This window comes from Iodidimonas muriae (assembly GCF_014647255.1).
Classification (GTDB): Bacteria; Pseudomonadota; Alphaproteobacteria; order Sphingomonadales; family Rhodothalassiaceae; genus Iodidimonas; species Iodidimonas muriae.
The window spans coordinates 115,344-171,820 of sequence record NZ_BMOV01000007.1 but is presented as its reverse complement, the minus strand read 5'-3'; the positions used below and the strand labels follow the sequence as shown (position 1 = coordinate 171,820).

The 56,477-nt window shown below is 55.2% G+C and carries 52 protein-coding genes and 1 pseudogene (2 of these 53 cut by a window edge); 29 read left to right on the top strand and 24 right to left on the bottom strand.

The window, feature by feature from the left end; genetic code table 11:
• Positions 1 to 696, bottom strand: partial view of a TldD/PmbA family protein gene (locus IEX96_RS10805; protein WP_150005416.1) — the 5' portion only. It extends 666 nt beyond the left edge of the window; only the first 696 of its 1,362 coding nucleotides appear in the window; it begins with the start codon at positions 694 to 696; its stop codon lies off the left edge, out of view.
• 34 nt (positions 697 to 730) lie between these two features.
• Here IEX96_RS10805 and IEX96_RS10800 point away from each other — a divergent pair, with 34 nt between their 5' ends.
• From IEX96_RS10800 to IEX96_RS10780, 5 genes are all read left to right on the top strand, one after another.
• The gene (locus IEX96_RS10800; protein WP_150005417.1) at positions 731 to 1,165 is read left to right on the top strand and encodes a hypothetical protein; all 435 of its coding nucleotides are present in this window, start codon (positions 731 to 733) and stop codon (positions 1,163 to 1,165) included.
• Between the two features lie 3 nt (positions 1,166 to 1,168).
• Entirely contained in the window at positions 1,169 to 2,779 is a 1,611-nt protein-coding gene (locus tag IEX96_RS10795) for a peptide MFS transporter (protein ID WP_150005418.1), read from the top strand.
• Positions 2,780 to 2,957: 178 nt separating this feature from the next.
• Positions 2,958 to 4,409 (top strand): amidohydrolase, encoded by a 1,452-nt coding sequence (locus IEX96_RS10790; RefSeq protein ID WP_150005419.1) that lies wholly within the window; start codon positions 2,958 to 2,960, stop codon positions 4,407 to 4,409.
• Positions 4,406 to 5,680: an amidohydrolase family protein gene (locus IEX96_RS10785; protein WP_150005420.1), complete on the top strand. Its 1,275-nt coding sequence runs from the start codon at positions 4,406 to 4,408 to the stop codon at positions 5,678 to 5,680. The genes IEX96_RS10790 and IEX96_RS10785 overlap by 4 nt, the downstream gene beginning before the upstream one ends.
• A gap of 72 nt (positions 5,681 to 5,752) precedes the next feature.
• On the top strand, positions 5,753 to 6,547 hold the full coding sequence (locus tag IEX96_RS10780) for a class I SAM-dependent methyltransferase (protein ID WP_150005421.1): 795 nt from the start codon (positions 5,753 to 5,755) through the stop codon (positions 6,545 to 6,547).
• A gap of 36 nt (positions 6,548 to 6,583) precedes the next feature.
• On the opposite strand, the gene IEX96_RS10775 is transcribed toward IEX96_RS10780, so the two are convergent.
• The gene (locus IEX96_RS10775; RefSeq protein ID WP_150005422.1) at positions 6,584 to 7,489 is read right to left on the bottom strand and encodes a hydrogen peroxide-inducible genes activator; all 906 of its coding nucleotides are present in this window, start codon (positions 7,487 to 7,489) and stop codon (positions 6,584 to 6,586) included.
• 113 nt (positions 7,490 to 7,602) lie between these two features.
• Between IEX96_RS10775 and IEX96_RS10770 the strand changes: the two genes are divergently transcribed.
• Both IEX96_RS10770 and ahpD read left to right on the top strand, forming a co-directional pair.
• Positions 7,603 to 8,157, top strand: coding sequence for a peroxiredoxin (locus IEX96_RS10770; protein WP_150005423.1), 555 nt, complete (start codon positions 7,603 to 7,605; stop codon positions 8,155 to 8,157).
• 102 nt (positions 8,158 to 8,259) lie between these two features.
• On the top strand, positions 8,260 to 8,790 hold the full coding sequence (ahpD, locus tag IEX96_RS10765) for an alkylhydroperoxidase, AhpD family (RefSeq protein WP_150005424.1): 531 nt from the start codon (positions 8,260 to 8,262) through the stop codon (positions 8,788 to 8,790).
• A gap of 501 nt (positions 8,791 to 9,291) precedes the next feature.
• On the opposite strand, the gene IEX96_RS10760 is transcribed toward ahpD, so the two are convergent.
• The 9 genes from IEX96_RS10760 to hisN form a co-directional block, all read right to left on the bottom strand.
• Complete coding sequence (locus tag IEX96_RS10760; protein WP_150005425.1) at positions 9,292 to 10,275, bottom strand: type II secretion system F family protein; 984 nt, start codon at positions 10,273 to 10,275, stop codon at positions 9,292 to 9,294.
• The gene (locus tag IEX96_RS10755) at positions 10,272 to 11,261 is read right to left on the bottom strand and encodes a type II secretion system F family protein (RefSeq protein WP_188873906.1); all 990 of its coding nucleotides are present in this window, start codon (positions 11,259 to 11,261) and stop codon (positions 10,272 to 10,274) included. The genes IEX96_RS10760 and IEX96_RS10755 overlap by 4 nt, the downstream gene beginning before the upstream one ends.
• Before the next feature lie 5 nt (positions 11,262 to 11,266).
• Complete coding sequence (locus IEX96_RS10750) at positions 11,267 to 12,988, bottom strand: TadA family conjugal transfer-associated ATPase (RefSeq protein WP_229773685.1); 1,722 nt, start codon at positions 12,986 to 12,988, stop codon at positions 11,267 to 11,269.
• Entirely contained in the window at positions 12,985 to 14,217 is a 1,233-nt protein-coding gene (locus IEX96_RS10745; RefSeq protein WP_188873905.1) for a cellulose synthase operon protein YhjQ/BcsQ, read from the bottom strand. The genes IEX96_RS10750 and IEX96_RS10745 overlap by 4 nt, the downstream gene beginning before the upstream one ends.
• A gap of 10 nt (positions 14,218 to 14,227) precedes the next feature.
• On the bottom strand, positions 14,228 to 14,902 hold the full coding sequence (locus IEX96_RS10740; RefSeq protein ID WP_188873904.1) for a CpaD family pilus assembly lipoprotein: 675 nt from the start codon (positions 14,900 to 14,902) through the stop codon (positions 14,228 to 14,230).
• A gap of 17 nt (positions 14,903 to 14,919) precedes the next feature.
• Positions 14,920 to 16,344: a type II and III secretion system protein family protein gene (locus IEX96_RS10735; RefSeq protein ID WP_188873903.1), complete on the bottom strand. Its 1,425-nt coding sequence runs from the start codon at positions 16,342 to 16,344 to the stop codon at positions 14,920 to 14,922.
• Positions 16,341 to 17,225 carry a Flp pilus assembly protein CpaB gene (gene cpaB, locus IEX96_RS10730; RefSeq protein WP_188873902.1) on the bottom strand — a complete coding sequence of 295 codons (885 nt, stop codon included), beginning with the start codon at positions 17,223 to 17,225 and terminating at the stop codon, positions 16,341 to 16,343. The genes IEX96_RS10735 and cpaB overlap by 4 nt, the downstream gene beginning before the upstream one ends.
• 3 nt (positions 17,226 to 17,228) lie before the next feature.
• Complete coding sequence (locus IEX96_RS10725; protein ID WP_150005435.1) at positions 17,229 to 17,771, bottom strand: A24 family peptidase; 543 nt, start codon at positions 17,769 to 17,771, stop codon at positions 17,229 to 17,231.
• 373 nt (positions 17,772 to 18,144) lie between these two features.
• Positions 18,145 to 18,975 (bottom strand): histidinol-phosphatase, encoded by an 831-nt coding sequence (gene hisN, locus IEX96_RS10720; RefSeq protein ID WP_150005436.1) that lies wholly within the window; start codon positions 18,973 to 18,975, stop codon positions 18,145 to 18,147.
• Between the two features lie 62 nt (positions 18,976 to 19,037).
• Here hisN and IEX96_RS10715 point away from each other — a divergent pair, with 62 nt between their 5' ends.
• Entirely contained in the window at positions 19,038 to 20,183 is a 1,146-nt protein-coding gene (locus IEX96_RS10715) for an NAD(P)/FAD-dependent oxidoreductase (protein ID WP_150005437.1), read from the top strand.
• A 15-nt stretch (positions 20,184 to 20,198) separates the two neighbouring features.
• Here IEX96_RS10715 and IEX96_RS10710 read toward each other — a convergent pair whose 3' ends face one another.
• From IEX96_RS10710 to typA, 3 genes are all read right to left on the bottom strand, one after another.
• Positions 20,199 to 20,438: a GlsB/YeaQ/YmgE family stress response membrane protein gene (locus tag IEX96_RS10710; RefSeq protein WP_150005438.1), complete on the bottom strand. Its 240-nt coding sequence runs from the start codon at positions 20,436 to 20,438 to the stop codon at positions 20,199 to 20,201.
• Positions 20,439 to 20,450: 12 nt separating this feature from the next.
• A complete protein-coding gene (locus IEX96_RS10705) occupies positions 20,451 to 21,320 on the bottom strand; it encodes a mechanosensitive ion channel family protein (RefSeq protein ID WP_229773684.1) in 870 nt (289 codons plus the stop codon).
• Positions 21,321 to 21,664: 344 nt separating this feature from the next.
• Positions 21,665 to 23,500 carry a translational GTPase TypA gene (gene typA / locus IEX96_RS10700; protein WP_150005439.1) on the bottom strand — a complete coding sequence of 612 codons (1,836 nt, stop codon included), beginning with the start codon at positions 23,498 to 23,500 and terminating at the stop codon, positions 21,665 to 21,667.
• Between the two features lie 272 nt (positions 23,501 to 23,772).
• Between typA and IEX96_RS10695 the strand changes: the two genes are divergently transcribed.
• On the top strand, positions 23,773 to 24,756 hold the full coding sequence (locus IEX96_RS10695; protein WP_150005440.1) for an NADPH:quinone oxidoreductase family protein: 984 nt from the start codon (positions 23,773 to 23,775) through the stop codon (positions 24,754 to 24,756).
• A gap of 22 nt (positions 24,757 to 24,778) precedes the next feature.
• Here IEX96_RS10695 and IEX96_RS10690 read toward each other — a convergent pair whose 3' ends face one another.
• Complete coding sequence (locus IEX96_RS10690; RefSeq protein WP_150005441.1) at positions 24,779 to 25,591, bottom strand: hypothetical protein; 813 nt, start codon at positions 25,589 to 25,591, stop codon at positions 24,779 to 24,781.
• Positions 25,592 to 25,732: 141 nt separating this feature from the next.
• On the opposite strand from IEX96_RS10690, the gene IEX96_RS10685 reads away from it, so the two are divergent.
• The 3 genes and pseudogenes from IEX96_RS10685 (at position 25,733) to IEX96_RS10675 (ending at position 32,357) form a co-directional block, all read left to right on the top strand.
• Positions 25,733 to 26,983: an MFS transporter gene (locus IEX96_RS10685; RefSeq protein ID WP_150005442.1), complete on the top strand. Its 1,251-nt coding sequence runs from the start codon at positions 25,733 to 25,735 to the stop codon at positions 26,981 to 26,983.
• A 630-nt stretch (positions 26,984 to 27,613) separates the two neighbouring features.
• Positions 27,614 to 30,258, top strand: a pseudogene (locus tag IEX96_RS10680) (TonB-dependent receptor).
• Positions 30,259 to 30,338: 80 nt separating this feature from the next.
• Entirely contained in the window at positions 30,339 to 32,357 is a 2,019-nt protein-coding gene (locus IEX96_RS10675; protein WP_229773681.1) for a tetratricopeptide repeat-containing sulfotransferase family protein, read from the top strand.
• A gap of 2 nt (positions 32,358 to 32,359) precedes the next feature.
• Here IEX96_RS10675 and IEX96_RS10670 read toward each other — a convergent pair whose 3' ends face one another.
• Complete coding sequence (locus IEX96_RS10670) at positions 32,360 to 32,668, bottom strand: hypothetical protein (RefSeq protein ID WP_150000327.1); 309 nt, start codon at positions 32,666 to 32,668, stop codon at positions 32,360 to 32,362.
• Positions 32,669 to 32,833: 165 nt separating this feature from the next.
• Here IEX96_RS10670 and IEX96_RS10665 point away from each other — a divergent pair, with 165 nt between their 5' ends.
• Positions 32,834 to 33,310, top strand: coding sequence for a DUF4440 domain-containing protein (locus IEX96_RS10665; protein WP_188873901.1), 477 nt, complete (start codon positions 32,834 to 32,836; stop codon positions 33,308 to 33,310).
• Between the two features lie 20 nt (positions 33,311 to 33,330).
• Here IEX96_RS10665 and IEX96_RS10660 read toward each other — a convergent pair whose 3' ends face one another.
• A complete protein-coding gene (locus IEX96_RS10660; RefSeq protein WP_150005444.1) occupies positions 33,331 to 33,534 on the bottom strand; it encodes a dodecin family protein in 204 nt (67 codons plus the stop codon).
• 74 nt (positions 33,535 to 33,608) lie between these two features.
• On the opposite strand from IEX96_RS10660, the gene IEX96_RS10655 reads away from it, so the two are divergent.
• Together IEX96_RS10655 and IEX96_RS10650 are read left to right on the top strand one after the other, a co-directional pair.
• Positions 33,609 to 33,755, top strand: a complete 147-nt coding sequence (locus tag IEX96_RS10655) for a hypothetical protein (RefSeq protein ID WP_188873900.1) — start codon at positions 33,609 to 33,611, stop codon at positions 33,753 to 33,755.
• Between the two features lie 36 nt (positions 33,756 to 33,791).
• Positions 33,792 to 34,586, top strand: a complete 795-nt coding sequence (locus IEX96_RS10650; RefSeq protein ID WP_150005445.1) for a DUF2189 domain-containing protein — start codon at positions 33,792 to 33,794, stop codon at positions 34,584 to 34,586.
• A 2-nt stretch (positions 34,587 to 34,588) separates the two neighbouring features.
• On the opposite strand, the gene IEX96_RS10645 is transcribed toward IEX96_RS10650, so the two are convergent.
• Entirely contained in the window at positions 34,589 to 35,377 is a 789-nt protein-coding gene (locus tag IEX96_RS10645) for a helix-turn-helix transcriptional regulator (RefSeq protein WP_229773680.1), read from the bottom strand.
• 215 nt (positions 35,378 to 35,592) lie between these two features.
• Between IEX96_RS10645 and IEX96_RS10640 the strand changes: the two genes are divergently transcribed.
• From IEX96_RS10640 to IEX96_RS10630, 3 genes are all read left to right on the top strand, one after another.
• On the top strand, positions 35,593 to 35,931 hold the full coding sequence (locus tag IEX96_RS10640) for a P-II family nitrogen regulator (RefSeq protein WP_150005446.1): 339 nt from the start codon (positions 35,593 to 35,595) through the stop codon (positions 35,929 to 35,931).
• Positions 35,918 to 37,276: an ammonium transporter AmtB gene (gene amtB / locus IEX96_RS10635; RefSeq protein ID WP_188873917.1), complete on the top strand. Its 1,359-nt coding sequence runs from the start codon at positions 35,918 to 35,920 to the stop codon at positions 37,274 to 37,276. The genes IEX96_RS10640 and amtB overlap by 14 nt, the downstream gene beginning before the upstream one ends.
• A gap of 155 nt (positions 37,277 to 37,431) precedes the next feature.
• Positions 37,432 to 38,175 carry a TorF family putative porin gene (locus IEX96_RS10630; RefSeq protein WP_188873899.1) on the top strand — a complete coding sequence of 248 codons (744 nt, stop codon included), beginning with the start codon at positions 37,432 to 37,434 and terminating at the stop codon, positions 38,173 to 38,175.
• A gap of 85 nt (positions 38,176 to 38,260) precedes the next feature.
• Here the strand turns inward: IEX96_RS10630 and IEX96_RS10625 are convergent, their stop codons facing one another.
• Positions 38,261 to 39,556, bottom strand: a complete 1,296-nt coding sequence (locus IEX96_RS10625; RefSeq protein WP_188873898.1) for an acyl-CoA desaturase — start codon at positions 39,554 to 39,556, stop codon at positions 38,261 to 38,263.
• Positions 39,557 to 39,885: 329 nt separating this feature from the next.
• Here IEX96_RS10625 and IEX96_RS10620 point away from each other — a divergent pair, with 329 nt between their 5' ends.
• The gene (locus IEX96_RS10620; RefSeq protein WP_150005450.1) at positions 39,886 to 40,449 is read left to right on the top strand and encodes a hypothetical protein; all 564 of its coding nucleotides are present in this window, start codon (positions 39,886 to 39,888) and stop codon (positions 40,447 to 40,449) included.
• Positions 40,450 to 40,465: 16 nt separating this feature from the next.
• Here IEX96_RS10620 and IEX96_RS10615 read toward each other — a convergent pair whose 3' ends face one another.
• Positions 40,466 to 41,203 carry a tryptophan 2,3-dioxygenase family protein gene (locus tag IEX96_RS10615; protein WP_150005545.1) on the bottom strand — a complete coding sequence of 246 codons (738 nt, stop codon included), beginning with the start codon at positions 41,201 to 41,203 and terminating at the stop codon, positions 40,466 to 40,468.
• 181 nt (positions 41,204 to 41,384) lie between these two features.
• Here IEX96_RS10615 and IEX96_RS10610 point away from each other — a divergent pair, with 181 nt between their 5' ends.
• Complete coding sequence (locus tag IEX96_RS10610; protein WP_229773677.1) at positions 41,385 to 41,795, top strand: c-type cytochrome; 411 nt, start codon at positions 41,385 to 41,387, stop codon at positions 41,793 to 41,795.
• 115 nt (positions 41,796 to 41,910) lie between these two features.
• On the opposite strand, the gene phoU is transcribed toward IEX96_RS10610, so the two are convergent.
• On the bottom strand, positions 41,911 to 42,666 hold the full coding sequence (phoU, locus tag IEX96_RS10605; protein WP_150005452.1) for a phosphate signaling complex protein PhoU: 756 nt from the start codon (positions 42,664 to 42,666) through the stop codon (positions 41,911 to 41,913).
• Between the two features lie 253 nt (positions 42,667 to 42,919).
• On the opposite strand from phoU, the gene IEX96_RS10600 reads away from it, so the two are divergent.
• The 6 genes from IEX96_RS10600 (at position 42,920) to IEX96_RS10575 (ending at position 50,556) form a co-directional block, all read left to right on the top strand.
• A complete protein-coding gene (locus IEX96_RS10600; protein ID WP_188873897.1) occupies positions 42,920 to 43,918 on the top strand; it encodes a PstS family phosphate ABC transporter substrate-binding protein in 999 nt (332 codons plus the stop codon).
• 159 nt (positions 43,919 to 44,077) lie between these two features.
• On the top strand, positions 44,078 to 44,956 hold the full coding sequence (gene pstC / locus IEX96_RS10595) for a phosphate ABC transporter permease subunit PstC (RefSeq protein WP_373293765.1): 879 nt from the start codon (positions 44,078 to 44,080) through the stop codon (positions 44,954 to 44,956).
• Positions 44,957 to 44,997: 41 nt separating this feature from the next.
• Entirely contained in the window at positions 44,998 to 45,900 is a 903-nt protein-coding gene (gene pstA, locus IEX96_RS10590; RefSeq protein WP_229773676.1) for a phosphate ABC transporter permease PstA, read from the top strand.
• Positions 45,901 to 45,950: 50 nt separating this feature from the next.
• Complete coding sequence (gene pstB / locus IEX96_RS10585) at positions 45,951 to 46,775, top strand: phosphate ABC transporter ATP-binding protein PstB (protein WP_150005455.1); 825 nt, start codon at positions 45,951 to 45,953, stop codon at positions 46,773 to 46,775.
• A gap of 148 nt (positions 46,776 to 46,923) precedes the next feature.
• The gene (gene ppdK, locus IEX96_RS10580; RefSeq protein WP_150005456.1) at positions 46,924 to 49,590 is read left to right on the top strand and encodes a pyruvate, phosphate dikinase; all 2,667 of its coding nucleotides are present in this window, start codon (positions 46,924 to 46,926) and stop codon (positions 49,588 to 49,590) included.
• Positions 49,591 to 49,593: 3 nt separating this feature from the next.
• Positions 49,594 to 50,556 carry an ArgK/MeaB family GTPase gene (locus IEX96_RS10575; RefSeq protein ID WP_188873895.1) on the top strand — a complete coding sequence of 321 codons (963 nt, stop codon included), beginning with the start codon at positions 49,594 to 49,596 and terminating at the stop codon, positions 50,554 to 50,556.
• Between the two features lie 9 nt (positions 50,557 to 50,565).
• Here IEX96_RS10575 and IEX96_RS10570 read toward each other — a convergent pair whose 3' ends face one another.
• Together IEX96_RS10570 and ygfZ are read right to left on the bottom strand one after the other, a co-directional pair.
• Positions 50,566 to 50,880 (bottom strand): DUF4282 domain-containing protein, encoded by a 315-nt coding sequence (locus IEX96_RS10570; protein ID WP_150005457.1) that lies wholly within the window; start codon positions 50,878 to 50,880, stop codon positions 50,566 to 50,568.
• A 257-nt stretch (positions 50,881 to 51,137) separates the two neighbouring features.
• Positions 51,138 to 52,010, bottom strand: a complete 873-nt coding sequence (ygfZ, locus tag IEX96_RS10565) for a CAF17-like 4Fe-4S cluster assembly/insertion protein YgfZ (RefSeq protein WP_150005458.1) — start codon at positions 52,008 to 52,010, stop codon at positions 51,138 to 51,140.
• Between the two features lie 146 nt (positions 52,011 to 52,156).
• Here ygfZ and IEX96_RS10560 point away from each other — a divergent pair, with 146 nt between their 5' ends.
• A complete protein-coding gene (locus tag IEX96_RS10560) occupies positions 52,157 to 53,521 on the top strand; it encodes a dihydroorotase (RefSeq protein WP_150005459.1) in 1,365 nt (454 codons plus the stop codon).
• Between the two features lie 3 nt (positions 53,522 to 53,524).
• Here IEX96_RS10560 and cysQ read toward each other — a convergent pair whose 3' ends face one another.
• Positions 53,525 to 54,322 carry a 3'(2'),5'-bisphosphate nucleotidase CysQ gene (gene cysQ / locus IEX96_RS10555; RefSeq protein ID WP_150005460.1) on the bottom strand — a complete coding sequence of 266 codons (798 nt, stop codon included), beginning with the start codon at positions 54,320 to 54,322 and terminating at the stop codon, positions 53,525 to 53,527.
• A gap of 136 nt (positions 54,323 to 54,458) precedes the next feature.
• Between cysQ and IEX96_RS10550 the strand changes: the two genes are divergently transcribed.
• Entirely contained in the window at positions 54,459 to 55,088 is a 630-nt protein-coding gene (locus IEX96_RS10550) for a histidine phosphotransferase family protein (protein ID WP_150005461.1), read from the top strand.
• A 243-nt stretch (positions 55,089 to 55,331) separates the two neighbouring features.
• On the top strand, positions 55,332 to 56,477 hold the start of the coding sequence (locus IEX96_RS10540) for a chemotaxis protein CheW (RefSeq protein WP_229773675.1). The gene runs 1,935 nt beyond the window's last position; only the first 1,146 of its 3,081 coding nucleotides appear in the window; the start codon lies at positions 55,332 to 55,334; its stop codon lies off the right edge, out of view.

The following is a 56,477-nucleotide window of genomic DNA, read 5'->3' as shown; positions in this document are numbered from 1 at the left end:
TTCTGCTCCCAGCCTGCGCACGGCCCGCTCTCCGGCCCGTTTTCCAATGATGTCAGCCGGGTCCAGATCCGCGAAATGGCGCGCGGCACTATAGTCGTAATCCCGTTCCATTTGGGTTCCGGTGCCCGCCAGAACAGAGGCCGATATGGAATAGCTGCTGCCTTCATAACCGCCGGAAAATCCGTTGCTGGTCATCAAATCCATACGCATATGGGCCGCATTGGCTCCGGCTCCGCCGCTATTGGTGACACCATCAACGGCGCGGGCGGCTTCTTCGGCTGTGCGGGCAAGGTCGGTCAGTTCCGCTTCATCGAACACATGCCCGTCAAACAGATCCATGCCCCGTGCATCGCGGTTGGTGGCAAACAAAGAAGGGTCCGCAAGGCCGATAAAGGGGTCTTGAGGCGTTACCTTGGCCATGGCAATGGCACGCTCTACAAGGGTTTGCCGCGCATCTTTTCCCGGATCGGATGTGGAAACGGTGGCGCTGCTCTGGCCGATCATCACCCGCAGGCCATAAGCCATGCTTTCCGATCGTTCCGCATCTTCCAATGTGCCCATGCGGTAGCTGATGGCGACAGATTTGCTGGAAAGCGCGAGAGCGTCCGCGGCATCGGCCCCCAAAGCTTTAGCACGGCGGATCAGATCGGCAATAATATCGGCGGTCGGGGGCGTTTGGGCGGATATGGTGGTCATGACGTCTCGCTATGTTCCGGGAAGGCTCAACTATATGACCGCCAACGGGGGCGATGACAAGCATAGCCATATGAGAAAGGGCCGGAAAAGGAAAACCCCCGCAGAGGGTGCTGCGGGGGTGATCTTAGGGATCGCGAAGCCCAAGGCAAGTGGGTCGGAACAGGGGGAACGTCGTGCGCTCCGCGACCGCGTTGAACAAACATTACGCGTTCATTGCTCACAAATAACACCAAATTTTTCATATATGTCTTGTCACAGCGTGCTCGCTGCTGTTCACAAGAGCGTGAAATATAAAGAAACAATACATAATGTGGCGGCGAATTTTCCGTGTTGCTTTCAGCGGGGCTGTGCAAATGGTTTATTCTGTGGTTTTTTGAGTGCCACAAAGTTCTTTTGGATGATCCAGAAGATCATAATGACAAGGTTGCAGCACCCCAAAGCGCAGGCGTTTTGGGAAGTGGAGAATTGATACATGGCTGACAACAGACATGCGGCGCCTGCCGCAGGGGGATCTCAAGGGGAATTCCTCGGTCATCCCAAGGGGCTTTATGTCCTGTTCATGACCGAAATGTGGGAGCGCTTTTCCTATTACGGGATGCGGGCGCTTTTGATTTTCTATCTGACACAGCATTGGCTTTTTTCCGATGGCAAGGCGTCCATCATTTATGGGGCCTATACATCCCTTGTTTATATCACGCCGGTTTTGGGCGGGTATCTGGCCGATAAATATCTAGGCCAGCGAAAAGCGGTTTTGTTCGGCGCGATCCTGTTGACGTGCGGCCATATTCTGATGGCCTTTGAAGGAACCGGCGGCCAAGGCGATCCGACCATCAATATCTTCTGGTTGGCTTTGTCCTTCATCATTGTCGGATCGGGCTTTTTGAAAGCCAATATTTCGGTGATCGTGGGGCAGCTTTATTCCCTTACCGATGTACGCCGCGACGGTGCTTATACGATCTTTTATATGGGCATCAATGTGGGTGCGGCCATCGGCACACTCGTCGCCGGTTATCTGGGCCAGACCTATGGCTGGAAATACGGCTTTGGAGCCGCCGGATTTGGCATGTTCCTTGGTTTGTTGGTGTTTATCTGGAAAACACCTTTGCTTATGGGCCGTGGCGAATCGCCCAATCCCGAAAAACTTGCGCAACGGATTGGCGGCGTGCTGAAGCTGGAATGGCTTCTTTATCTGCTTTCTGTGGCGTCTGTCGGCCTGATTTGGACCTTGATCCAATATCAAGGCGTGGTCGGTTGGTTGTTGATGGGGTCCGGCGTTGTGTTGCTGGGCTATGTGCTTGTTGTCGCCATCACGAAATTGACACCGCAAGAACGCGATCGAATCTTTGCCGTGGTGTTCCTGATTGCTTTGCAGCCCTTGTTCTGGGGATTGTTTGAACAGGCGGGATCGTCGCTCAATCTGTTTACAGATCGTTATGTGGATCGCGCCGGCGTGCCTGCTTCGATTTTCCAGTCGCTCAATCCCATTTATATCGTGCTGTTTGGGCCGGTGTTTGCATGGCTTTGGGTGTTCCTTGGCAAGCGTGGGCTGGAGCCTTCCACACCAGCCAAATTCGGCATTGGCATTGTGCAGCTTGGCCTGGGCTTTTTGGTTCTGGTGGGTGGCGCGCATATGGTGGGCCTCAATATGGCAACGCCGGTTGTGTTCATCTTCCTGATCTATCTGTTGCACACCACGGGTGAGCTGTGCCTGTCCCCGGTGGGACTTTCGGCAATGAACCGTTTGGCACCAAAGCATATGGCCAGCCTGATCATGGGCGCGTGGTTCTTTGCTACGGCGGGCGGTAATTTCGTTGGCGGTCTTATTGCGCAGGCTACCGGTGGCGGCCATGCGGGCGGTACGGATCTGGCCAAGGAAAGCGTTTTGCAGGTTTATACGACCATCGGGCTTGTGGCCATCGGGGTCGGGGTGGCTGTGATGGTTATCGCGCCGCTTGTGAAGCGCCTGATGCATCTTGATACGCTGAAAGATAGCGAATTGGCTGGTTATGAAGAAATGGGAGAGGCGCAAAGCCCGGGGATGCATCCCGAGCTTGAAACAAAGCCTCGGCCATCGCAGCCATAAGATTTTGTTATAAGCAGAAGAAAAGAGCATCGTCCTGAGTGGGCGGTGCTCTTTTTTTTGGAAAAATGACGGGCGATGCGGGGAAGATCGCCATTGTTTTCTTCAGGGCATGACAAAGGTGCCTATTGCCTGCTAGCGTTGTCACCATCGGGACAACAAGAATGCTCAAGGAGGCATCATGGCTCATAATAAACAGGCCGTTTTTGCGGCGACAGCGGCGGCAGCCCTGTTCCTTGCCGGTTGCGCCAGTGCGGATGGGGCGGACCCCAAACGCGCCATAGCCAATGGGGACGCAGCAAGTGGGGTGGTGAAGGCCGAACCATCAAAATCCGGCCCTTATCCTTCGACCTATCATGCGTTACCGTCGCGCCCCACGCTGATCCGCAATGCGGTGGTGCTGGATGGCGCAGGAAAGCGCATTGATGATGGCGCGGTTCTTATGCAGGGCGGAAAAGTGGTCGCTATTGGCCGCAATTTGGACGCACCGGCAGATGCCGTGGTGATCGATGCCAAAGGCAAATGGGTGACACCGGGCATTATTGATGTGCACAGCCATTTGGGCGTCTATCCTTCTCCGGGCGTGCGGGCCCATTCCGATGGCAATGAAATCACGGCTCCGGTGACGGCAGAAGTGTGGGCCGAACACTCCGTTTGGCCGCAAGACCCCGGCTTTGTGCGCGCCCTTGCGGGCGGTGTTACGGCGCTGCAGGTGTTGCCCGGTTCTGCCAATTTGATTGGTGGCCGTGGTGTGACCTTGAAAAACGTTCCGTCGCGCACCGTGCAGGGCATGAAATTCCCCGACGCCCCTTATGGCCTGAAAATGGCCTGTGGTGAAAATCCAAAGCGGGTTTATGGCGGAAAGGGTCGTGCGCCTTCCACACGTATGGGCAATTTTGCAGGTTATCGCGCCAGTTGGATCAAAGCGGCAGCCTATAAAGAAAAATGGGACGACTACGAATCGAAAAAAGCGTCTGGAAAAGAGGCAAAGGCCCCCAGCCGCGATCTTGAAATGGATACGCTGAAAGGCGTTCTGGATGGCGATATCCTTGTGCATATGCATTGCTACCGGGCTGATGAAATGGCTCAGGTCATTGATATGTCAAAGGAATTTGGCTATAAAGTGACAGCTTTCCATCATGCGGTGGAGGCTTATAAAATCGGTGATCTGCTGGCAGACAATGAAACCTGCGCAGCCATGTGGGCCGATTGGTGGGGCTTTAAAATGGAAGCCTATGACGGCATCCGTGAAAATATCCCCTTCGTTCACAAAGCCGGAGCCTGCGCCATCGTTCATTCCGATTCGGATGTGGGCATTCAAAGGCTGAATCAAGAAGCTGCCAAATCCTTGGCCGATGCCAAAAAAGTCGGCGTCGATATTTCCAAGGAAGTGGCCTGGACATGGCTAAGCCTTAATCCGGCGCGGTCGCTGGGCATTGCCGATCAGACCGGCAGCCTGGAGCCGGGTAAGAATGCCGATGTGGTTTTATGGTCTGGCGATCCCTTCTCCAGCTATAGCAAGGCGGAGAAAGTGTATGTGGACGGGGCGCTTGTCTGGGATATGACAGATCCAGCCCATCAGCCGGTGATGGATTTTGAACTGGGCCAACCCGGTGAAGGAGATGCGAAATGAAGACTCTTGCAACCTCTTTCATCGCAGGCATGGCGATGCTCACAGGCTCGGCTTTGGCGCAAACGGTCGCCATTACCGGCGGAACCGTTCACAGCATGGGGCCTGCCGGCACCCTTGAAAATGCCACGGTTCTGATCCGCGACGGCAAAGTGGAAGCGGTGGGGCGCGGGCTTGATATCCCGTCCGGTTACCGCGAAATCGATGCCTCTGATAAGGTGGTCACGCCGGGTATCTTCGCCGCTTTCACCCAGCTTGGTGCTGTAGAGGTAAACGCCGTTGGCGGCACCCGCGATGGCTCCATTTCCGGGGAGAGCCCGTTTCATGCGGCGTTCGATATCAGCTATGCCATCAATCCGCTGGCCACCACTATTCCCGTCAGCCGCATTGAAGGGATTACCCGCGCCGCTGTGACCGCATCGGGTGGGGACAGCATTTTTGCAGGGCAAGGGGCGTTGATCCATCTGGGCGAAGGCTTCGATCTGGTGACAACCTCGCGTGCCTTCATGACCGCCTCTTTGGGCGAGGCGGGAAGCGGCGATGCGGGCGGCTCGCGCGCGGGTGCTGTGATTACTCTGATCAATGCCCTAAAGGATGCGCAGCGCTATGCCAAATCTCCCAATCCGTCTGATTGGGATGGTGTGGTCAGCGCGATGGATGCCGAAGCGTTGGAACAGGTGGTGACGGGCAAGCAAAAATTGCTGATCCATGCCCAACGGGCCAGTGATCTGTTACAGATCATCCGCTTGAAGCAGGATATGCCAAAGCTGGATCTGGCCATTGTGGGTGCTGCTGAAGGCTGGATGGTGGCGGATAAATTGGCCGCCGCCAAGATTCCGGTGATTGTGCAGCCTTTCGATAATCTGCCCGGCGATTTCTCGATGCTGGCAGCCACACAACAGAATGCGGCCCGTTTGGCGGATGCCGGGGTTCTGGTGGTGATCGGCGATACGGGCGGCGATAGCCACAATGCGCGGCTGGTCTTGCAATATGCGGGCAATGCGGTGGCCAATGGCATGGCATGGGACAAGGCGCTGGCGGCCATCACCCTGAACCCGGCAAAGCTTTATGGCGTGGCCGATGATCTTGGGTCTTTGGAGACCGGAAAAACCGCCGATCTGGTGGTTTGGGACGGCGATCCTTTGGAAGTGATGTCCAGCCCCGATGCCGTCTTTATCGCTGGTCAGGAAATGGACCTTGTTTCACGCCAGACCGAATTGCGTGACCGCTATATGGATCTGGGCGGCGATCAACCCTTTGCCTATCGCCATTAAGGTCTAGGCTTGGCTTTGAAAATCAAAGGCCGGGGCGCTTGCGTCCCGGCCTTTTTTCGATGGGAGGTGACTATGGATACTCTCTATGACCGGATCGAATCGGGATATGATGCAACGCGTCGGCCCGATCCCCATATCCGCGACAGGCTAAAGGCGCTTTTGAGCCCGATTGAAGGGGGCCGCTATGTGGATGTGGCCTGCGGCACCGGCAATTACACCCTCAGCCTTGCTAAAGCTGGCATACGGATTGTCGGCTTTGATGCTTCGGCCCGGATGATTACCAGGGCTCTGCAAAAAGACCGCCCTTCCTTGCATCAGGGGTTCGTGCTGGCGGATGTGGGCCAAACGCCTTTCAGAACGGCCGCTTTCAACGGGGCCGTCTGTACCCTTGCCATTCATCATTTCCCCGACTTGATGGCAGCCTTTTGTGAAATCGGCCGCCTTGTCGATCCCGTGAGCGGGCGATTGGTGCTCCTTACCGCTTTGCCTTTGCAAATGAAACGCTATTGGCTTTGTCGCTATTTTCCAACCATGTTGCGTAGATCATGGGAACAGATGCCTGATATGGAAAATCTGACCAAAGCCCTGCATGTGGCAGGTTTTTCGCATATTGTTGCCGAGCCCTATGAGGTGACCGAAGCGCTTGAGGATCTGTTTTTATATAGCGGCAAACATCGCCCGCAGCTTTATCTGGATGCAGGGTTCCGCGCAGGCATTTCGAGCTTTGCCAATCTCGCCGATGCAGGAGAGGTGGCGCACGGACTTGACCAACTTGGCAAGGATATCAAGAGCGGTGCTATTTATGACATTATCCGATCATACAGCCACAAGGACGGTGATTATTTGTTCATCCGCGCCGATCGCTGATGTTGGTCCGCCCCAGAGGATAAGCGTGAATAGAAATCATTGATTCCTTTTCTGGTGCCAGCTTCTGAGCATGTCTGCCAACAGCAGATAGTCCGATTGGCGGGCTGAATTTTTGCGCCAGACAAGGCCGATGGTGCGGGCAGGCGCATCGCCGGAAAGCGGGACGGTGCGCACATGGGTGCCGTTCAGGATGCCGCCGTCCAGCGCCATTTGCGGGATCAGGGTCATGCCCATGCCGCTTTCCACCATTTGCACCAAGGTGTGCAGGCTGGTTCCCAATATGGAGCGCGAAGGATCGACCCCCGGCAAAGAACAGGCGGCGAGGGCATGATCACGCAGGCAATGGCCCTCTTCCAGCAATAACAGGGTTTCGCCGTCAAGATCCTCGGTGCTTATCATATCGGGCAGGGGCGTATGATCGGGGGGATAGGCGGCTAGAAAAGGGTCTTGGAACAATGGTTCTTCATGCACATCGCCGCACCGATAAGGCAACGCATAAAGGATGATATCCAGTTCGCCGGACAGTAATTCATGGCACAAAATATCGGATAATTGTTCACGGAATTGCAGTTTTAGCTTTGGATAGGCGATGCGCAATTGCGGCATGGCCTGCGGCAAAAGAAAAGGCGCGATGGTGGGGATGATGCCAATGCGGATGGTGCCGCTCAGTGGCTCGGACGCCGCTTGGGTCAGGTCCACCAGCTCATCCACCTCTCGCAGAATCTTGCGGGCTTTTTTCACCACATCTTCCCCCAAGGGGGTGAACCACAAGGCACGGCGGGTGCGCTCCACCAAATCCGCATCCAAAAGCGTTTCCAGTTCGGCAATGCCTGAAGACAGGGTAGATTGGGTCACATGGCAGCTTTCGGCGGCGCGACCAAAATGCATTTGATCGTGCAGCGCCACCAGATAACGAAGCTGTTTCAATGTGGGTGTGATCATGATCGCCTCTATCGATTAATGATATTCAAAATATCTGTTTGATCAATAAAAGCAACAATGTCACATAAGAGTCGTTCAAACAGTTTCCCCTAACCCAAAAGCGAGGACATCCTATGCTGACCATTGGTGATAAATTTCCTGCCTTCAATCTGAAGGCTGTGTCCAACACCGACCTTCCCGATGGCGATTTCGAGCGCCTGACCGACCAGAGCTTTTCCGGCAAATGGAAGCTGGTGTTCTTCTGGCCGAAAGATTTCACCTTCATCTGCCCCACGGAAATTCTGGCTTTTGATGCTTTGGCCGATGAATTTGCAGACCGCGATTGCGTTGTGCTCGGGGCCAGCACCGATACGGATTTCGTGCATTTCGCATGGCGCAACAGCCGTGAAGATCTGGGTGCGGTGAAATTCCCGTGGCTTGCCGATAACAAGAAAGAACTGTCCAGCGCTCTGGGCATTCTGGAAAAAGACGAAGCCGTGGCCTTGCGTGCCAGCTTCCTTGTGGACCCGGACGGGATCATCCGCATGGTGCAGGCAAACGATCTGAGCGTTGGCCGGAACCCTGAAGAAGTGCTGCGTGTTCTTGACGCGCTGCAAACCGATGAGCTGTGCCCGTGCAACTGGCATAGCGGCGAAGAAACCATCGATGTGGCTAAAGAAGTCGCCTAACGCTTTTTTGCGTTGAAAACAGGGGGCTCGGCCATGGGGTATCCTTTGGCCGGGCTTTTTTTTCCGCGACTTTTCCCTTTATTCTAAACGGAGTGAACCAAGATGGCGCTTGAAGAGTTAAAGGGGCTGATCCCTGATTATGCCAAAGACCTGAAGCTGAATCTGTCCAGTCTTGCGCGCGAGACGCTTCTTAATGAGCAGCAGCTATATGGAACCATGCTGGCTTGCGCGTTGGCATCTTCCAACAAGGCGGTGATCAGTCATGTGCAGCAAGAAGTGGCCGGGAAACTCAGCGACGAGGCCCAGAATGCGGCCAAAGCGGCGGCCTCACTTATGGCCATGAACAATATCTATTACCGGTTCGTGCATCTGGCCTCCCATGCGGATTACAAAACCATGCCCGCCAAATTGCGGATGAATGTGATCAACAATCCGGGGATCGACAAGCTGGATTTCGAGCTGTTTTCATTGGCTGTTTCAGCGATCAATGGCTGCGGCATGTGCATCGACAGCCATGACAAGGTGCTGCGTAAGGGGGGATTGAGTGCGGAAGCGGTGCAGGCGGCTGTGCGCATTGCTTCGGTCTTGCATGCGGTGGCGCGGACATTGGATGGAGAAGAAGCGCTGGCTTAAGGTATGAACAGCCCCCGCAACGCTTTTGCAATAAGGTTGGTGCTGCAATCTTGGGCCAGAAAACCATAAAAAGGCCGGGTTGCCTTTTTTCTGACCATTTGTGGCCTTAAATTTCGATGCTCCGGCCAAAGTCGCTTTCGGCATGCTTGATATGCGTGCACTGGCGAAAAAAGAGGCCGGGTTCCAATGGTACCCGGCCCGAGTCACGACAGCGAGGATATGCGGCTATAAAATAGCCACACATGAACACCGGCACGCACCAAAAGGCTTGGCCAAGTGTTCCCGACCATTCTTCCCCAAACGACCTTCAATATCAAGAGAAACGCAGGATCTATAATAATCTGCTTCTTAAAGTGCGGCATTTATGCACTTTTTGGGGACGGAGAGATCGTGGGCCTTCCCATTGTCATGGGCAGCGATCCCGAGTGGGATGCCTTGGCGGCCGAGTCGTAAATAGACAGGCCAGTGGTCGAATCAGCCCTTTATGGATTGCCCGATGCCTTAGCGGTTGATCAGTTCGTCGCTGATCTGGCACGCCGCAGGACCAAGCAGCACCACAAACAAAGTGGGCAGAATGAACAGGATCAGGGGCACTGTCATGGTGGCGGGCAGGCGGGCGGCTTTTTCTTCCGCTTTCATCATGCGTTCATTGCGAAATTCCGCCGATAAAACCCGCAAGGACATGGCAAGGGGCGTGCCGTAGCGTTCGGTTTGCACCAAGGTGGTCACAACGCCGCGCACCGAAGGCAAAGGCACGCGTTCCGCCAGATTGGCCAGCGCCTGACGGCGGTCGGGCAGAAAACCAAGTTCAATGGAGGCAAGGCCGAACTCATCGGCCAGTTCCGGGGCGCTTTTGCCCATTTCCTGTGTGACGCGGTTCAGCGCCGTATCAAGAGTGAGCCCCGCTTCTGCGCAAATAACCATAAGGTCCAGCGCATCGGGCAGACCTTTTCTGATAGCATCCATACGCTTTTGGGTTTGGTTTTTCACCACCAGATCGGGGGCCATAAATGCCAGGAGAATGGCTCCGGGTGGCACCAGCATTTCCATCATGGGTTTGCCACTCAAAACCCCCAGACCATAGACGAAAACAACGGCTGTCACGGCGATCAGAATGGGCAAGACCATCTTGAAAAACAGATAGATGACGACCGCATCCTTTTGCCGCCAACCGGCTTGCATCATTTTTTTCGAAACTTTTTGCGTGGTCTCATTTTGCGCCAGCTTCAGCTTTTTGACCACCTCGCGCATGACATTCACGCCTTGAGGCTGCTTTACGGGGCTGGCGCGACGCTTTGGTTCGGTGATCAGCCCGGCACGCAGGGCCTGACGGCGGTCTTGCAAGGATTTTATCCGCCCTTTCATGGGATCGCGCGCCACGATGCCAGATTGCCACACAGCAATCACGGCGACAAAAGCCGTTGCTCCCACAAGCAGGGTAATGAGATCGATCAGGGTCAGGCCAAAGGGGAGAAAATTGCTCATATTTCAAAACTGATCATTTTGGAGATAATGAATCCGCCAAGACCCATCCAGATCAAGGCCCCGAAAAGCACGATCATGGCGCGCGGGTCGGTAAAGAATGTGGAGGCATAGTCCGCATTCATAGCGTAGATGATGGCAAACATGATGAAAGGCAGACAGCCGATGATCATGGCGCTGGCACGTCCTTCCGAAGACAGGGCTTTGATCTTGAGCTTCATTTGGTGGCGCGAGCGCAGGATATTGGACAAATTCCCCAAAGTTTCCGCCAGATTGCCGCCGGTTTCGCGCTGAATGGCAAGGCTGATGACGAAGAATTTGAAATCGGGGAAATCCAGACGGTCGGCCGCCCGCCACATGGCATCTTCCAGCGTTTTCCCAAAGCGTACCTGATCGGCGATCTTGCGAAACTCCGTGCCCACAGGGTCTTCGACTTCCGACCCGACGATGCTGATGGTTTCATTGATGGGCAGGCCCGATTTCAGACCACGCACGATCAGTTCAATGGCTTCGGGGAATAGTGCGAGGAACTGTTTTTCCCGTTTGGCGATCATGCGCGAGACGATGAAATGCGGCAGGCCGATCCCTATCACCACCCCCAGCAGCAAAGACAAGGCAAAGGGCAAAGAGAAAAACAGCATCATCACAAGGGATGAAACCAATAAAACCACCGCGCAAATGATCGCATAGCGGCCAACGGGAATGTCTTTTCCTGTTTTTTGCAGGCGCTTGCGGAAGCTCTCGGGGCGTGGCACGAATCGCGCCAGCATGGCTTCGAATGGGGAGGAGTTGTCCTGGTCGGCAAGGATGGACCGTGCCCGGGATACCCCGCCAGAGGGGCCATATTTGGCGCGATAGCGGGTCAGACGCGCCCGCACCCGCTTATCCGATGTTCCGGAAAACAAAAAGGCCGCCGCCAATGTACCGAAGATCAGCAAGCTGGCTCCGAAGATAAGGGCGATAAGAAGCGTATCGTTTCCACTTGCCATAATTTTTACCCCATCGCCTGCATCAAGGCCCGGCCCAGTCCGAAATATTCGGCGCGCGCCATAAAATGCGGGCGCACCCCGGAGGACACCCAGTCGCCAATAAGCTTGCCGCTTTCATCCTGTCCCTTCCATTCAAAGCGGAACAGGTCTTGCGTTGTGATCACATCGCCTTCCATGCCGACCACTTCGGTGACATAGACGGTCCGGCGCCCGCCATCGCGCATACGGCTGACCTGAATGATCAGGTCAAGGGCCGCGGCGATCTGTTCGCGGATGGCTTTTGTTGGCAGGTTCAAGCCCGCCATATTCACCATATTTTCAAGGCGGGTAAGCGCTTCACGTGGCCGGTTTGCGTGGATGGTTCCCATAGAACCATCATGGCCGGTGTTCATGGCTTGCAGCATGTCAATGGCTTCGCCGCCGCGGATTTCGCCCAGAATGATCCTGTCCGGACGCATGCGCAGGGCGTTTTTCACCAGATCGCGCATGGTGATTTCGCCCTTGCCTTCCAGATTGGCGGGGCGGGTTTCAAGGCGCACCACATGGGGTTGCTGCATCTGCAATTCGGCCGCATCTTCAATGGTGACCACCCGTTCGCCGCGATCAATCAATCGGGACACGGCATTGAGCATGGTGGTTTTCCCCGATCCCGTCCCGCCGGAAATCAAGATATTCAGCCGACAGGCCCCAGCGATTTTCAGCACTTGCGCCACATTGGGCGACATGGAGCCGAAATCCAGCATTTTCTCCAGCGTGATCTTTTGCTTGGCGAACTTGCGGATGGAAATGGAGGCCCCATCAATGGCCAGCGGCGGGATAATCACATTGACGCGGCTGCCATCGGCCAAGCGCGCATCGCAAATGGGGGATGTTTCATCTACCCGGCGGCCCACGGCGGTTACGATCCGTTGGGCGATATTCAGAAGATGGCGATTGTCGCGGAAGGTGACATCGGTCAGATCCAGCTTGCCGCCCCGTTCCACATAAACCTGATTGGGGCCGTTGACCATGATATCGCTGATGGCATCATCGGCCAGCAACGGCTCCAATGGTCCAAGGCCCAGCATGTCATTGAGCAGCAGCGTCACCAGATCGCGCTGTTCTTTCAAATTCAGGTTGATTTTCTCCTGAACCAGCAATTCGCCCACCACATCGCCCACCTGTTCGGCCAGTTCCGACCGGGGCAGTTCGCTGGCGGCTTGTGGGTCGATATGCTCCATCAAAAGCGGCTGGACGGTTTCTTTGGCATGCAAAACCGTATCGGTGCTGGCGGATTTGGGCGGTGTCAGGCTTGATAATGGGTCTTCGATGCCGCCTGCCCGTTCGATCAGATCGTTTAGAAGATAGGTGGCAAGGTCGCGCACTTCCGCATCCGTGATCTCGATCCCGGTTTCGCCCGCGATTTGGCGCACATATTCTTCCACCGCCAAAGCCAGATCGGCGCGCGACGACATGCGCACCTCTTCCGGGGTGATATGTTTGCCGATTTTCGATTCGATCAGATCGCTGAGATCGTCGATATTTCGCGGGGAATTTGGCACCGCATCTGCGGGCTTTGGCTCCGGCGCAGGGGCGGACGGCGCCATTGGTTTTTGGGCTTCCAACACGTCATTGCCTGTAGCGGCACCAGTTGCCCCATTGGCAGCCTCGCCGTTTGCACGGCCAAATCCTGCCAGGCTGCGACGCGCGGACGTGGATCGGCGGGAAAAGGGCGTGCTTTGCTTCATGACTGTTTACGCACCAGCTTGGACCAGAAGGACGATTTGGATGGCTTGGCATCGTCGCCAGCAAGGCGCTGCGCCAAGGCACGGATTTGCGCCACAGGCTTCGATGAGGGCAGGGCTTGCGGCAAGGGCTTGCCCTGTTTTGCAGCCAAAACGACGCTTTTCGGATCGGCAGGGATTAAAAAATCCACCGCGCGTTCGATGGATGCCTCGAAATCCTTTTGCGACACTTCCTGTTGGATAACCGGCGGGACTTTATTGGCCACCAGATGCACCGTAGCGGTGGGGGCATTGGCCTTGATAAGGCTCAAAAGCCGGATGGTATCGCGGGTGGCAGCAAGAGATAGATCCGTCACCAGCACCACATCGGAGGCATTGGCAAGGGTCAGAGGATAACTGCTGGCAATGGAGCGCGGCAGATCCACCAGCACCACATCGAAATTCTCGGCCAGTTCTTCCTGTAAATTTTGCAAGGCTGCCGGATCGGGTGTCATGGGATCGCCCAATGGCGCTTCAGAGCCAAGGATAGACAATTTGTCAGAGACCTTGAGCATGGCCCGCTCGATGAACAGCGAATCGACGCGGTTGGGATTTTCCAAAGCATCGCTCAAGCCACGGCCCGGCTCCAGATCAAAGGTCATGGCATCGGTGCCGAAATTCAGATCCAGATCCAGCAAGCCCACATGGGTATCGAATTCATCGGCCAAAATCCACGCAAGCCCGGAAGAAAGCCCGCTGGCGCCCACGCCGCCGCGTGCCCCGATCACCGTAACCATGCGCTTGGTTGTTTCTTTTTTCGGGGTCTGGATTTCTGGCTCGACCATGGCAGAGAGGGCCAAAGCCACAGATTCGCGCAGATCGCCAAAATCCACGGGCTTCAAAAGATAATCATGGATGCCCGAGGCCAAAAGATCACGATAGAGATGCACATCGTTCATCACACCAATGGCCAGAACCAGCGTTCCCGGTTCGCACACATCGGCCAAAGCACCAATATCGGCGCGGGGATCGCCCGATTCCGATAAATCGACGATCAGAAATTCCGGCGACCGCATCACCGACAAAGAACGCACTGCATTGGCCACACCGCCTTTGTGGATACGCTCGGGAAGCCAGCCATGCTCTTCGGCCAGCGGAGCCAGCAAGGCCGCGGTTTCTTCGTCACAAATATAGGCACCGAAGACTTCGCGTTCTTCATTTGCCCGATCATGCATTGCAGCTGTAGACGCCATTCAACTTCTCCTAGAATCCACCACTGCCACCAAAGCCGCTAGCCCCGTTATCGGCCCCTTGCGGCACCAGAATAATCGGCACTTCTTCTCGCCATGCGCGCAAGGATTGCACCGCTTTTCCGGTAGAGGTGCGGCCATTGCCATTGCCTGTCAGCAAATCGCGCGGATTGGCCACCATTTGCCCCAGATTGATCACATTGGCGCAGCCGAATTGCGGAGAGCTTGCATTGGTATAATTCTTCGACATTTGCAGCACCGAATTGGGGCATTGTGGCGAGGTGACGATATAGCGATCCACAACCAGAATGGCCCCATTGCTGTCGGGTTCTTCGCCAATGCTGGCGGCATCGGCCCCCAAGGCCAGCCCATGCGCCCTGATGATCCGGCCCACATCGGCGAAAGCTGTTTCGGGGAACCGGGTGCCGGAGACCAGCGTTACGCTATCGCCATAGCCCGCATCCAGTTCGGCCAGAAAGCGGATGATGCTTGTTTTCTGGCTGTCGGCCAGCCCGTCATCGGCTGCCGAATCGATTTTATGGGCAAGGCGCACCATATGCACTTCATTGCGGGCCTCTTGCTCGATGCCGTCATAATGGGCCGGCAAAGAAGACTGACAGGCACCAAGAAGAGCAAGAGCGATGCTTGCCGCCGAAACCCGTGCCAATTTCCGAACAGACTGTCTCATGCCTTAAGTCCTTCGTGTTATTTCAGCCGAAAACCGGCACGGCCAACAAGGCTGGGGCCAGAGCGACCCGCGCCCGGCGCATCAAGGGTGCGTGGGGCATAGCTGATCATTTCATTGTGCAGATAGCGTTCCACATCATTGGGAATTTTCTCCCCGTCCATGGGAAGCGCCAGATTGCGGGCATCGGTGGGTTTCACCAGATAAGGGGTGACGATCACCACCAGTTCCGTTTCGCGCTGCCGGAAGGCATCGGAGCGGAACAGCGCCCCAAGAATGGGGATATCGCCCAAGCCGGGGAATTTCCGCACATCTTGGTTGAGATTGTTTTGCATCAGGCCCGCCACGGCAAAACTTTGCCCCGATCCCAGTTCCACAGTGGTTTCTACCCGGCGTGTCGATAGGGCCGGTACGGCAATGCCACTGATATTGATGGCCCCGGTATTGGTCAGTTCGCTTACTTCGGGGGCGACGCGCAATGTGATGCGGTCGCTGGATTCCACAAAAGGCGTAAAGGCAAGGCGCACCCCGAATTCGCGGAATTCAATGGCAATGCCATCCTCATCGGGAATGGGGACGGGGAATTCGCCGCCCGCAAGGAAGGTGGCCGTTTGCCCGGTGACGGCGGTGAGATTGGGTTCCGCCAATACAGAAATCAGCCCTTCGGTTTCCAAGGCATCCAGCACTGCGTTCAGTTGTATATTGCCAGTGCTGACACTGCCCAGAATACTGTCGGCCGAATCGTCGCCCAAAAAGACATTGGTAGGAAGCCCCGTGATTGGATCGGCAATGGTTTCCACAACATTACGACCGGTCAGCAGGCCAATGGTGCCATCGCCGATATCGAACAGCGATTCCCAGTTCACTCCAAGCTGCTTCAGGGTGGAGCGGCCCACTTCAGCGAATTTCACCCGCAGATTGACCTGTGTGGGCTGCACAACGCTGATATGATTGACCACATCCATTTTCAAAAAGGTGCGGGCATAGCGCTCCGCCGCTTCCGCCGAGGCTGCCGTAGGGGCAACGCCTTCCAGTAGGCCCATGCCGTTCACCATGCGTACCTGCACCGACGAATCGGGCAAAAGCTGTTCATAAAGCTCATCAAGGCGGGTGAGATTGGTGGTGACTTGCAGGCTGGCGGAATAGATCGGCTGCTCATCGGCCCCCAGCGCATATAAGGTGGTTTCCCCCGGAGACACCCCGAAGACATAGATCAGCCGGGGCGATTTTACCTGCACATCGGCAATTTCGGGATTGGCGATAAAGATATCGCTGGCCGGGCGATCAAGGCGCAGCAACACGCCTTTATTGGTTTCAAGCGCCAAAATTTCGCCATTGGTATCAAGGCGTTGTGCATCATTTTGTGCATGGCTGGCGTCAAAGGGGACCGCAAGGCTTGCCGCAACAAGCGCGGATGCGATGGCAATGGACCGCAGACCGATCATTGGCCAGACTCCTTGGGAAATGTGAGGACCGAGATCTCTTCGCCACGGCTGAGATGGACCATATTTTTATCTTTGTTGGGATCAACGGTGGGCAGCAGATGGCTGACATCCGCATCCCATGTATGGGATTTCACCGCGTCATTGGGCGCAAAAGAGGCCAAGGTGCCATCTTCCGAATCGGCTGCAAGGCTACGCAGGCTCAGGGTCAGGCTGCCAATGCTGGTGACGACGGTGATTTTTTCAGCGATTTTGGGTGTTACTTCCAAGGTGGCTGTGCTGCCCACTTGCGGGCTTGGGGCAGTGCCATCTTCGGAAGGGGCGTTGTTCGTGCGGGTATCAATGGCCAGAATACGCAGATTTTCCATCACCGTTTCGCTGGCCGTGCGGTTATTGCCTTCCGAATCGGTGATTTCATGATTCATGATCAAATCCACCCGATCACCGGGGAAGATAAAGCCCGCAACACCGCTGATATTATTGATGGGAACGGTGACAGCCCGCATACCCGGCGTTAACGCTGCGGCCAAAAATCCTTGCGCACCGGGGGCAACAAGCTGGGCGCGGGTGATCGGTTCACCGGGCCGCACAGCCGTGCGCACCACATGGCCGACAAATTCTTCCGCATTCACAAGGCCGTTCACCAAATAGCTGTCGTGCAACCGTTCATCGGGCCAGGATTGCCATTGGAAATCTTCGCGGGTGATGATCTTGCCGATACCAAGCTGGGTGGTAGCCACCAGAACCTTTGTGCTTTCAGCGGGTTTTTCGATGGCGGTTTGCTGATCGGCCCCATTGGAGCTCAACAAGCTGCGGGCCAGAAGCGCTGTGGCCCCGGCCAGAACAATCGCCACAATAACAAGAATGATGGATCGCATAGGCATTGGCTACACTCCGTTCCCGATGACTGGCCATAAGACTGCGCCAAAAGCGTTAAGAACTGGTTGGATAAGGAAAACGCCACCGCCAATGGCAATGGCCACGGCATAAGGTACGCTGGGCGTATATGCTGCGGCAGAGCCATCTTGAGCGGCTGCGGGGTCTTGGCCTCCGGTGGGGCCAAGGGGGGTATTTTGGGATTTCTTGCGCAAGACCAGCATGGTTGCGGCGACCAGGCCGCCCGCCAATGCCATGGCCAGAAGAAAAAGAACCAGATGCTGTGGCCCGGCCCAAAGCGTGATTGCCGGGATCAGCTTGGCATCACCACCGCCCATCCAGCCAAGGGCAAAGGCCGTGGCCGTGATGGCAAAGACAATGCCGAATACCAGCAGATGCGTGGACCATTGGGGCACATAACCCAAAAGTGCTGCGGGCAGAAACAATAAGACAATCAGCGCAGGGATGCGATTGGGAATCAACCGCGTGCGCAGATCATGGACAGCCGCCCAGATCAGTAAAACGACTAAAATTATATTAAAGATAACCAACATTTTGCCTGACGTTTGTTTTCTTTATTCAATCCAGTCATAGAAAAAAGAAGTTAATGTTTTGTGAGTCTGTTGGTCTATTCAGCACAGGGGCATTCCCCTTGGTTGGCCAAATGTCCTTAACCATCCTTTTGCAAGCGGTGTTTTCCGTCTCTTTAACGGGTCTTGTCAGGGGAGGTAGCCGTTCTTGCCGTCAGGCCAAGTAGGTTCAAACACAGCATATCCCGCTACCCCAAGCCGGATTTGGGGCCGATTGAAAGGTCTGGCTGGTCAGGACGGGCTTTGGTGTTGATTGGCGCCGGCGCTTTCTATTTGCGGAGCGCCAATATGTGCTGTCAGATATATGGGATAGCGGCGGCCCTTTATATTGGGAGGGTTACTTCTGTTCCACTGTGCGGAGTCGTTCAAGAATTTGCGCATGAAGGGTGCTGTCGCCAGCCGCAATCACGCGCCCGCCCTGTTGGGCATCGCCGCCGCGCCATGTGGTAATGCACCCGCCTGCGCCTTCAATCAATGGAATCAGCGCCTGTATGTCATAAGGCTCCAGCCCGGCTTCTACCACCAGATCAATATTGCCGGTGGCCAGAATCGCATAGGCATAGCAATCAAATCCATAGCGGGTGATGGGGGCTTCTTTTTCCAGCGTTAAAAATGCCTCTCGCTCGGGGTCGGTGAAAAAATTCAATCCGGTGGTGGACAGGGTGGCCCGGCCAAGCGCCCCACAGGAGCGGGTTTTGATGATCTGGCCATTCAGGCTGGAACGGCAAATCCCCGATCCATTTATGCCCAGGAACACTTCGCCAATATAGGGTTGCGCAACCACGCCGATAACGGGCCGCGTCCCGTCATTGAAGGCAATCAAGGTGCCCCAACTTGGCAAACCCGCCACAAAGGCCCGGGTGCCGTCGATAGGATCCAGCACCCAATAAGGGCCGGAGCGGCTGGGCTTGGTGCCGAATTCCTCGCCAATGATGCCGTGATCTGGATATTGTTCTTCAATCAGCGCCCGCATGGCCTGTTCCGCGTTGCGGTCAGCGATTGTTACCGGATCGAAGCCGGCCTTTCCTTCTTTGTCCTCCACCGCCATGGGCTGGCGGAAATACGGTAAAGTGGCTTTGGCCGCCGCTTGCGCCAGTGTTCGGGCGAATTCAGCCAGCTCTTCCAGCCTATCGGCGGGCAAGGGGGACGATGTATGCGGTGAGCTCATGGCTGATCCTTTGATTGTTTTTCTTGTGCCGAGCCGATGTTTTGACCACATTGCAGCGCATTATGCCAAGTCTTCATCCTGATTATCAATGCGATATCCTTGTGATCGGTGCCGGTATCGGCGGCGCTTCGGCGGCGGCGCAATTGGTGGACACCGCTGATATTCTGGTGATCGAAGCCGAAAATATGCCCGGCTATCATACCACGGGCCGATCGGCTGCCTTTTATGCGCAAAGCTATGGCGGGCCCGCGATTTTGCCCCTGACCAATGCGTCTCAGGCTTTCTATCTCCAGCCGCCCAAAGTCTTTTCCGATGCACCGCTGATGACCGGTCGTGGCTGCTTGCATATCTATGGGGCGCATAACCGCGACAGGGCCCTGCGCCGCGCAGAGGAATTGGCAAAGACGGTGCCGTCTATCGGTCTGGTTTCCTCCGATGAGGCGCTCGCCCGTGTGCCTGTTCTAAGGCCGGAGGGTATCAGCGGGGCGATGGACGATCCGGATTGTTGTGATCTGGATGTGGGGGCGATCCATCAAGGATATCTGAAGCAACTGCGCCGCAAGGGCGGGCGGTTGCTATGTGATGCCAGATTGCAAAGGCTGGAGCAGATTTCTTCGGGTTTTATGGCCTATAGCTCAAAGGGAACCATCAAAGCGGCGATGGTGGTGAATGCGGCAGGTGCCTGGGCGGACGATGTGGCGCGGATGGCGGGGGTGGCTCCTGTCGGTCTGCAGCCCATGCGCAGAACGGCCATGGTATTCAAGCCGAGAACCGTTGCGATTTCACCGGATTGGCCTTTGGTGATCGATATTGATGAAACCCTTTATTTCAAGCCGGAAGCCGGACAGATGCTGGCGTCCCCCGCTGATGAAACACCCATGAATCCCTGCGATGTGCAGCCTGAAGATCTGGACATTGCCAAAACCATTGATCGGATCGAACGGATCAGCACGCTGGATGTGCCTTCTGTGGGGCGTAAATGGGCGGGCTTGCGCAGCTTTGCGCCGGACCGTGTTCCGGTGGTGGGGCGCGACCCGGATTGTGCGGGGTTCATATGGTGCGCCGGGCAGGGCGGCTACGGTATTCAGACGGCCCCTGCTATGGCGGCACTGACAAAAGCGGTGACCTTGGGCGAGGATTTGCCCGATTGGCTTGCGGCCCATGACGTTGCGCCGGAGCGATATGCCCCGGCGCGGTTTAGATTGTGACGTTGAAACGTACTTTTATTTTTTGGCTTTCGAGGCAATCCACAGCAAGATAATTGCCCCAAGAGTGGCCGTTACCAGATTGCCGATCAGGCCATAGGCGTGCAGCCCCAAAAGCCCGAATAAGAACCCGCCAATCAACGCACCGACGATGCCCACCAAAAGATTGCCCAAAAGGCCAAAGCCTGCGCCACGCATTAGCTTGCCGGCGATAAACCCTGCCGCAAGGCCGATAAGGAGGAAATAAAGTAGACTCATGCTAGGGAATCCTTATGCAGTTTTGGTTTCTTTTTTCTGTTTTTGATCAACAGAGACAACACCGCCTGCCACATGAAGCATCCGTTGGGGAAAGGGGATGTCGATCCCGGCTTTGTCGAACGCCTGCTTCACGGCTTTTGTGGTATCCCATTTGAGCTGCCAGTAATCTGACGCATTGCACCAGAAGCGCGCCGACAGATTGACCGAATTGTCGCCAAGGCTATCCACAAAAACAGTCGGTGCCGGATCACCCAGAACGCGGCTGTCGGCCGTGACAGTGCTTTTCATGATCTCCATCGCCTTATCCACATCATCGGAATAAGAGATGCCGCATGGCACATCCATCCGCCGCGTTGCATGATGGCTGAAATTGCGGATGGACTGGCCCCAAATCTGCCCGTTTGGCACGATGATACGCACATTATCCGGCGTATCCATTTCCGTTGAAAAGAGGCTGATGCCCTGTACGGTGCCGGCAATGCCGCCCGCATCTACATATTGCCCCACCCGAAAAGGCCGGAACAGCAGCAGCATCACACCGGCGGCGAAATTGGCCAATGTGCCTTGCAAGGCCAGGCCAACGGCAAGACCCAAGGCACCAACAACCGCCACGAGGCTGGTGGTTTGCACGCCGAATTTTTGCAGCACCGCGATGATGGTGAAAAGAATGATGGCATATTTTACCAAGCTGGCAAAAAAACCGGTCAATGTGGGGTCGATTTTTTTGGAGCGGCCCATCATCCGGGTTACCGCGCGGCTGGCAATGCCTGCTACCCACAAACCGATAACAAGAATGACAATGGCACCGATAACCGAGATGCCATATGTGGTTATCAGCCCCAAAGCTGTTTCCCAAAGATGTTTGATTTGTTCCTGATCCACGAATTCGCTCCGTTCCCTGTCGTTAAAACCCAAACAAGGTTTATGGCATGTTAGCGCATAAATCACGAGAAATAATGTGAATATGACGTATCAAAGTTGTGGCCTTTAGGGGCGGTGCCTTTTCTTCCCCTTGCCACTCAGGAGAGACATCCAGCCTTTTCTGATGGTGCGCAGCTCTAACGCCGGTGTGGACTCCCGGATCAAATCCGGGAGTGATGAAAAATGGCGTCCGGTAGTGACGAAAGGGGACGGCGGATATGATGATCGGATGGGCGCTGATACGATAGAAAACGGGCACGGAAATTGATCCCGCGCCCGGTTTATTTATCGCTGTATTCGTTTGTTCAGCCGACGGCTTCGGCCTTGCGGGATTCGCGTTTGCGCTCATGGGGATCCAGGAAGCGCTTGCGCAAGCGAATGGCTTTGGGCGTGACTTCAACCAATTCATCATCGCCGATATAAGCCAGTGCTTCTTCAAGGCTGAGACGGCGCGGCGTGGTCAGAGCCACGGCTTCGTCCTTGCCCGCTGCGCGGATATTGGTGAGCTTTTTGGCTTTCAGCGGGTTCACTTCCAGATCCTGACCGCGGCTGTGCTCGCCGATGATCATCCCCACATAAACCGGTTCGCCGCCGTCAATCATGATCACGCCGCGTTCTTCCAGATTCCACAGCGCATAGGTGACTGCCTTGCCGGTTTCCATGGAAATCAGCACACCATTGCGACGTCCGGCGATGGCACCTTTATAGGGGCCATAGCTGTCGAACAGCCGGTTCATGATGCCGGTGCCACGGGTATCGGTAAGAAACTCGCCATGATAGCCGATCAGCCCGCGGGCCGGAGCCGAGAATGTCAGACGAACTTTGCCGCCACCTGAAGGCCGCATGTCGGTCAATTCCGCTTTGCGCAGGCTCATTTTCTCGACAACAGTGCCTTGATAGGCTTCGTCCACATCCACCATCACGGTTTCCATGGGTTCAAGGCGTTTGCCGTTTTCATCGGTTTTATAAAGAACGCGGGGGCGCGAAACGGACAGTTCATATCCTTCGCGGCGCATGGTTTCGATCAAGACCCCGAGCTGCAATTCACCGCGACCGGCCACTTCAAAGGCATCGCGGTCGGCGCTTTGAGAAATGCGAATGGCCACATTGCCTTCCGCTTCCCGCATCAGGCGTTCTCCGATCACCCGGCTGGTCACCTTATCGCCTTCACGGCCCGCAAGCGGGCTGTCATTGACCGAGAAGGTCATGGCAAGGGTGGGGGGATCAATGGGCAAGGATGGCAATGCGTCTTCTACGGTCGGATCGGCCAGTGTGTCGGACACGGTGGCGGTTTCCAGACCGGCAATGGCAACAATGTCACCCGCATGGGCTTCTGTTACCGCCACCCGCTCCAAACCCTGAAAGCTGAACACCTTGCTGATGCGGCCTTGCTCGATGAGCTTGCCATCACGGTTCATTGCTTTCACCGTTGTGCCGGCACGCACCGTGCCTTGCTCGATTCGGCCTGTCAGGATGCGACCCAGAAACTGGTCGCGCTCCATCAGGCTTGCCAGCATGGCAAAGGGTTTGTCGGCGGTGTTGTCCCGCACGGGGGCCGGTGTGGGAATATGGTGCACGATCAAATCGAAGAGGGGAGATAGATCCTTGCGCTCGTCCTCCAGCGATTCAACAGCCCATCCGTCGCGGCCTGACGCATAAAGAGTGGGAAAGTCCAGTTGATCGTCATTGGCATCAAGGGCGGCAAACAGATCGAACACCTCTTCATGGGCGCCATCGGGGCGGCCATCGGGCTTGTCCACTTTGTTCACTACAACGATGGGGCGCAGGCCAAGGGCCAGTGCCTTTTGGGTAACGAATTTGGTTTGTGGCATCGGCCCTTCGGCCGCATCCACCAGCAGCACCACGCCATCCACCATCGACAGGATACGCTCCACCTCGCCGCCGAAATCGGCATGGCCCGGGGTGTCCACGATGTTGATGCGTGTATCTTTCCAGATAACGGAGGTGCATTTGGCAAGGATGGTGATCCCGCGTTCCCGCTCCAGAGCATTGGAATCCATAGCGCGTTCAGCAACACGTTGGTTGTCGCGCACGGCGCCGGATTGACGGAACATCTGGTCAACGAGCGTGGTCTTGCCATGATCGACATGGGCGATGATGGCGATATTTCGCAGGGTCATGAACTTTCGACTCTCTTAAAGAACGGGCGCGCGGACTATAAGGAGAAAGCGCGCAATTACAAGCATTGCAGACGGCAATGGTGGGATCTTGCGCAAAAAATGTGAAATGCGCCGTATCTGGTAAGTGGGATGTTTATATTGCATTGCAATATTTTTGGGGAAATTTTTGCGTGCGTTCATGAGTCTTCTTGTTCTTGCGCCGCCTTGTCCTTGCGCCTAGCCTTGGCGGCGATGCATCGGTGCCACCCCGAATTTGATAAAGGACACAGCCAATGAAGGCGATCAGAGTTCATGAGCCGGGCGAACTGGACATGCTGAAGGTGGAAGAGGTGGCCAGCCCACAGATGAAACCGGGGCATATCCGCATCGGGGTGCGGGCCTGTGGGATCAATTTTGCCGATATTCTGATCGTTAAGGGGCTGTACCAGGAAAAACCGCCTATGCCGTTCACGCCGGGTGGCGAAGTGGCGGGCGAGGTGCTGGAGGTTGCTCCCGATGTGAAAGGTATCAAGCCCGGAGATCGGGTGATGTCGATGATCGGCACCGGCGGTTTGGCGGAAGAAGCGCTGGTTGCGGCGGATATGGCGCTGCCCATTCCCAAATCCGTGTCTTTCGAAGCGGCGGCGGCTTTTTCCGTGGCTTATGGCACCAGCCATGTGGCTTTGGCCCATCGGGCGGGCCTGAAATCGGGTGAAACGCTTCTGGTGCACGGGGCGGCCGGTGGCGTGGGGCTGACGGCGGTGGAGATCGGCAAGCTGATGGGGGCGACGGTGATTGCGGTGGCATCCACCCGCGAAAAACTGGATGTGGCCAAAAGCAAAGGTGCGGATCATCTGATCAATTCAAAAACCGAGAATCTGCGTGAACGGGTGAAGGAAATCACCAACGGGCGCGGGGCCGATGTGATTTATGATCCAGTGGGCGGTGCCAGTTTTGACCAGTCTTTGCGCTGCATCGCGTTTGAAGGCCGGATCATTGTGATCGGGTTTGCATCGGGAACCATTCCGCAAATACCGGCCAATCTTTTATTGGTGAAAAATATATCGGTGGTGGGGCTTTATTGGGGGTCCTATGCCAAAAAACGCCCCGAGATTCTGATGGGCTCCATGCATCAATTGATGACATGGCTGGGCGAGGGCAAAATCACCCCCCATATTTCCCATGCAGAACCGCTTTCAAATGCGGTTGAAGCCTTGCGGGCCTTGGAAGAGCGCCGGTCCACCGGCAAGGTGGTTGTGACAATGGGTGCCGATTGAGCGCCCCGATAAAATCGCGGCGTCAAGGGGCGTAAAGATAGCTCAAGCCTGCTGCCAGCACGATGAGACTGCCCGCTGCCAATTCGAGCATCGACCGGTGGTTCTTGTGCTTTATGCCCAGGAACGGCCCCATGCCGGGGATGAAAAAGGCAAAGAAACTGATGGCCACAGGCAGAGCCAGCAAATCCCGCGACAGGATCAAGGTGGCGGCGATGGTGAAATAAAAGCTGCCGGCTGCAAAGCTGGCGGATAGCGGCCATTTCAATCCCAGGCGGGGCAGCACCAGAAGGGCGCTTAGAATGACGGCGGCCAGTCCCAGAGCATGAAGGCTGATGCGTGATCCATAAAGCCATGCCACAACGCCCAGCGCCAAACTGGCAAAAAACAGCGCCCGCCCGGCACTCGGGCGCGATCCGGTGCCGATCAGGCGGCCAAAAACAATCATCCCGGCGATGATCAAAAGCGGATAGATCAGCCAGACATTACCGCGAAGTCTGCCGCCATATTCCTGCGATCCCACAAAAAGCGCGGTGAGAACGGGAAGGCACAGCACGAACAACGCACAGGCAAAAAGGCGATAGCGCGGCCGGTCGGCGGCCAATCCAAAGCCCAGCCCCAAAAGGCCCAAAAAGGGTAGATAACCAATGCCTCCTACCGGTGGCCAGACGGGCAGGGGGCGCACCATCAAAAGCCCCATCAAAAAGGCAAGGCTAATGGCAAGCCCCGTTGGATGCGGCTTTTCGCGGGTAGGGGCAAAGGCAATGAACGCGGCGCAAATGGCGGCAGGCAAGTAAAGGGCATCAAGCGCCGTTCGGGAAAGCAGGAATTCGATCACTGTGGGGCTTTTCAGACTAATGGATCAAGAGAGTGTATGCCCGTTTTCTTTATGGTAGTTGATGGGCTTTGGCAAATTGTACATGCCTGCTTTTGAAACCATTTATATTCGGCGCGCAAAAATATTTCTGGGAGTGCGGTCATGCTGCTTCGATTATTGGTGGTTCTGGCTCCAGCTTATATTCTGTCGCAGTTTTTGCGCAATTCCGTTGCCGTTTTGGCCCCCAATCTCTCGCAGGATCTGGGCATAGGATCGGCGGGGCTTGGCACTTTGACGGGGGCTTTTTTTCTCAGCTTTGCCTTCATGCAATTGCCGGTGGGCATGGCCTTGGATCGCTTTGGCCCAAGGCGGGTGATGGCCAGTCTGTTGGCCGTGGTGGGGGCGGGTTGTGTGGTCTTTGCCCTTGCCGATAGTGCGCCTGTATTGCTTTTGGGGCGGATTTTGATGGGAATTGGATGCGCCCCTTTATTGATGGGGGCGATGGTGGTGTTTGCGCGGGCCTTTGCGCCAGAACGCTTTGCGTCATTGACTGCCATGCATCTGGCCATCGGCAATACCGGGATTTTGCTGGCCACCAGCCCATTGGCCATGATGGCGGACTTGATCGATTGGCGGGGAACCTTTTTTGGAGCAGGGCTGCTTGCGGGCCTTTTTGCGGTGCTGATGGTGGTGACCTTGCCTGAACAGATCAGGGGCAAGCCTTTGTCTTCGGGCCGCTCTGAAGGGATTACCCAAAGCCTTATGGGGGTGGGCCGTGTGATTGCCGACCGCCGCTTATGGCCATTAATGCCCATGTTGTTCACAGGCTATGGCTCTGTTGCCGCCATGACGGCATTATGGGGCGGGCCGTATCTGGCCGATATCTACGGGCTGAACCCTATTGATCGCGGCAATGTGCTGTTGCTGATGGCTGTCGGCTCTATTCTAGGGCCAATATGTTATGCGCCTTTGGATCGGCGGTTCAACACGCGGAAATGGGTTGTGGTGCCGGGCTGCGCATTGGTGATGGGCATCTTTGGCTTGCTGGCCATCTGGGGGCGTCCACCCTTTTGGCTGCTGCCGATCCTGTTGTTCCTGATCAGTGCAGGGAATGGCTATTTCAGTGTTTCCATGGCCCATGCGCGATCGCTTTATCCCGACCATGCACTGGGGCGCGGGATGACGGTCAGCAATATGCTGGTGATGGGCGGCGTGGGGCTTTTGCAGCCCATGAGCGGGCTGGTGGCGGGTCTTTTTACCGATGGCGCAACCGGGGCGATGGGAGAGCCGTCCTATCGGGCTGTGTTTGCGTTTTTAGGGGGATCTCTCGGGCTTTCCTTGGCTTTCTATTTGAAAGCGCCCGATTGCCCGCCTTACAAGAAATCTCCGTCCGATGAGATGAAAAGCTTATAAGAAGAGGCCCTAAAGCGGCCTGTGCTTGCGACTTTGTGTTCGCGTTATAAGAGCGAAAAAGCCAGTGATTTCATCATTTTTTCCAGATATGCGGGCAAGAAGCGGCCCAAATTGTCACAGGCGTTTAACTAGAAAGTGACGTCGCTATGCTTGAATTCTGGGAAATTGTGCTTAATTCTCAGGGTGTGGAACTGGTTTCCCCCCTTTCCACCGCCCCTCGTGGGCGTTTCCTCCCTGAACTTGGGCCGTGGCAGTTGTCATGGCCCTTTTTTTTGCCCGCGGCAAAATGATGGATACAGCCTGTCATTGGCTGCGCGTGTCACATTCACAGGGTGTTTGGCGCATATCTTCCCGGTTTTGATGTTATTCGGCTCTTTTATTTAAAAAAGGGGATTTGGCAGGCCAAATCCGGCCTTTTGATGTGGTTTTTATCTGTATTGAAAATTTGGGTTTGTATCCCACAAAAAATACTTAATAAGTTATTTTTATGAATATAAATGATCTATTCAAATATTTTTACTAAGAAAATAAATATCACTTAAATAAATATATAATATAAAAAAATACGTGCAATTACCCGATCATGTCGTTATATGTCCCTTCAACAATTGAAAACCGGGGAAATTGCCGATGAGTCTTCGAGCCAGCAAATTGAATGTGGCACTTCTGTCAACATTGACTGCAACTTTCGGAAGCCTGCATGCTTATGCGCAAACCGAAGGACGCGCCTATGCCCAGATCGAAGAAATCGTCGTTACTGCAACGAAACGTGCCCAGAGCAGCCAGGACATTCCGGTGGCTGTCAGCGCCTTGACCGGTGGCGAGTTGGACCGCTTGAATGTGGATGTGTTCACCGATTATCTGCAGGAACTGCCGGGTGTTACGGCGGGCGGCAGCGGGCCGGGGCAGAACACCATCTATATTCGCGGCCTTGCCTCTACCACGCCGAATCTGACCACCGCTGGTGTTGCGGGTCTTGCACCTAATGTGGCCTTTTATCTGGATGAACAGCCCTTGGCGCAGCCGGGTCGTAATCTGGATGTTTATGCGGTTGATCTGGAGCGGGTGGAAGTGCTGCCCGGTCCGCAAGGCACCTTGTTTGGTGCCAGTTCGCAGGCCGGTACGGTACGGATGATCACCAACAAGCCGGTTCTGAACGAGTTCGAGGCTTCAGCCAATATGGGTGTGTCTTTCACCAAAGGTGGTGAAATGAGCAACAAGGCGGAAGGGTGATCAACATTCCGCTGATCGATGACACATTGGCCGTGCGTGCGGTGTTCTATAATGACAATCGCGGCGGCTATATCGATAATGTTCTGGGCACGCGCGATGCTTCGGAATCAGCGCGTTTCCGTCCGGAAGGGACTGTGCGCGCCAATGGTGTGCCGGTATCGGCCAACCGTGCCGGGTTCCAGTCGCAAGCGGATTTGTCGAATGTGACTTTCCTTGAAGCCGATAATTCCGGCCTTGTGGAAGAAGATTTCAACGACACCTCCTATACCGGTTTCCGCACCAGCGCTTATTGGGCGATCAATGAAGACTGGTCTTTGACCGTGGCCCATGCCCGCCAAAGCCTTGAAAGCGACGGGGTGTTCTTCACCGATCCCGAATTGGGCGACATGGAAATCCAGCGCTTTGAAGAGGATGAGCTGGAAGACGATTTCCACAACACCTCCTGGACGATTGAAGGCCGCCTGGCCATGCTGGATGTGGTCTATACCGGGGCCTATACGGACCGCGATACCGAGCAGCGCGTCGATTATTCCGACTATCTGTTTGCCGGCCAGTATCTGCCTTATTATATCTGCGATTCTTCCGTAACCTATCCGGGCAGTGCCGCACCGTCGGGAACCTGCCAGCCGCCCAATCTGTTTGTGGATTCCGAAACCGATACCACGGTTCAAACCCATGAACTGCGCTTCACCACACCGGACGATCAACGCATTTATGCCACGGTGGGTGGGTTCTACAGCGATCTGACTTTGAAAGAGCGCAATGATTTCACTTATGTGAATTCAGTGAATGCCGATATTTTCGGATCGCCGGGCTTTTTCCCCAATTTCCCGTTCACCACGGGCTTTACGTCTGATCCCGGCCCATTCCCCGATGGGGTGATCTTCCGCAATGATGTAAAGCGCACCGATGAGCAATACGGGTTCTTTGGTGAAGCCACGTTCGTTGCCATTCCCGATACGCTGTCTGTTGTTTTGGGAGCGCGTTATTACGACATCGAAGTGGATCTGGAAGGCGGGGCCAATGGCTCGTTCTGTAACAGCTTCCAGCCCGATATTAACGCTTTTGGCACCGATATCAGCGACCAGTTCAATGGCGATGGCCAGTTCACTTTCCGCGGCAGTTGCGATACAAGCCTGCATCAAACCTTCACGCAAGGCCAAACGCTGGATGAGATCATGGCGGCGGGCCTGAGCGAAGCACAAGCACAGCAGGTCCTGAATGCTTTGTCGGCTCCCGATAAGGCGGCCACCGATGGTGTGATCTTCAAGGCCACTCTGAATTGGACGCCCACAGACAATCTGTTGTTTTACGCCACCTATTCCGAAGGCTTCCGTCCGGGGCTTTTGAACCGGCCCGGTGGGGCTGTCGGGCCGAATAATTTCACCGTGCCCTTCGCGCTGGATACCGATGATGTGGAGAATTACGAACTGGGTTGGAAAATGGACCTGTTCGATCGCTCTGTGCGGTTCAATGGCAACGCCTTCTATGTGAAGGTGGATCGTCTGCAAACCACCATTTTCGATCCCAGCATCACCAATCTGTTCTTCTCCGATAATGCCGCAAATGCCGAGATTTTCGGGGTTGAGGGCGATGTGACATGGTTCCCGGCAGCCATTCCGGGGCTGTCGCTCTATGGCGGCTTCTCGGTTCTGGATACGGAAATCACCGATGTTCTTACCCCCACCAATGATGTGGTGGAAGGCTCGGAACTGGCCTTTGCTCCCGGTTTCCAGGGAAATCTCCGGGCGCGTTATGAATGGACGGTGATGGACGATTACACCGCCCATGTGATGCCGAAACTTGTTTATTCCGGCGCATCATGGAGCGACATCATCGAGATCAACAAAGCCCGCATTGACAGCTATACCACGCTTGGTCTGTCGGCAGGGATTACGGCAGCCAACTGGTCTGTCGAGATTTACGGTGAAAATCTCAATGATACGGTCGGGCAATTGTCGAATAGTTTTGTATTCGACCGGGAGCGCATCACGCCCATTCGCCCGCGCACCATCGGCCTTCGGGTTGGCTTCCAGATCTGACACTTTTTGACGGCGAGCCAAAACCAAGGATAGACTGCCGCTCCCTTTTCGAAGGGGGCGGCCGTTTTATTGGACATATGATGCAGCAAGACCATGATCAGAAAACCGATGTGCAAGCGGCTTTGAAACAGGCGCGTGCCCAGATGATGAAGGGTGCCTTCGAGGATGCCTTATCAACATTGGGGGCGCTTCCGGAAGACGGGGGCGCAACGCCGGAGTTCATCGACAGGCTGTATATGCGCGCCGTATGCTGCCGCTATCTGAAACGTTATGATGAGGCGCAGGCCCATTTACGCGCTCTGAACGAGAATGCGCCGGATTTTGGCCGGGGCTTTCAAGAAGAAGGGCATTTGCTGCGGGCCATGGGGCAAATGGATGCGGCCCTTCATGCCTATGGGCGGGCGTGTCGGTTCAATCCCGCCTTATCCGCCAGTTGGACGGCGCAGGCCGAGATATTGGCGGCAAAAGGCGATCATGTGGCGGCCAAACATGCGCAGGCGCAGGCGGCATATCTGGCCAAGCTCCCACCTGAATTGTTGAGCGTTTCACATTTGATCTATGAAGGGAAAATACGAAAGGCGGAAACGCTGTGCCGTCATTTCTTGCAAAACAATCCCCATCATATCGAAGCAATGCGGTTGCTGGCCGAGATCGGTGTGCGCATGGGCGTTCTGGAAGATGCGGATTTTTTGCTGGAAAGCGCCTTGGCGCTGGACCCGGATAACAAGCAGGTGCGGCTGGATTATATTCAGGTGCTGCGCAAGCGGCAAAAATTCGCAGCGGCCCTTGCACAGGCCAAACAGCTTTATGAAGAAGACCCCAAAAATCCGGTGTTCTTGTCGAACTATGCCATCGAATCCTTGCAAGTGGGGGATTATGAGCGGGCCTTGGCCCTGTTCGATCAGGTGCTGGAGATTTTGCCCCATGATCCCGCAACCCTGACATCGCGCGGCCATGCGCTGAAAACTTATGGTCGTCAGGATGAAGCGGTGGCGTCATATCGCGCGGCTCTTGCGGTAAAACCCGATCATGCCGATGCCTGGTATGCGCTGGCCAATCTTAAAACCTACGGGTTTAAGGACGACGATCTTGCGATGATGGAGCGTCTCGAACAGTCGCCGTCCATGGGGCTTTATGAACGGGTGCATTTTTGTTTTTCCCTGGGCAAAGCCTATGAGGACCGCGAGGCTTATGATGCGGCCTTTGCATATTATGAACGGGGCAATGCACTAAAGCGTCGCCAAAGCACCTATCGGACGGATCAAATGCTGGAAGAGCTGCGCGCGCAGGCCGAAATTTGTTCCAAAGAGCTGTTTGAAAAACAAGGGGGCAGGGGGTGTCCGGCTCCCGATCCGATTTTCATTGTTGGGCTTCCGCGTGCTGGCTCTACATTATTAGAGCAGATTCTTGCGTCCCACAGCCAAGTGGACGGCACGTTGGAGCTGCCCAATATTCTGGCTTTGTCGCATCGGCTGCGGGGGCGCAAACGCATCGGGAATTTTTCAGCCTATCCTTTGAATCTGCATGATTTGAGCGCCGAAAAGCTGAAAGACCTAGGGCAGGCCTATCTGGATGATACCCGCATCCATCGGCGGGGCGCCCCGTTTTTCACCGATAAGATGCCCAATAATTTCCGCCATATCGGGCTGATTGCGCTGATCTTGCCCAATGCCAAGATTATCGATGCGCGACGCCATCCCATGGCCTGCTGCTTTTCCGGCTTCAAGCAATTATTTGCGGAAGGGCAGGAATTTACCTATGGCCTTGAAGAAGTCGGCCATTATTACCGCGGCTATGTGGATCTGATGGATCATTGGGACCGGGTGTTGCCCGGCAAGATCTTGCGGGTGCAGCATGAAGATGTGGTAGAGGATCTGGACGGGCAAGTGCGCCGGATACTGGATTTTTGCGGGTTGGATTTTGAGCCGGCCTGTGTGGAATTCTACAAGACCAACCGCTCTGTACGCACCGCCAGTTCCGAGCAGGTGCGCCGCCCCATCAGCACAAAAGGGCTAGAGCAATGGCGGCATTTCGAGCCGCATCTGGGGGCCTTGAAAAAAGCATTGGGGCCGGTTCTGGAGCGTTATCCTATCGATTGAGATCAGCCCATCCACAATTTCAGGATCAGCATGTTGTTTTTGGTTGCCAGCGCCTTACGGGCTTTGCGTGCCACGGGAACGCCAATGGCTTTGGCATGGCGGATAAGGGCCGCCGTTACTTCCAATGCGGAAAAGCGGTCTTCTTCTTGATCGCCAAAGCGAATGGCCACCACCAGTTCATCCTTGCCATTGATGCGGATGGAACTTGGGGGATCAAGGGTCAGTTCCGGGTTCTGGGTTGTGGCATGGCTATGGAGCGCTTTTGCTAATTCCGACATGGAAAAGCCGATTTCACGGTATTCTGTTGGCATGGACCCCATCCTGCTATTTTGTTCCCTTCTTTGTCTTAGGTCTAAATATATTAAGGGGCGCTTACCGTCCGTTGATATTGTTCGATTATCGGGGGCTTTTCCCCAAGGCCAACACGGTTTTGATGACAAGCGACATATCGGCTCACGCTTTTAAAGGAAAACATGATGATCCATAGAATTTGGCTTTTTACGGTTTTTGCTTTGGCAATGATCGCCGCCCCGGCTTTTTCCCAGCAAAAGGAAAAGGGAGAGACCAAAGGGCATCAGGAGATTGAAGCAGGGATGATCGCCGAAGTGATGCGCAGTGCCGAGGCATGGAACAAGGGCGATATTCGAGGCTTCATGCACAGCTATTGGAACAGTGATCGCTTGCGATTTGCTTCGGGAAATACTGTCACACGCGGTTGGGACAGCACCTTGCAGCGGTATCTTGCCGCCTATGGCGAGACAAAAGACAGCATGGGAGAGCTGCGCTTCACCGATCTGGAAACGACGGTATTATCCGAAGAGGCAGGTATCGTGTTCGGGCGTTTTCATCTGGAGCGTAAGGGCGGCCGTTCTGAAGGATTGTTCACCCTGACCATGAAGCGTTTTGGCAAGGATTGGCGTATTTTATCCGATCATACATCTGCCGCCCCTTAAAATCGGGCTGCTGCTCCTGTTCAATCGTCGAGAACGAAGCTCACCATCATATGCACTTTATATTCCGAGATTTTATCATTCTCGATGGTGGCTATCTGATCCTTGATCCATGCGCTTTTCACATTGCGTAAGGAATTTACAGCGCGCGCAATTCCTTTCTGCGTGGCGTCTTCAAAGCTTTTTGCCGAGGTTGCTGAAATCTCGGTGATGCGGGCTATCGACATGATGGCTGTCCTTTCCTTGGCTCCGTGCTTTCTGCGTTTCCCTGTGCTGTCTCGTTATGAGAGGGGGAGGGCCTGTGAAGAAACGCACCCCTGATACGGACATCTACGCTTGGGAAGCCTTGTTGTTTTGCCAGGATGAAAATTTCACGCGCTCGTGTTGGTATTTTGATGGCATCCTTAGTGACGGGGCGATCAAAATGCGGCATTATGACGCAGAGTGAGATGGTGATCTTTTGCAATCAGCGAAGGAGATAGAGATGGTTCACGCACAGACACAGCCAATTTTCCATGAAGGGAACGCAACGTCTGAAGGGGGGCAGATCAAAAAAATATCTGTCGGGGATGTAAAAGCGGCCTTGCAAGCCGGATATGACGATTTCAGCCAGCGCCCATCCCATGCGGTGTTTTTGGGGCTGCTTTATCCTTTGCTATGCTTTGTTTTGCTGGCGGCGGTCACCGGGCGGGATTTATTGCCGCTTATTTATCCCTTGATCGCGGGTTTCAGTCTTGTGGGGCCATTTGCAGCATTGGGGCTTTATGAAATGAGCCGCAAGCGCGAGGAAACGGGGGAAATGCACTGGCGCGATGCCTTTGGGGTGTTTCGCGCCGCAGCGTTCAGCCAAATCCTTGTTCTGGGTATGCTGCTGCTGCTTTTGTTCTCGCTTTGGATTTTGACGGCTTTGCTGCTCTATACCTACACATTGGGGACGATTGCCACCCCCGAAGCGCCGCTTGCGGGCTTGTTCACAACGTCGGAAGGCTGGACAATGATTATGGCGGGGAATGCCTTGGGGGCCGTGTTCTCGGTTCTGGTGTTTGCCATTAGCGCCGTGTCTTTTCCCATGCTTTTGGATCGGCATGTGGATACGCCAACGGCGGTGGCCCTTTCTTTGAAAGTGGTGGCAGCCAATCCGCGCGCCATGGCTTATTGGGGTTTTGTGATTACCGCCGGGCTGTTTTTGGGATTCTTGCCGCTGGCCGTGGGCTTGGCGGTGATTTTCCCCATTCTTGGCCATGCCACATGGCATATTTATCGGGCCACAGTGAAATAGGGTCAGCGCTCTGTTGCATCATTGAAGCACAGGGCAAAAAGCTGCGCCTGAGAGGAAATGCCCAAACGCTTATAAGCCCGCTTTTTATAGGTCCGAACGCTGTTTTCGGTGATGGATAGCTCCAGACTGATGGCTTCGACCGATTGCCCCAGAAGGGTTGCGGTGCACACAGCGGTTTCACGGGGTGTCAGATTTCTGTCTTCGCGGGTCAGGCTGTCGGAAATCATGGTCCGGGCATTTTGTTTCAGCACTGCGCGACGGCTGCGTTTGCGCAATTCCCCGTGCCGGACCATGGCCGACATCATCAGCCCCCCCATTGCTTCCAGCGCTTTTTGCGCCCTAGGGGCAATGGGGTCCGCCGCATAAAAGCGCAGGATATAAAGCCCGCCGTCCAAACGGCGGTAAAATGAGATCTGCACCCCCGCATCCAGAAAATCCAGAATACGCGGCCCCATGGGGTCGTGAGCCATGCTGTCGCGTGTGACAATCTGCAAGCGCGTTTGCCTTTCGGGTAAATGCCGCAGGCCGCTTTGCAGGCAAGCATCTTCGTGCCAAAGCCGCGTGCCATAGCGCAAGGCCGCCAATGTGGCTGTTTCCTCGCAGCCCTGCCCACCCTTGGCGACAAGGGACACCACAGTTTTATGCAGGCGCAAAAAGCCAAGAACCACATGGCTTCCCGAAAGGGCGGCGGCACAGGCCAGCAAAGCCGCATCGAAACGCGGCAGACCAATGGCTTCGATCAGGGATTCCATATGCATGTTTCGGGAATCGTCTGCCTGCTTTTTTGACATGCGCCTCCCCTGCAAAAAATGTGTGTCCCGGCAATTTCGCGCCGCAACAAAACACCGGATTCCGGCCGCATCTGAAATCCACCATAAAAAACAGGTATTTAGAAGATCTGCGGCTTGTCACCCGTTTGGGGACTATAAACCATAATTTTGCAGCGCACAATAATCGGATAATTCGTCCGGCCTTAACGACATAAAGACATGCAAAGGATGCGCCGATGAAAATGATTGTTGCTGTGCTGCGGCCCTCGCGTCTGGAGGCGGTCAAGGATGCCCTTTCCGCCATCGGGGTAGAGGGAATGACCGTCAGCGAAGTGCAGGGCTATGGCCGCCAGAAAGGCCATACAGAGATCTATCGCGGGGCGGAATATGCCATCAGCTTCGTGCCCAAGATCAAGATCGAAACCGTTGTTGCCTCGGATCAATGTGAGGCGGCGATCGAGGAAATCAAAAAAGCCGCGCAGACCGGAAGAATGGGAGACGGAAAGATTTTCGTCCTGCCCGTTGAATTTGCCATGCGTATCAGAACAGAGGAAGCTGATGATGCCGCTTTATAAGTCCTTATTAAGAAGAAAAACGCTACACTGGGTTGGCGGAGTGGCTTTGGCCGGTGCCGTGCTTATGGCTCCGGTGCCTGCCTTTGCCGCCGTAAGTGAAGAAACAGCCTTTGTTTTCAATACATTGCTGTTCCTGATCGGTGGATTTCTGGTGATGTGGATGGCCGCCGGCTTTTGTATGCTGGAAGCGGGTTTGGTGCGGTCGAAAAATGTGGCGGATATTTGCCTTAAGAATATCTCGCTCTATTCCGTTGCCGGGATCATGTATTTCCTCATCGGCTATCGTCTGATGTATGACGGTGTGGATGGCGGATTGCTGGGCAGCTTTGGCCTTTGGTCGCCCGATGATGGCGCAGCCTTGGCAGAGGACGGCGATTTTTCTGCCGGTTATGCAGCGGCATCGGACTGGTTTTTCCAGATGGTCTTTGTGGCAACCGCCGCCTCTATCGTGTCAGGAACAGTGGCCGAACGGGTGAAGCTGGTGCCATTTTTGGTGTTCACCGCCCTTTTGACCGGATTGGTCTATCCCATTCAGGGCTCGTGGCATTGGGGGGGCGGCTGGCTGGCCGAACGGGGCTTTGCCGATTTTGCAGGCTCCACCCTTGTACATTCGACCGGCGGTTGGGCTGCGCTTACCGGGGCTATCATCCTGGGGCCGCGTCTTGGGAAATATGATGCGCAGGGCCGTCCGCGGGCCATTCCCGGCTCCAGCCTGCCTTTAGCAACCCTTGGCACATTCGTTTTGTGGTTCGGATGGTTCGGCTTCAATGGGGCTTCGCAGCTTGCCTTGGGCTCGGCGGCGGATTCCATCGCCATCAGCCAGATTTTTGCCAATACCAATATGGCAGCCGCAGGCGGCGTGGTGACGGCGGTAACTTTGACCCGCTGGATATATGGCAAGGTGGATTTGACCATGAGCCTGAATGGCGCATTGGCCGGATTGGTGGCGATCACCGCTGAACCATTAACACCCACGGTGGGACAGGCCATTCTGATCGGGGCGGTTGGGTCTGCGCTTGTGGTGTTTGCCGTGCCGTTTATTGACCGGATGAAGATCGATGATGTGGTGGGGGCCGTTTCCGTTCATTTGGTGGGCGGCATCTGGGGAACCTTGGCGGTGCCATTGACCAATGGGGACGCCAGCTTCATCACACAGATTGTGGGCGTGGTTTCCATCGGGGCTTTTGTCATCATAACCAGCACGGCTCTATGGTTTGCGCTGAAATACAGCATGGGCATCCGGCTGGATGCTGAATCCGAAACCATGGGATCCGATATCGCAGAGCTTGGGCTTGAAGCTTATCCCGAGTTCGGAGGCGGTTCACAAAAGCTGCGCGGCGGCTGAACCGGCTTTGGGGGTGGGAACGGGGTTTTGAGCAGCCTTGACGTTCCCGCCCCACCGCTCCCCAGACGGGGCGGAAGATCTGTCGGCCATAACAAAGACGCCGACACCCAGACTTGAACATTTCCCAACGACCTTAACCGTCCATGGAGAGCCTTATGGAACGCACAGTCCCCCTTTGCCTGAAGCCCGGCCTTTTGAACGATCATATCCTGCGCCGGTCCTGCCTTGCTTTTGTTCCCATAGCCTTTTTGTTTTCAGCATCGGCCAGTCTGGCGCAAAGCGAAGATGAAACGCCCTTTTTCACTTTTAGCGGCAATGCGGCACTGGTTTCGGATTACCGCTTTCGGGGCGTCTCTTTAAGCGATGAGGATATCGCCATTCAGGGCGGCTTCACCGTCGATACAGAGCCGGGATTTTATCTTGGCGTGTGGGGATCAAGCATCGAGAGCTTCAATGGCTCGGAAACCGAAGTGGATGTGAATTTTGGCTATGGAACCTCATGGGAAGGCTTTGATCTGAGCGCCGGTGTGACCGCCTATCTGTTTCCCGGCGGAACGGATACCGATTATGTGGAGCCTTATATCTCCGTGGGGCGCAGTTTCGGCGCTTTCAGCACCAGTTTCGGCGCCGCCTATGCCCCCGATCAGGGCAATATCGGCAGCACCGACAATATCTATCTCTATAATTCCAGCGCTTTGGCCATTGGCGACACACCCTTTTCCCTGATCGGTTCCATCGGGTGGGAGGACGGGGCCTTCGGCGATGATAAAGTGGACTGGAGCTTAGGGCTCAGTGCATCCTGGAAAAGCCTGGATTTCTCCGCAAGTTATATCGACACCAGCAAAACCGGTGACCTTCTGGATGCAACGGTGGTGTTTTCCGTTGGTGTGTCTTTCTAGGAAGGCGCGGACGGATGTTTAAAACAAAAGAGGCACCGCCGGATTGCGGTGCCCCTTTTTTAGGCCATCCTTATATGGTGATGTTTCAGCCCTTGGCGCCTATGGGTATGGGCTGCGTTTGGGCTTTCAAAGCCACATCCCGCACGGTTTCCACCATAATCTGGCGGGCGCGGTCCAGAATGTCGTTCATTGATGGTGTGTGAACAAACATGGCGCTGGCCCGGCTGCGCAAGTCTACCCCCGTGGGCAAGGCAGGCAGATTGGGAAGATGGGTGCGATGCACCAGATCATCCAGTTCCTGCCGGGCATGTTCCATCTTGTAATCAAGCTGCTGATGCCAGCGGTCGAGCAGAGCATTCATCTCGTGCTGCCAGTTTTCCACCTTATGGGAGAAATCTTCCATAGAGGCATCGAAGCTGGCCCGCTTATCCATGAATGCCTGACGCAATTCCTGGGCGATGCGATCCACCTGAAAGCTTTCCGCCAGTTCGGTAGCGGCTTTTTCCACCACGGCGCGGCCAAGGCGCTGTTCATTATGCACAACGGCTTTGGGGGGCGTTTTCAGCTCATGGACGATGCCGAAAGCGGCCAAGCCTTTCAGGATATAAAAGCTGATGTCAATCTCGTACCAGCGAAAGCCCTGACAGGCGGCGCTTTGATAATGATGGTGATTGTTGTGCCAGCCTTCGCCAAAGGTCAGCAGGGCCAGCCACCAGTTGTTGCGCGATTGATCGCCGGTCAGATAGCGGCGGCTGCCATGCACATGGGCGAGGGAATTGATAGAGAAGGTGGCATGCCAAAGAGCAACGGTGCTCCAGAAAAACCCGACCACAAGGCCCGACCAGCCGGCAAATAGCCATACAGCAACCCCAAGAGTGATGGGCGGCAGATAGCGGAAACGATCCAGCCATACCAGTTCGGGGAATTTTGCCAGATCCGGCACGGCGGCAAGATCCGTATCGCGGTGTTTGCGATCGAAAATCCAGCCCATATGGGAATAGAGAAAACTGCGGCGCACCGGCGAATGTACGTCGTTTTCGGTATCGGAAAAGCGATGATGATGACGGTGCGTTCCGGCCCACCATAAGGCACCGCGTTGCGCCGAGCTTTGGGCGATGAAGGCCAGAATGAACTGGAACACCCGCCCTGTTTTATAGGTGCGGTGTGAAAAATAGCGGTGATAGCCGCCGGTTACGCCGAACATACGCACGGCATAAAGGCTGATGGCGATCAGAATATCGTTCAGATGCACGCCGGTCCAGATGGCGGCAAAACACGCAAGATGTGCCAGAATGAAGGGAATGGTTGACGCCCATTCAATTTCGGCCTGAGGCTTGTTAATGGAGCGCTCCGGTGCACCGGGATACTGGGAAACTGTCATTGATTATCGATACTCTTTCGAAGGGGCGGGCATCGGTTGCCACGCCTTTTAGCGGCCCGAAGGGAGAGTGATCATAAAACAGCCTCCTTACGGTTCATCTACTTTATATAAGATATGGTGGTAAAAAGACAGAGAGCAACCGCAAGGGCGCGACAATCCATCACGGCTGCCGCCATTATAGTGCCATCGCTTTGGTCTTTGGTCTATGGAGCGGGCAACTGGATTGGCCGGTGGACGAATTGGGCGTATTGCGGTAAAGATTCTCAACTATGGAAATATGCTCTGCCTTTTTTGTCCGGGCGTAAGAGACCTTTGTAAAAGTGGACGTGATGATGCGGTATGTGATGATGTTCGTGATGCTGGTCGCCATTGGTACAGGTGGCTGGGGGCACACGGCCCGGGCGCAGGATTTGAACACAGATATGGTGGAGCGCTTTATTGAAAGCCTGCCCGGCATCATTGCCTTGGGGCAAAATCTGCAAGAATCCGGTCAGGCAGCAGGCTTTCAAGATGCCTTGCGGCCCACACCGGAAAGCGGCTTTACCCCTTATAGTCGCGGGGCGGCGTGGCTGGAAAACAACAGTCCTGAAAATTTCAACGCCATGATGGAGCTGGTGGAATCGAACGGCTTTTCCGATGTGCAAAGCTGGGCGCGGACCGGCGATCAGGTGATGGCGGCGTTCATGGCAACGGAAATTGAAACCATGTCCCCCGAAAGCCGCCGCATGGCCGAGCAGGTCTCGCCAGAGATGCTGGCGCAAATGCCCCATGGTGTGCGCGAGCAGATTGAAGGCATGCGGGTTGTGTTGGACGCGGTCAAACAAGTGCCGCAAGCGCATATCGACATTGTTCGACCGCTGATTCCCCTTTTGAAAGAGAAAATAGGGAACTGATTTTTGCTTAGGGGTGTCAGTGACCGGAAATGCTGTCCCTGATCACTCCATAGCTGCCGCCCCAGCTATCGGTCATTTCATTGCGGATTTGCCATAGCTCGGGGAAAAAGCGGGTGCGTAATCCGTCTTTGAGCAGTTCCACGGATCGTCCTTTCAAAGATTTGGCATCCATGCCGATGGACCGGTGGATCAACTGGATATGATGATAGCGGAATTTCTGGAACAATTCATCGAATTCGGTGAAGGCTTCCGCCACCATATAGGCATCCCCATGGTCGTAGCCGCTGTTATAAATGGCTTCCACGCTTAGGCCTTTTTTATCCAGATAGGCGCTTTTGAAGCTGTTCCATAAATGCCGGGGCATTTTTAAAAGCGTGCGGAACCCCGGGGATTCCTGACCGGACCCATTGCCCAATTGCAGGCGGATTTCCTGATATTCCTTGGGCGACATGGTTTCCAGAAGGGCCAATTGGTCGGTCATCATCTGCATCAACAGATGCACCCTGCGAAACAATGTAAGCACACGGTTGGTGTTGCATTCGGCCAGATAGTCATCAATGTCCAAAAGCGTGTAGGCCATCAGTTTCATCCACAGTTCTTCCACCTGATGAACGATCTGGAACTGCAATTCATCTTTATTGCAAAAATCTTCGAAGGTTTTTTGTGCTGTCAAAATGGTGGGGGTGTTGAGATATAATTCGTAATCCAACGTTCCTGTTCCAGCCATTTGCTCATAGAATTCTTGCCGGTCCATGGTATCTGCTCCTTTTTCGCGCTGATGGCTCAGCTTGGAAAATTGCTCTTTCCAGCGGGCCGCGCGACAATACACCGCCTTAATATCGTGCGGTTTCCATGCCATGACCTTGCCTCTATGGCGCCTTAAGGACAAGGTGTGTCAGAACGCGTCTGAACGAAACGTCAAAGGAGAAGAACCTGTGTTTGAATGGAAGCGGACTGCAGCTCTGGCACCGATTGCTTTGTCTCTTGGTTTTTTAGGGGCTTTGCCCGGACCGGCTTTGGCCGATGGGGATGCCGATATTGGTGCCAAGATTTTTCGTCGCTGTCAGGCCTGTCATACGGTGAATGAAGGGCAGCATCGGGTTGGGCCGTCGCTTTATGATGTGGTCGGGCGCAAGGCAGGCAGTGCGGAAGGCTTTACGCGCTATTCCGATGCCATGACCTCATCAGGGATCACCTGGACGGAAGACACCCTGTCCGCTTATCTGGAAAATCCCAGACAATATATTCCGGGAAACAAGATGGCTTTCCCCGGTTTGCGCAAGGAAGAAGACCGCGACAATGTGATCGCCTTTATCGAGCGCGCCTCGGATAAAGACGACGATTGAGAAGGCTTAACCGCAAAAGCGCGCCTGCATGATGGGGCGCGCTTTTTCGTGTTTATGGACCACAGCCATTTTTAAAAGCCCGTGAAAGGGCAAGGAGCCCGAAATTCGGGCGGTCTTATTGGGGGCTGTCTTTGCTGTGCTCGGGATCGGCAACGGCCGAAGGGCTCTCACTGTCCCCCACAGATGCAAAAGAGGTCATGTCGCCTTTGGGGCGGGTGTCCTCCAAAGCCTTTCCTTCCACCGCGAAATAAATCACTTCTGCAATATTGGTGGCCTGATCGCCAATGCGTTCGATATTTTTGGCGATAAACAGCAGATGTGTGCTTTGGGTAATGGAAGAGGGCGACTCCATCATATAGGTCAGCAGTTCGCGGAACAGGCTGTTATAAAGCGCATCCACCCGATCATCGGAGCGCCATACCTTCACGGCCTTTGCAGTGTCTCTTTCCACATAGGCTTCCAAAACCTCGCGCACCATGGTCTGGGCTTCTTGCGCCATGCGCGGGATTGTCAGGGCAGGCTTTACCGGCGCGGCTTCCGAAATTACCGTGACGCGCTTGGCGATGTTTTTGGCAAAATCGCCGATCCGTTCCAGCATGCTGGCAATTTTGAGCGCCGAGACAATATCGCGCAGATCATCGGCAACCGGGCTGCGCCGCGCGATCATTTGAATCACATGGTCATCGGCTTCCAGTTCCAAAGCATCCAGCTTTTTATCCATCGCGATCACCAAGGCCGCAGCCTCCGGGTCGCGGGCGGACAGGGCTTCGATGGCTTTGGCCAGCTCCTGTTCGGCCAGCCCGCCCATCTGGGTGAGAATCGCCTGCAAATGATTGAGTTCCTGATCATATGCCTGAACGGTGTGCCGCATAGAGTTTCCCTAGCCTTTCATAAAATGATCCGGTGAGCGACAGCGCATCTGTCATCGCCATGGTCACGCTAAGTCACGAATATCAGTCTATCTTTACGCTATTGGGGCATGAAGTCCAATCGCACTGTCACAAATCTGAAATATAATCGTAAAGTTCATGACATATGCCACCGGCAACGTTCCTTCCACATGGAAAGGGATGGCGACATGCGGAAGATCGTCAGCGATTCCTGATCAAATAAGGATTATGGCTATGAAATATGGTGCAATCGCTTTGGGTGCGGCTGTTCTTGCCACGATGTCCGGGGGCGCTTCGGCCCAGAATCTGGTGAAAGTGGATGGATCAAGCACGGTCTTTCCCATCACGGAAGCGATGGCCGAAGAATTTCAGATCGAATATCGCGGCAAATACCGCGTGACGGTAGGGGTTTCGGGCAGCGGCGGGGGCTTCAAGAAATTCTGCCGCGGGGAAGTGGATGTGACCAATGCCTCACGCCCTATCCGACCATCTGAAGTCGAGCAATGCCGCGAAAACGGTATCGAATTCATGGAACTTCCAGTGGCGCTGGACGCCCTTGCCGTGGTGATCAATCCCAAAAACGATTGGGTGGATTATCTGACGGTGGATGAGCTGAAAAAGATGTGGGAGCCCGACGCACAGCGGAAAATCAATAATTGGTCGCAGATCCGCGAAGGCTTCCCCGATAAATCTTTGGATCTGTTCGGCGCCGGGGCCGATTCGGGCACCTATGATTATTTTACGCAGGCCATTGTCGGCAAAGAACATGCAAGCCGGGGCGATTATACCGCCAGCGAGGATGACAATGTTCTGGTGATGGGCGTTGCCAATACGCTTGGCGGTTTGGGCTTTTTCGGTTTCGCTTATCTGAGCGAGAATACCGACAAGCTGAAGCCGGTTCCCATCAAATATAAAGATGCCGATCCGGTTCTGCCATCCATTGAAACAGCGAAAAACGCCACCTATCAGCCGTTGTCTCGCCCGCTTTTTGTTTATGTAAGCAAGACGGCGGCGGATAACCGCGAAGTGGTACAAAAGTTCGTGGATTATTTCCTCGACCCTGAACTGGCTCCCGAACTTGTGTCTGAAGTCGGCTATGTTCCGTTGCCCGCCGAAGCCTATGATCTGGCGCGGAAAGCCTTTGATGATCGTGTTACCGGAACGGTTTTCGAGAATGGATCGCAAATCGGTATTTCCATCGAAGACTTGCTTCGAAGCGAACGATCTCGTTAAGACAGTCGGCAAAGAGTGACGAAAAGGGTCGAGGTACGCTGCCTCGCCCTTTATCTGTTTGGTATGAATGGGGGCAGGATCTTTTCAATGGCTGATCAAACTGTGGCGACAAATGGAGCGCTGGATGCGGGGGGCGTGCGCATCGACCCCGGCTTTTTGATGCGCCGACGCGTCAAGGATTTGCTGGCGCGGTTCATTCTGTTTCTTTCTGCCAGCGTTTCGGTGTTCGTAAGTGCGGCGATCGTTTATATCCTGATCTCTGAATCCCTGAGCTTTTTTGAAGTGGTATCCATCTGGGATTTTCTGACCGATACCCAATGGACACCTTTGTTCACCGATGCCCATTACGGTATTTTGCCCTTGCTGTCGGCGACCCTGATTGTTTCTGGCATCGCATTGTTGGTGGCGGTGCCTGCGGGAACCGTTCTGGCGGTATATCTGAGTGAATATGCCCCCCCGAAATTGCGTGAAGGGCTGAAGCCTGTTCTGGAGCTTTTGGGCGGTGTTCCCACGGTGATTTACGGGTATTTCGCGCTGTTGTTCGTAACCCCCATGCTGCAAACATTCATGCCGGGACTGAACGGCTTCAATATGCTGGCGCCGGGGCTGGTGATGGGGGTGATGATCCTGCCCTATGTGGTATCGGTGAGCGAAGATGCCATGCGTGCGGTGCCCGATACCTTGCGGGAAGGGGCTTATGCCTTGGGCTTTTCCCGTTTTCATACGGCCGTTCGGGTGGTAATCCCCGGAGCACTTTCCGGGATTACGGCGGCTTATATTCTGGGCATGTCGCGGGCCGTGGGGGAAACCATGGTGGTTGCCATTGCAGCCGGACAGAACCCGAATTTCACCCTTGATCCCACCGAAGGGGCCGCCACCATGACCGCTTATATCGTGCAGGTCAGCTTGGGGGATTTGCCCCATGGCTCCATCGGGTATCAAACCATTTTTGCCGTTGGGCTGACCTTGTTCCTGATCACCTTGCTGTTCAATATCGCCGGTTTCTGGCTTCGTCGCCGCTTCCGTGAGGTTTACTGATCCATGCGGGTTCACCAAGAGATCGCCAGAGGATAATGGCCATGAAAAGCTATTCGCAGATTGTACAGGGCAACAAACGGACGGATGCGACCTTTGTGGCCGCTGGTCTGGTTCTGCTGCTGATTGCCATGCTGACGCTGTTGGCACTGATTTTTGATCTGGCATCTCAGGGGATCCCCCGCCTTAGCTGGGATTTTCTTACGAATTTTCCATCCCGCAGAGCAGCCCGGGCCGGTATTTTATCGTCCTGGGTGGGTACCAGTTTGGTGATGATCGTGACCGCCGCTCTGGCCATTCCCCTCGGTGTGGCCGCCGGTGTGTATCTGGAAGAATATGCTCCCAAAAACTGGGTGACGGATGTTATCGAAATCAATGTCACCAATTTGGCCGGTGTGCCCTCGATCATCTATGGGCTTTTGGCGCTGGGACTGTTTGTTTATGGCCTGAATATGGGGCAAACCGTTCTGGTGGCAGGCATGGTTTTGGCCTTGCTTATTCTGCCCATTGTGATCGTGGCCACCCGTGAAGGGATTCGCAGCTTGCCCCAGTCCATGCGGGAAGGCTCTTATGCTTTGGGTGCGGATCAGTGGCAAACGGTGTCGCGCCATATTTTGCCAAGCGCCCGTCCGGCCATCCTCACGGGGGCCATTGTGGGCCTGTCTCGCGCCATCGGGGAAACCGCGCCGGTGATCACGATCGGGGCCTTGACCTTCATCGCTTTCTTGCCCCCTTCGCCGGTGCAAGACACGATCCCGTTCATCAATTTCGATTGGCTGGAAAGCCCGTTCTCCTTGTTGCCCATTCAGATGTTCAACTGGATTTCCCGGCCTCAGGCATCGTTCCATGTGAATGCGGCGGCGGCGGGTCTTGTGCTGCTAAGCATGACGTTATTGATGAATTCCGTAGCCATTTATATCCGCTATCGCTTGCGTAAGGTGCTGTGATGACCGTAGATCCCAAGAGCCCCACAACTTCCGAGAGCCAGAGAGGCAGCATGAACGATTTGAATCTGAGCCAGCTTGTGGAAGGCCGTGGTGATGCGCAGGCCGAAACAGGAAACGCCTTGCGCGCCGATGTGCAGAATCTGAATTTCTGGTACGGCGATTTTCAGGCGTTGAAAGGCATCAATCTGCCGGTGCATGACAAAAAGGTCACCGCTCTGATTGGGGCTTCGGGCTGTGGTAAAAGCACGCTCTTGCGCTGCTTTAACCGAATGCACGACCTGTATCGCAACAACCGCTATGACGGGGCCATCAATCTGTATCCGGAAGGCGATAATATCGTTGGCCCGAAAACCGATCCCATGCTGATTCGCCTGCGGGTGGGGATGGTGTTCCAAAAGCCCAATCCTTTCCCCAAATCCATTTACGAAAATGTTGCTGCCGGCTTGCGTATTCGCGGCATCAACAAGCGGTCTGTGCTGGATGACAAGGTGGAAGCTGCTCTTACCGGTGCGGCCTTGTGGACAGAAGTGAAAGACCGCTTGGGGGAAAGCGCCTATGGTCTTTCGGGTGGTCAGCAACAGCGTTTGTGCATTGCCCGCGCCCTGGCCCCTGAGCCTGAATTGTTGCTTTTGGATGAGCCCACATCGGCGCTTGATCCCATCGCCACCGCCAAGGTGGAAGATCTGATCGAAAAGCTGGCGGATACTATCACCATTTTGATCGTTACCCATAATATGCAGCAGGCAGCCCGGATTTCCGATCATGTGGGCTATATGCATCTGGGCGAAATGGTGGAATTCGATCTGGCCAGCCGTATTTTTGTGAAGCCACAAAAAGAACAGACCCGGGCCTATGTCACCGGTCGATTTGGCTAGGAAATCGCGTTTTTTCCCGACAATTTCTGCATTGCGGCAATTTTCTTTGTCGAAGGTGGGGACAGAGCGCCTTGAACGCGCTATGGAAGTCACAGCCCTGTGACAAATGCAGGGTGGAGTTTCGGTGCAGAACGGGAACGCGATTGCCATGACACAATGGGTTTATTCATTCGGGGATGGCGCGGCTGAAGGCACGCGCGATATGAAAAATCTTCTGGGGGGCAAGGGGGCCAATCTGGCCGAAATGTCATCCATAGGGTTGCCGGTACCGCCGGGATTTACCATCACCACCGAGATGTGTGGTTGGTATTATGACCATGGCGGGCGCTATCCCGATACGCTTGACGAACAGATCTCCAAGGCCCTTTCCCGGATTGAAAACAGCGTTGGCGCGCGCTTTGGCGATGCGGAAAATCCTTTGCTGGTATCGGTCCGGTCCGGTGCCCGGGTGTCCATGCCCGGCATGATGGATACGGTGCTCAATCTGGGCCTTAATGATAAAACGGTGGAGGGCTTGGCCAAACGCTCTGGCGATCCGCGCTTTGCGTGGGATAGCTATCGCCGCTTCATCCAGATGTATGGCGATGTGGTGCTAGGGGTGGCGCATCACCTGTTCGAAGAAGCCCTTGAAAATCTGAAACTCGATAAAGGCGTGGATCTGGATACCGATCTGGATGCGAATGATTGGCGCGATCTGGTAGAGATTTACAAACAGGAAGTGAAAACCCATCTGGGCAGGCCCTTCCCGCAAGACCCGCAAGAGCAGCTTTGGGGGGCAATTTCCGCCGTTTTCGGGTCGTGGAAGATCGACCGCGCCAAAGTATATCGCCGTTTGCACAATATCCCCGAAGATTGGGGCACCGCGGTGAATGTACAGGCCATGGTGTTTGGCAATATGGGCGAAACATCGGCCACGGGGGTTGCTTTTACCCGTAATCCTTCCACCGGCGAGCGGATGATATACGGCGAATTCCTGATCAATGCGCAGGGCGAGGATGTGGTGGCGGGTATTCGTACCCCGCAATATCTGACCCGTGAAGCCCGCGAAAATGGCAATAGCGCCAAACCCTCTATGGAAGAAGCCATGCCAGAGGTGTTTGCGCAATTGAAGGGCGTGTTCCAAACGCTGGAAACCCATTATCGGGATATGCAGGATATCGAATTTACCGTCCAGAACGGCAAATTGTGGATGCTGCAAACCCGGTCGGGCAAACGCACGGCCAATGCCGCTTTGAAAATCGCCGTGGATATGGTGGCGGAAGGGCTGATTACCGAAGAAGAAGCGGTGATGCGCGTTGATCCGGCGGCTCTGGATCAATTGCTGCATCCCACCCTGGATCCCAGTGCCCAGCGCGATGTGATTGCCATTGGTTTGCCGGCGTCCCCGGGGGCGGCATCGGGCACGGTGGCTTTCACCGCCGATGAAGCGGAAGCCCGCGCCAAAGAAGGCGAGGCGGTGATTTTGGTGCGTGTGGAAACCAGCCCGGAAGATATTCATGGCATGCACGCCGCGCGCGGTATCCTGACCTCACGCGGGGGGATGACCAGCCATGCGGCCGTGGTGGCGCGTGGTATGGGGCGTGCCTGCGTTTCGGGTGCCGGTTCTTTGCGGATCGATGTGAAAGCCGGTGAAATGACCGTGGGTGGCCGCACCATTTATCGCGGCGATACCATTACCATCGATGGTGGTACAGGCGAGGTGATGGCCGGGCATGTGCCCACCTTGAAAGCGGAGCTGACCGGCGATTTCGCGTCTCTGATGGAATGGGCCGACCGTTATCGCACCATGGCGGTGCGCACCAATGCGGACACTCCCCATGATACGGAAACGGCGCGTAATTTCGGTGCGGAAGGCATTGGCCTGTGCCGGACCGAGCATATGTTCTTTGAGGGGGACCGCATCATTGCCGTGCGCCAGATGATTCTGGCCGAGGATGAAGAGGGTCGCCGCCGGGCATTGGATAAATTGCTGCCTTATCAACGACAGGATTTCAGCGAGATTTTCCGCATCATGCGCGGCCTGCCGGTCACCATCCGCTTGCTGGACCCGCCCTTGCATGAATTCTTGCCGCGAGAGGAAAAAGAATTTTCCGAAGTGGCCATGGCCATGCATGTGAATGCGGAGCATTTGCGCCGCCGAGCGCTGGATCTGACGGAAGCCAATCCGATGCTGGGCCATCGCGGTTGCCGTTTGGGCATTGCCTATCCGGAAATCTATGAAATGCAGGCGCGGGCGATTTTCGAGGCGGCACTGGCCGTGGGCGAGGAATTCGGGGCCACCATTACACCGGAAATCATGGTGCCGCTGGTGGCCACGGAATCCGAACTGGCTTTTCTGCGCGAGCGGATCGAAGCCGTTGCGGAAACCGTGTTTGAAGAAAAAGGCCAGCGTCTCACATATTTGGTGGGAAGCATGATCGAATTGCCGCGTGCGGCCCTGACCGCCAATGAAATTGCCCGCAAGGCAGATTTCTTCAGCTTTGGCACCAATGATCTGACCCAGACCACCTTTGGTATCAGCCGCGATGATGCGGGCGGATTCCTGCCGCTTTATGTGGAGCACGGGATCATCACCCGCGATCCGTTTGTATCCATCGACCAAAAAGGCGTTGGCGAATTGGTGCGGATCGGGGCCGAGCGCGGGCGCGAAACCACGCCGGACCTGAAATTGGGTATTTGCGGTGAGCATGGTGGCGATCCCGATTCCATCACTTTTTGCCAAAGTGCAGGGCTGGATTATGTATCCTGTTCGCCGTTCCGCGTGCCCATCGCCCGTTTGGCGGCAGCGCAGGCGGCCTTGAAGGCAGGGCGCTGATCCATGGCCGGGGCGGCGTCTCTTGATGCCGTGCGCCGGGGAGGTAAAGTGGCCTTGGCGCAGGCGCTTTCCGATCTGGAAAGCGCCCCGGATGCCCGTGCTACCTTATCGCTTCTGGATGCGGCCTATCATGCGCCGAAGGGCCATGTCATCGGGCTGACCGGCCCGCCCGGCGTTGGAAAATCCACCTTGGCCGCAGCCCTTGTGCGCCATTGGCGCTCTATGGGCGAAAGCGTGGGGGTTGTCGCGGTTGATCCATCGTCGAAAATTGGTGGCGGATCGCTGTTGGGCGACCGGATGCGCATGGCCGCAAATCCCGAAGATCAAAATCTTTTCATCCGGTCCATGGCTGCTGGCGGGCAGTTGGGCGGATTATCGGAAAGTGCGTTTCCCGCCATTATCCTGATGCGCGCCTTGTTTGATCGGGTGCTGGTGGAAACGGTGGGGGTCGGGCAATCGGAAACCGATATATCCGGCGTGGCGGATAGCGTGGTGTTTTGCGTTCAGCCCGGTTCGGGGGATAGCCTGCAATTCATGAAATCCGGCATTATGGAGGTGCCAGATATGTTCGTGGTTACCAAGGCGGATCTGGGGGACATGGCGGCCAAGGCGGTGGCGGATCTGGAAGGGGCTTTGTCTTTGCGGCTGCATCCCGGCGATTGGGATGCAAAGGTGTTGCAAGTCTCGACTCTTGATCCGGGTCTGGGTATCGGCCCCTTGATCGCCGCGCTTGATGCCCATGAACATTGGCTAAAGACGCAAGGACGGCGGGATCTTAAACGCCGCGATCAAATGAGAAGCTGGGGCCATACCAATTTGCTTTTGCATATTGGGCGCGATGGTCTGGCTGCTCTTTCGGAAAAGTCGCTCAGGCAGCTGGACGGCGAAACGCCGTTCCAAAGTCTTTATCAATTGCGGATTTCGGTGCAGTTTCAAAGCCGTGAAACGCCTTCTTCCCCGGATTAGGGGCTGGCCTTATGGCTGATCCACAGGCGGTGGCAAGCGGTCGCGGATTTCCGACAGCCGATCATGGATGCTGAAAAATACAATATAGATTTCCATGATAATGCGCCAAAAAAGCACCCCAAGAACAAAGCCGATAACGCTTAACAGCATTTGTCCAAAGCCGGCACCCACATTGTGGCCCATGACCACAAAGCTGGTAAAGAAGGTGATCAGGGAGCCAAGGCTGATGAACGCCAGCCCGATCCAGTAAACCACCTTGATAACCGTTGGCGCGATCATCCGGTCGAAAGACAGAAATGTTTTCAGATTGATATCATGAGACATGACCGACCCCTTTCCCCATAAAGGTGAAGTGGATCATATTTTTATTTGAACGTCAACTTTACGTACAATATAGACGTTCGTTTTGAGACTGGTTAATCCATGAGCACATAAATGCTCAGGATCACCAATACAGCAATGACGGCCATGATAAGCAGCCGTTTATCGCCTTTTCGCATGGCGTCTTTGCGGGCTTTTTTGTTTGTCATAATGCTTCCCCAAAACAGATGCCTGTTATGGGGCGAAGTCTAGGCGGTGTTTCAAAGCCCGTCCAGCCATGATGGGTGCCGCACCGTTACCGCCTTGCCATCGGCCATCAATGCGGGGCCTTCAAGAGCCTCCATGCGCAAGAGGGCAATGGCTGCATTTTTATGGCTGGACCGGATGTCTCCTACGGTTTTGCCATCCTGTTCGATGGCCGTGCCGCTTTGTGGTGCGTCGCCGTCTATTTCGATGGGCACAAGGCGTTTGCGCACCTTGCCGCGGTGTTTGGTGCGGGCGGTCAGTTCTTGTCCCACATAACAGCCCTTGGAAAAATCAACGCCATTGAACACATCCAGATTGGCTTCCAATGCCAAAGTTTTTTCCGGCACAAAGTCGCGGCTGCCGTCGGTCATGCCCCGGCTCAGGCGGAGGCTTTCATATGGCTCCATGCCTTGATCGGTGAAGATCGTTGCCTTTTGGGGAAGAATGGCGCGCCAGCCCATTCCCTGATCGCGCGGATCGCAATAAAGAACCCCGTCTTCAAAGGCTTTCGCAGCGCCTGCCTTTGCCAAATCGCCAAAAACGGAATCATCGCGCTCGGTGCGGGGAATGGCCCATAGGGAAAAATCGTCGGACCGGTCGGTGATTTCGGCTTTTGCCCGCAGCCGGTACATCATCAATCGCCTGATCAGGTCGGTTTTGCGGCTCGATTCACAATCGAACAACAGGGCGTCTTGATGGGCTGTGATGAAAAAATCGAACAGCATTTTACCTTGCGGCGTTAAAAGAGCTGCATAAAGGGCGCGATCCGGCCCTACGGCAAAGATCGTATTGGTTAAAATGCCTTGCAGAAAATCCCGGCTATCGGGGCCTGTGATGCTCAAAACAGCGCGATTGTGCAATTTACAAGCGGCAATGGGCGTGGGCATGGGGGCTTCCTTGGGGTTTTCGGTTGGGGCTCACAGTTAAGCCTTCGTCGGGGCGATGTGAAGGGGCGAAAATATCCTTGCTTGAGGCAAAAGGGCGATCAGGCTAGACCCAAGGACAACCGCGTCGGAGATTAAGGGAACAGCCCATGAGCCAGACCGTCGATTTATGTATCCGCAATGCAACGCTCGTATCGCATAACGGGATCGGGAAGGCGGATGTGGCGGTGCGCGATGGCCGTATCGTCGCCATTGGTGATCTGAAAGGCACTTTGGCCGCGCAGGATATGGATGCAACCGGGCTTCATCTTCTGCCCGGCGTGATCGATACCCAGGTGCATTTCCGTGAACCGGGCAATGAACATAAAGAAGATCTGGAAAGTGGCAGCATCGCCGCCGTGATGGGCGGGGTGACGGCGGTATTTGAAATGCCCAATACCAAGCCGTCCACCTCTACGGCAGAGGCCTTGGCGGATAAGGTATCGCGCGCCCGTGACCGCATGTTTTGCGATTTCGCCTTTTATGTGGGGGCAACCGGCGACAATGCAGCGGCACTGGCCGCTTTGGAGCAAGAAGAGGGGTGCTGTGGCGTCAAGGTGTTCATGGGCTCGTCCACCGGCGATCTTCTGGTCAGCGACGATGCGGCTTTGCTGCGGGTCCTGCAATCGGGGCGCCGGCGGGTGGCCATCCATGCAGAAGATGAAGAGCGGCTGAATGCACGGAAATCCGTGTGTCGGGCCGATGATCCTTCCAGCCATCCGGATTGGCGCGATGTGCAAACGGCACTTTTGGCGACAAAGCGTATTGTGGGCTTGGCGCGCCGGGCCGGGCGGCGCATCCATGTACTGCATGTGACCACGGCAGAAGAAATGGCGTTTCTTGCTGAAAACAAGGACATCGCCAGCATCGAAGCCACACCCCAGCATCTCACTTTGGCAGGGGAAGACTGTTATAAGCAACTTGGGACCTATGCCCAGATGAACCCGCCCATTCGTGAGGCACGGCACCGCGACGCCTTATGGGAGGCGGTGGCCGATGGTCGGGTGGATGTGATCGGCTCGGACCATGCGCCCCATACGCGGGAAGAAAAGGCCAAAGCCTATCCGGCATCACCATCGGGCATGCCCGGCGTGCAAACGCTTTTGCCTTTGCTTCTGACCCATGTGGCGCAAGGCCGGTTAAGTTTGGAACGGCTGGTGGATCTGACCAGCCATGGGGCCAACCGGTTGTTCAATCTGCGCGATAAAGGCCGTCTGGCGGTCGGTTTTGACGGGGATTTCACGCTGGTGGATCTCAAGAAAAGCTGGACAGTGGAAGAAACCTGGCTTGCCGCCCGGTGCGGGTGGAGCCCTTTCACCGGCATGCAGATGACCGGCAAGCCCACAGCCACCATTGTGCGCGGCCGGATCGTGATGCGTGAAGACGAGCTTGTGGGGACAGCGGGCGGCCGTCCTGTCCGCTTTCAGGAAACGATCCGCCCGCAAGGTGATGAAGCACTTATGAAACGGGCTTGAAGCTTACAGGGCTTCGGGCCGGGTGTTTTTATCGCCCCAGGCCAGGAAGAAACCGTTTTTGAAGCCGGGCTTGTAATAGCCGAAATCGGCACCTTGTTCATCAACCATACGGCCACCTGCCGCCAAAAGCACGGCATGGCCCGCGGCGGTATCCCATTCCATGGTGGGGCCAAGGCGCGGATAAATATCCGCCTCTCCGGTGGCCACCAGACAGAATTTCAAGGAGCTGCCGATGGAAACCAGCTCCGCATCGGGATATTTCGCCAGATAGGCATCGGTTTCGGCATTGCGGTGGGACTTGCTGGCGACGATTTTCGGTTGCGAAGGGCAGGGGCGGGTGCTGATGGCGCGTTTTTCGGTGATCTGGTCCTCGCCGGATATGACCGCCTGCCATGCGCCTTTGTCTTGTTCGCCCACAAACAGCCGTCCATTGGCCGGGCAATAAACGATGCCAAAGGTGGGAGCGCCATTTTCAATCAGGGCGATATTGACCGTAAAATCCTGCCCGCCCTTCAAAAATTCTTTGGTGCCATCCAGCGGGTCCACCAGCCAGAAGGGGCCATCTACCTGGTCGGGTAGCCCCCCCGCTGCGGCTTGTTCTTCGGCGATGATCATCACATCGGGTGTTAGTTCTTTAAGAACAGCCAGAATCACCCGTTCGGCGCGTTCATCCGCCAAGGTTACCGGAGATTTATCGTCTTTGGTGCGTACGGTGATCCCGGCGCGGGCCACGGCCATGATTTCATGCCCGGCTTTGATACACACATCAATGAGGGGATTTGTCAGGGCAGTTTTTTGCATGGCGAAGTCCTTGAAGGCTGTCGAATGATTGAAATTGGCTATGAAAGTGGATGGAGTGTTGTAGAATCTTGTTCCAAGATGCAACAACCAGATAATTTTACGCGATGCGTGCCAGTTTATTTCGGGGGAGAGTGGAATGTCGTCGGTCAGTTTTGCGGCATTGTTATGTTCACGTTTGTGCCATGATCTTGTCAGCCCTGTGGGGGCTTTGTCCAATGGTCTCGAGATTTTAGCCGACGAGCATGATGATGCGATGCGCGATCAGGTGCTGTCGCTTTTGGATCAAAGCGCCCGCCAAACGGCCAACCGACTGCAATTTTTCCGCCTGGCCTTTGGGGCTGGCGGCGGATTTGGACAAGTTGTCGATCCCAAAGAAGGGGAAAAGGCGTTAAATGCCTTTTTGCAAGATTCCAAAATTACATTGGAATGGAATCTCGGCCTTCAGAATATGCCGAAAAATGCGTTGAAGCTGCTTCTTAATTTGGCCCTTTTGGCCGGAGAAGGGCTTATTCGCGGCGGGGTGATCCGGGTGGAGAGTTCGCCGCATGAAAACGGGCATTTGCTGGAAATCACCGCATCTGGCCCGCGGCTCATCTTTTCCGATGCCTGTCGTGCCGCTTTGGAAGGGCGTCTTGATGAAGACGCGCTGGAACCACGCACGGCACCGGCCTATTTGGCGGGAATTGTGGCAAAAGAGTTGCCCACGAAGCTGGATGTTGAAATGCCGACAGCGGAAAAGATTATCTTTCGCGCTTCCTTTATCTAAAAGACGGCTTTTAAGGCTGTTTTTTTGTGAAATCGGGCAGGGCACAAGACCGGCGTTCCGGCTTGGTCTGCCCGATTTCGTGTTTTCACGGATTCGTGATTTTTGTCTGGTTTATGTCTAATATTTTACAGCTTTTTAATTGTTTGCGGCGATTTTGAAGAACGCTGAAAATCTCTCCTTTCCCTGTCATGGTGGGGGAGAGCACCAAGGATCGCTCGTCTTCTCGTCGCAAGGATATGCCGTATGGATGATCTTCTTAATGAGTTCCTGACCGAAACCGCAGAAAGCATTGATGTTGTTGATGTGGAATTGGTGAAATTGGAGCAGGATCCAAATAACAAGGAGGTCTTGGATAATATTTTCCGTCTTGTGCACACCATCAAGGGGACCTGTGGTTTCCTGGGGTTGCCACGGCTTGAATCTGTTGCCCATGCATCGGAAAATGTTCTTGGGAAGTTCCGCGATGGCGAGCTGAGCGTTACCCCGTCTGCGGTGACGGTGGTTTTGGAAAGTCTGGACCGGATCAAGGAAATCCTCAGCGGGCTTGAAGCCACAGAGCAAGAACCGGAAGGCGATGATGGGCCGCTGATTGGCAAGCTGGATCAAATTGCCGAAGGCGGAGAGCCGGAAGCAGCGGCAAAGCCGGCATCCGAACCGGATCTGGAAATCGTGCCAACCCTTGGTCGGGCCTTGAAGCCGGGCGAAGTGGCGCTGGATGAATTGGAACGCGCCTTCATGGAGGCGCCCGGCCCCGATGATGATGTGGCGGCCAATGATGACGGGCAGGCGGTTTCTGCGGGCAATGAAAGCGCTGGCGGTCGCCTTTATGAACGGGCAGGGGGCGATGATACCATTGCCGTTATGGCACATCTTTTAGCCAAGCGTTTGCCCCGCCATGCAAAGCTGGGCAGCTTTTTTGAAGGCATTGATGACAATTTGCGCCAAGCGAAATTTTCCGGCCTTTTGACCTCTTTGTTCAAAGACGATGAAAACGCGGCCAACAATGTGATGGCTTCGATCATATCGGTGCCGGGCTTCGGGCATGAAGAATTCGATCTGTTCGCTGCAGAAGCCAAAGCCGTTTTTGAAGAAGTGCGGCTGGCCAATGATGTGCGCGACGATGCGGCCATGTGTCTGGAATTGATCCGCGATGCTGCCCTTGAAGGATCGCGTAAGAATGCGCCGTCCCAAAAAGAGACCAAAGCCGCTGCAGGGGCCGCGAATGAAGATGCGGCCCGTGGCGGTTCCGTGGAAAAACGCACGTCGCAATCCATTCGTGTGTCGGTGGATCTTTTGGAAGATCTGATGAATATGGTCAGCGAACTGGTGCTGACCCGCAATCAGCTTTTGCAGATGGTGCGCGAAAAGGAAGACAACGAATTTACCGTC

What these genes read in the sequence shown, in the direction of transcription:
- IEX96_RS10800 (WP_150005417.1), top strand. Translation starts at nt 731, where the DNA reads ATGACCGCCAACGGGGGCGATGACAAGCATAGCCATATGAGAAAGGGC.
- IEX96_RS10795 (WP_150005418.1), top strand. Translation starts at nt 1,169, where the DNA reads ATGGCTGACAACAGACATGCGGCGCCTGCCGCAGGGGGATCTCAAGGG.
- IEX96_RS10790 (WP_150005419.1), top strand. Translation starts at nt 2,958, where the DNA reads ATGGCTCATAATAAACAGGCCGTTTTTGCGGCGACAGCGGCGGCAGCC.
- IEX96_RS10785 (WP_150005420.1), top strand. Translation starts at nt 4,406, where the DNA reads ATGAAGACTCTTGCAACCTCTTTCATCGCAGGCATGGCGATGCTCACA.
- IEX96_RS10780 (WP_150005421.1), top strand. Translation starts at nt 5,753, where the DNA reads ATGGATACTCTCTATGACCGGATCGAATCGGGATATGATGCAACGCGT.
- IEX96_RS10775 (WP_150005422.1), bottom strand. Translation starts at nt 7,489, where the DNA reads ATGATCACACCCACATTGAAACAGCTTCGTTATCTGGTGGCGCTGCAC.
- IEX96_RS10770 (WP_150005423.1), top strand. Translation starts at nt 7,603, where the DNA reads ATGCTGACCATTGGTGATAAATTTCCTGCCTTCAATCTGAAGGCTGTG.
- ahpD (WP_150005424.1), top strand. Translation starts at nt 8,260, where the DNA reads ATGGCGCTTGAAGAGTTAAAGGGGCTGATCCCTGATTATGCCAAAGAC.
- IEX96_RS10760 (WP_150005425.1), bottom strand. Translation starts at nt 10,275, where the DNA reads ATGAGCAATTTTCTCCCCTTTGGCCTGACCCTGATCGATCTCATTACC.
- IEX96_RS10755 (WP_188873906.1), bottom strand. Translation starts at nt 11,261, where the DNA reads ATGGCAAGTGGAAACGATACGCTTCTTATCGCCCTTATCTTCGGAGCC.
- IEX96_RS10750 (WP_229773685.1), bottom strand. Translation starts at nt 12,988, where the DNA reads ATGAAGCAAAGCACGCCCTTTTCCCGCCGATCCACGTCCGCGCGTCGC.
- IEX96_RS10745 (WP_188873905.1), bottom strand. Translation starts at nt 14,217, where the DNA reads ATGGCGTCTACAGCTGCAATGCATGATCGGGCAAATGAAGAACGCGAA.
- IEX96_RS10740 (WP_188873904.1), bottom strand. Translation starts at nt 14,902, where the DNA reads ATGAGACAGTCTGTTCGGAAATTGGCACGGGTTTCGGCGGCAAGCATC.
- IEX96_RS10735 (WP_188873903.1), bottom strand. Translation starts at nt 16,344, where the DNA reads ATGATCGGTCTGCGGTCCATTGCCATCGCATCCGCGCTTGTTGCGGCA.
- cpaB (WP_188873902.1), bottom strand. Translation starts at nt 17,225, where the DNA reads ATGCCTATGCGATCCATCATTCTTGTTATTGTGGCGATTGTTCTGGCC.
- IEX96_RS10725 (WP_150005435.1), bottom strand. Translation starts at nt 17,771, where the DNA reads ATGTTGGTTATCTTTAATATAATTTTAGTCGTTTTACTGATCTGGGCG.
- hisN (WP_150005436.1), bottom strand. Translation starts at nt 18,975, where the DNA reads ATGAGCTCACCGCATACATCGTCCCCCTTGCCCGCCGATAGGCTGGAA.
- IEX96_RS10715 (WP_150005437.1), top strand. Translation starts at nt 19,038, where the DNA reads ATGCCAAGTCTTCATCCTGATTATCAATGCGATATCCTTGTGATCGGT.
- IEX96_RS10710 (WP_150005438.1), bottom strand. Translation starts at nt 20,438, where the DNA reads ATGAGTCTACTTTATTTCCTCCTTATCGGCCTTGCGGCAGGGTTTATC.
- typA (WP_150005439.1), bottom strand. Translation starts at nt 23,500, where the DNA reads ATGACCCTGCGAAATATCGCCATCATCGCCCATGTCGATCATGGCAAG.
- IEX96_RS10695 (WP_150005440.1), top strand. Translation starts at nt 23,773, where the DNA reads ATGAAGGCGATCAGAGTTCATGAGCCGGGCGAACTGGACATGCTGAAG.
- IEX96_RS10685 (WP_150005442.1), top strand. Translation starts at nt 25,733, where the DNA reads ATGCTGCTTCGATTATTGGTGGTTCTGGCTCCAGCTTATATTCTGTCG.
- IEX96_RS10675 (WP_229773681.1), top strand. Translation starts at nt 30,339, where the DNA reads ATGCAGCAAGACCATGATCAGAAAACCGATGTGCAAGCGGCTTTGAAA.
- IEX96_RS10670 (WP_150000327.1), bottom strand. Translation starts at nt 32,668, where the DNA reads ATGCCAACAGAATACCGTGAAATCGGCTTTTCCATGTCGGAATTAGCA.
- IEX96_RS10665 (WP_188873901.1), top strand. Translation starts at nt 32,834, where the DNA reads ATGATCCATAGAATTTGGCTTTTTACGGTTTTTGCTTTGGCAATGATC.
- IEX96_RS10660 (WP_150005444.1), bottom strand. Translation starts at nt 33,534, where the DNA reads ATGTCGATAGCCCGCATCACCGAGATTTCAGCAACCTCGGCAAAAAGC.
- IEX96_RS10650 (WP_150005445.1), top strand. Translation starts at nt 33,792, where the DNA reads ATGGTTCACGCACAGACACAGCCAATTTTCCATGAAGGGAACGCAACG.
- IEX96_RS10645 (WP_229773680.1), bottom strand. Translation starts at nt 35,377, where the DNA reads ATGTCAAAAAAGCAGGCAGACGATTCCCGAAACATGCATATGGAATCC.
- IEX96_RS10640 (WP_150005446.1), top strand. Translation starts at nt 35,593, where the DNA reads ATGAAAATGATTGTTGCTGTGCTGCGGCCCTCGCGTCTGGAGGCGGTC.
- amtB (WP_188873917.1), top strand. Translation starts at nt 35,918, where the DNA reads ATGCCGCTTTATAAGTCCTTATTAAGAAGAAAAACGCTACACTGGGTT.
- IEX96_RS10630 (WP_188873899.1), top strand. Translation starts at nt 37,432, where the DNA reads ATGGAACGCACAGTCCCCCTTTGCCTGAAGCCCGGCCTTTTGAACGAT.
- IEX96_RS10625 (WP_188873898.1), bottom strand. Translation starts at nt 39,556, where the DNA reads ATGACAGTTTCCCAGTATCCCGGTGCACCGGAGCGCTCCATTAACAAG.
- IEX96_RS10620 (WP_150005450.1), top strand. Translation starts at nt 39,886, where the DNA reads ATGATGCGGTATGTGATGATGTTCGTGATGCTGGTCGCCATTGGTACA.
- IEX96_RS10615 (WP_150005545.1), bottom strand. Translation starts at nt 41,203, where the DNA reads ATGGACCGGCAAGAATTCTATGAGCAAATGGCTGGAACAGGAACGTTG.
- phoU (WP_150005452.1), bottom strand. Translation starts at nt 42,666, where the DNA reads ATGCGGCACACCGTTCAGGCATATGATCAGGAACTCAATCATTTGCAG.
- IEX96_RS10600 (WP_188873897.1), top strand. Translation starts at nt 42,920, where the DNA reads ATGAAATATGGTGCAATCGCTTTGGGTGCGGCTGTTCTTGCCACGATG.
- pstC (WP_373293765.1), top strand. Translation starts at nt 44,078, where the DNA reads ATGCGCCGACGCGTCAAGGATTTGCTGGCGCGGTTCATTCTGTTTCTT.
- pstA (WP_229773676.1), top strand. Translation starts at nt 44,998, where the DNA reads ATGAAAAGCTATTCGCAGATTGTACAGGGCAACAAACGGACGGATGCG.
- pstB (WP_150005455.1), top strand. Translation starts at nt 45,951, where the DNA reads ATGAACGATTTGAATCTGAGCCAGCTTGTGGAAGGCCGTGGTGATGCG.
- ppdK (WP_150005456.1), top strand. Translation starts at nt 46,924, where the DNA reads ATGACACAATGGGTTTATTCATTCGGGGATGGCGCGGCTGAAGGCACG.
- IEX96_RS10575 (WP_188873895.1), top strand. Translation starts at nt 49,594, where the DNA reads ATGGCCGGGGCGGCGTCTCTTGATGCCGTGCGCCGGGGAGGTAAAGTG.
- IEX96_RS10570 (WP_150005457.1), bottom strand. Translation starts at nt 50,880, where the DNA reads ATGTCTCATGATATCAATCTGAAAACATTTCTGTCTTTCGACCGGATG.
- ygfZ (WP_150005458.1), bottom strand. Translation starts at nt 52,010, where the DNA reads ATGCCCACGCCCATTGCCGCTTGTAAATTGCACAATCGCGCTGTTTTG.
- IEX96_RS10560 (WP_150005459.1), top strand. Translation starts at nt 52,157, where the DNA reads ATGAGCCAGACCGTCGATTTATGTATCCGCAATGCAACGCTCGTATCG.
- cysQ (WP_150005460.1), bottom strand. Translation starts at nt 54,322, where the DNA reads ATGCAAAAAACTGCCCTGACAAATCCCCTCATTGATGTGTGTATCAAA.
- IEX96_RS10550 (WP_150005461.1), top strand. Translation starts at nt 54,459, where the DNA reads ATGTCGTCGGTCAGTTTTGCGGCATTGTTATGTTCACGTTTGTGCCAT.